Origin of the sequence: Candidatus Nitrosoglobus terrae, from assembly GCF_002356115.1 — a bacterium.
Classification (GTDB): Bacteria; Pseudomonadota; Gammaproteobacteria; order Nitrosococcales; family Nitrosococcaceae; genus Nitrosoglobus; species Nitrosoglobus terrae.
Genome location: NZ_AP014836.1, coordinates 1468699 through 1526369 on the forward strand (window position 1 = coordinate 1468699; position 57671 = coordinate 1526369).

At 42.6% G+C, this 57671-nt stretch carries 51 protein-coding genes and 3 tRNA genes (2 of these 54 only partly in view); 20 read left to right on the forward strand and 34 right to left on the reverse strand.

Annotated features, from left to right (window positions below; translation table 11 throughout):
- Positions 1 to 264 carry the start of an excinuclease ABC subunit UvrB gene (uvrB, locus tag TAO_RS06890; RefSeq protein WP_408607634.1) on the reverse strand. It extends 1713 nt beyond the left edge of the window, so 264 of the gene's 1977 nt are visible here — the first part of the coding sequence; it begins with the start codon at positions 262 to 264; its stop codon lies beyond the left edge, outside the window.
- A gap of 147 nt (positions 265 to 411) precedes the next feature.
- On the opposite strand from uvrB, the gene TAO_RS06895 reads away from it, so the two are divergent.
- A complete protein-coding gene (locus TAO_RS06895; RefSeq protein ID WP_096527220.1) occupies positions 412 to 1599 on the forward strand; it encodes a pyridoxal phosphate-dependent aminotransferase in 1188 nt (395 codons plus the stop codon).
- A 49-nt stretch (positions 1600 to 1648) separates the two neighbouring features.
- Positions 1649 to 1724 (forward strand) — tRNA-Asn (locus tag TAO_RS06900).
- Between the two features lie 134 nt (positions 1725 to 1858).
- Here the strand turns inward: TAO_RS06900 and TAO_RS06905 are convergent.
- The 3 genes from TAO_RS06905 to TAO_RS06915 are packed head-to-tail and all read right to left on the reverse strand — an operon-like array spanning position 1859 to position 4965.
- The gene (locus tag TAO_RS06905) at positions 1859 to 2686 is read right to left on the reverse strand and encodes an HNH endonuclease signature motif containing protein (RefSeq protein WP_096527221.1); all 828 of its coding nucleotides are present in this window, start codon (positions 2684 to 2686) and stop codon (positions 1859 to 1861) included.
- Positions 2683 to 3432, reverse strand: coding sequence for an OmpA family protein (locus TAO_RS06910; protein ID WP_197702530.1), 750 nt, complete (start codon positions 3430 to 3432; stop codon positions 2683 to 2685). Before TAO_RS06910 ends, TAO_RS06905 begins: the two co-directional genes overlap by 4 nt.
- Before the next feature lie 9 nt (positions 3433 to 3441).
- Positions 3442 to 4965 carry a hypothetical protein gene (locus TAO_RS06915; protein WP_096527222.1) on the reverse strand — a complete coding sequence of 508 codons (1524 nt, stop codon included), beginning with the start codon at positions 4963 to 4965 and terminating at the stop codon, positions 3442 to 3444.
- Between the two features lie 177 nt (positions 4966 to 5142).
- Here TAO_RS06915 and TAO_RS06920 point away from each other — a divergent pair, with 177 nt between their 5' ends.
- The 5 genes from TAO_RS06920 (at position 5143) to TAO_RS06940 (ending at position 14256) form a co-directional block, all read left to right on the forward strand.
- The gene (locus tag TAO_RS06920) at positions 5143 to 5586 is read left to right on the forward strand and encodes a DUF29 domain-containing protein (protein WP_096527223.1); all 444 of its coding nucleotides are present in this window, start codon (positions 5143 to 5145) and stop codon (positions 5584 to 5586) included.
- Between the two features lie 375 nt (positions 5587 to 5961).
- Complete coding sequence (locus TAO_RS06925) at positions 5962 to 7635, forward strand: site-specific DNA-methyltransferase (RefSeq protein WP_096527224.1); 1674 nt, start codon at positions 5962 to 5964, stop codon at positions 7633 to 7635.
- Positions 7622 to 10465, forward strand: coding sequence for a DEAD/DEAH box helicase family protein (locus tag TAO_RS06930; protein WP_096527225.1), 2844 nt, complete (start codon positions 7622 to 7624; stop codon positions 10463 to 10465). Before TAO_RS06925 ends, TAO_RS06930 begins: the two co-directional genes overlap by 14 nt.
- Positions 10466 to 10597: 132 nt before the next feature.
- On the forward strand, positions 10598 to 11806 hold the full coding sequence (locus tag TAO_RS06935) for an acetate/propionate family kinase (protein WP_096527226.1): 1209 nt from the start codon (positions 10598 to 10600) through the stop codon (positions 11804 to 11806).
- Between the two features lie 80 nt (positions 11807 to 11886).
- Entirely contained in the window at positions 11887 to 14256 is a 2370-nt protein-coding gene (locus tag TAO_RS06940) for a phosphoketolase family protein (protein ID WP_096527227.1), read from the forward strand.
- Between the two features lie 9 nt (positions 14257 to 14265).
- Here TAO_RS06940 and TAO_RS10120 read toward each other — a convergent pair whose 3' ends face one another.
- The 6 genes from TAO_RS10120 to TAO_RS06970 all read right to left on the reverse strand — a co-directional run bounded on the left by TAO_RS10120 (position 14266) and on the right by TAO_RS06970 (position 19068).
- Positions 14266 to 14508, reverse strand: a complete 243-nt coding sequence (locus TAO_RS10120; RefSeq protein ID WP_331712985.1) for a DUF3644 domain-containing protein — start codon at positions 14506 to 14508, stop codon at positions 14266 to 14268.
- A gap of 74 nt (positions 14509 to 14582) precedes the next feature.
- Positions 14583 to 15200 carry an inorganic pyrophosphatase gene (locus TAO_RS06950; protein ID WP_096527228.1) on the reverse strand — a complete coding sequence of 206 codons (618 nt, stop codon included), beginning with the start codon at positions 15198 to 15200 and terminating at the stop codon, positions 14583 to 14585.
- A gap of 158 nt (positions 15201 to 15358) precedes the next feature.
- Positions 15359 to 16585, reverse strand: coding sequence for a hypothetical protein (locus TAO_RS06955; RefSeq protein WP_096527229.1), 1227 nt, complete (start codon positions 16583 to 16585; stop codon positions 15359 to 15361).
- Positions 16586 to 16960: 375 nt separating this feature from the next.
- Positions 16961 to 17527, reverse strand: coding sequence for a methyltransferase family protein (locus tag TAO_RS06960; protein ID WP_096527230.1), 567 nt, complete (start codon positions 17525 to 17527; stop codon positions 16961 to 16963).
- Between the two features lie 194 nt (positions 17528 to 17721).
- Positions 17722 to 18234 (reverse strand): DUF1269 domain-containing protein, encoded by a 513-nt coding sequence (locus tag TAO_RS06965; protein ID WP_096527231.1) that lies wholly within the window; start codon positions 18232 to 18234, stop codon positions 17722 to 17724.
- A gap of 120 nt (positions 18235 to 18354) precedes the next feature.
- The gene (locus TAO_RS06970) at positions 18355 to 19068 is read right to left on the reverse strand and encodes an LOG family protein (RefSeq protein WP_096527232.1); all 714 of its coding nucleotides are present in this window, start codon (positions 19066 to 19068) and stop codon (positions 18355 to 18357) included.
- A 294-nt stretch (positions 19069 to 19362) separates the two neighbouring features.
- On the opposite strand from TAO_RS06970, the gene TAO_RS06975 reads away from it, so the two are divergent.
- Positions 19363 to 19803: a methyltransferase family protein gene (locus TAO_RS06975; RefSeq protein ID WP_096527233.1), complete on the forward strand. Its 441-nt coding sequence runs from the start codon at positions 19363 to 19365 to the stop codon at positions 19801 to 19803.
- Positions 19804 to 19848: 45 nt separating this feature from the next.
- Here TAO_RS06975 and TAO_RS06980 read toward each other — a convergent pair whose 3' ends face one another.
- Positions 19849 to 20835, reverse strand: a complete 987-nt coding sequence (locus tag TAO_RS06980; protein ID WP_096527234.1) for a glutathione S-transferase family protein — start codon at positions 20833 to 20835, stop codon at positions 19849 to 19851.
- 94 nt (positions 20836 to 20929) lie between these two features.
- Here TAO_RS06980 and TAO_RS06985 point away from each other — a divergent pair, with 94 nt between their 5' ends.
- The gene (locus TAO_RS06985) at positions 20930 to 21307 is read left to right on the forward strand and encodes a thiol-disulfide oxidoreductase DCC family protein (protein ID WP_096527235.1); all 378 of its coding nucleotides are present in this window, start codon (positions 20930 to 20932) and stop codon (positions 21305 to 21307) included.
- Positions 21308 to 21377: 70 nt separating this feature from the next.
- On the opposite strand, the gene TAO_RS06990 is transcribed toward TAO_RS06985, so the two are convergent.
- The 4 genes from TAO_RS06990 to TAO_RS07005 form a co-directional block, all read right to left on the reverse strand.
- Positions 21378 to 22190 carry a sulfite exporter TauE/SafE family protein gene (locus TAO_RS06990; protein ID WP_096527236.1) on the reverse strand — a complete coding sequence of 271 codons (813 nt, stop codon included), beginning with the start codon at positions 22188 to 22190 and terminating at the stop codon, positions 21378 to 21380.
- A 96-nt stretch (positions 22191 to 22286) separates the two neighbouring features.
- The gene (locus tag TAO_RS06995) at positions 22287 to 22580 is read right to left on the reverse strand and encodes an ArsR/SmtB family transcription factor (protein WP_231910617.1); all 294 of its coding nucleotides are present in this window, start codon (positions 22578 to 22580) and stop codon (positions 22287 to 22289) included.
- An 87-nt stretch (positions 22581 to 22667) separates the two neighbouring features.
- Entirely contained in the window at positions 22668 to 23120 is a 453-nt protein-coding gene (locus TAO_RS07000) for a DUF6691 family protein (RefSeq protein ID WP_096527238.1), read from the reverse strand.
- 34 nt (positions 23121 to 23154) lie between these two features.
- On the reverse strand, positions 23155 to 23583 hold the full coding sequence (locus TAO_RS07005) for a YeeE/YedE family protein (RefSeq protein ID WP_096527239.1): 429 nt from the start codon (positions 23581 to 23583) through the stop codon (positions 23155 to 23157).
- Positions 23584 to 23680: 97 nt separating this feature from the next.
- Between TAO_RS07005 and TAO_RS07010 the strand changes: the two genes are divergently transcribed.
- The gene (locus TAO_RS07010; RefSeq protein ID WP_096527240.1) at positions 23681 to 24544 is read left to right on the forward strand and encodes an MBL fold metallo-hydrolase; all 864 of its coding nucleotides are present in this window, start codon (positions 23681 to 23683) and stop codon (positions 24542 to 24544) included.
- 80 nt (positions 24545 to 24624) lie between these two features.
- On the opposite strand, the gene TAO_RS07015 is transcribed toward TAO_RS07010, so the two are convergent.
- From TAO_RS07015 to htpG, 3 genes are all read right to left on the reverse strand, one after another.
- Entirely contained in the window at positions 24625 to 25263 is a 639-nt protein-coding gene (locus TAO_RS07015) for an MBL fold metallo-hydrolase (protein ID WP_096527241.1), read from the reverse strand.
- A 20-nt stretch (positions 25264 to 25283) separates the two neighbouring features.
- The gene (locus tag TAO_RS07020) at positions 25284 to 25919 is read right to left on the reverse strand and encodes a tetratricopeptide repeat protein (RefSeq protein WP_096527242.1); all 636 of its coding nucleotides are present in this window, start codon (positions 25917 to 25919) and stop codon (positions 25284 to 25286) included.
- Positions 25920 to 26101: 182 nt separating this feature from the next.
- Complete coding sequence (gene htpG, locus TAO_RS07025; RefSeq protein WP_096527243.1) at positions 26102 to 28003, reverse strand: molecular chaperone HtpG; 1902 nt, start codon at positions 28001 to 28003, stop codon at positions 26102 to 26104.
- A gap of 180 nt (positions 28004 to 28183) precedes the next feature.
- Between htpG and TAO_RS07030 the strand changes: the two genes are divergently transcribed.
- The 3 genes from TAO_RS07030 (at position 28184) to TAO_RS07040 (ending at position 31646) form a co-directional block, all read left to right on the forward strand.
- A complete protein-coding gene (locus TAO_RS07030) occupies positions 28184 to 29821 on the forward strand; it encodes an alpha-D-glucose phosphate-specific phosphoglucomutase (protein WP_096527244.1) in 1638 nt (545 codons plus the stop codon).
- Positions 29822 to 29939: 118 nt separating this feature from the next.
- Positions 29940 to 30830, forward strand: coding sequence for a hypothetical protein (locus TAO_RS07035; RefSeq protein ID WP_096527245.1), 891 nt, complete (start codon positions 29940 to 29942; stop codon positions 30828 to 30830).
- 219 nt (positions 30831 to 31049) lie between these two features.
- A complete protein-coding gene (locus TAO_RS07040; RefSeq protein WP_096527246.1) occupies positions 31050 to 31646 on the forward strand; it encodes a Maf family protein in 597 nt (198 codons plus the stop codon).
- Here the strand turns inward: TAO_RS07040 and rsmA are convergent.
- Genes rsmA through TAO_RS07060 form a run of 4 tightly spaced genes read right to left on the reverse strand, consistent with a single transcriptional unit; the run spans position 31641 to position 37024 of the window.
- Entirely contained in the window at positions 31641 to 32444 is an 804-nt protein-coding gene (gene rsmA, locus TAO_RS07045) for a 16S rRNA (adenine(1518)-N(6)/adenine(1519)-N(6))-dimethyltransferase RsmA (protein ID WP_096527247.1), read from the reverse strand. The genes TAO_RS07040 and rsmA overlap by 6 nt on opposite strands.
- Before the next feature lie 2 nt (positions 32445 to 32446).
- Complete coding sequence (pdxA, locus tag TAO_RS07050) at positions 32447 to 33439, reverse strand: 4-hydroxythreonine-4-phosphate dehydrogenase PdxA (protein ID WP_096527248.1); 993 nt, start codon at positions 33437 to 33439, stop codon at positions 32447 to 32449.
- Positions 33440 to 33448: 9 nt separating this feature from the next.
- A complete protein-coding gene (locus TAO_RS07055) occupies positions 33449 to 34735 on the reverse strand; it encodes a peptidylprolyl isomerase (protein ID WP_096527249.1) in 1287 nt (428 codons plus the stop codon).
- Positions 34736 to 34792: 57 nt separating this feature from the next.
- Positions 34793 to 37024 (reverse strand): LPS-assembly protein LptD, encoded by a 2232-nt coding sequence (locus TAO_RS07060; RefSeq protein ID WP_408607623.1) that lies wholly within the window; start codon positions 37022 to 37024, stop codon positions 34793 to 34795.
- A 128-nt stretch (positions 37025 to 37152) separates the two neighbouring features.
- Between TAO_RS07060 and TAO_RS07065 the strand changes: the two genes are divergently transcribed.
- Positions 37153 to 37228, forward strand: a tRNA-Ala gene (locus TAO_RS07065).
- 59 nt (positions 37229 to 37287) lie between these two features.
- Positions 37288 to 37364, forward strand: a tRNA-Glu gene (locus TAO_RS07070).
- Positions 37365 to 37435: 71 nt separating this feature from the next.
- On the opposite strand, the gene TAO_RS07075 is transcribed toward TAO_RS07070, so the two are convergent.
- Complete coding sequence (locus tag TAO_RS07075; protein WP_096527251.1) at positions 37436 to 39847, reverse strand: hypothetical protein; 2412 nt, start codon at positions 39845 to 39847, stop codon at positions 37436 to 37438.
- A gap of 175 nt (positions 39848 to 40022) precedes the next feature.
- Between TAO_RS07075 and trmB the strand changes: the two genes are divergently transcribed.
- Positions 40023 to 40721, forward strand: a complete 699-nt coding sequence (trmB, locus tag TAO_RS07080) for a tRNA (guanosine(46)-N7)-methyltransferase TrmB (RefSeq protein WP_096527252.1) — start codon at positions 40023 to 40025, stop codon at positions 40719 to 40721.
- 84 nt (positions 40722 to 40805) lie between these two features.
- On the opposite strand, the gene folC is transcribed toward trmB, so the two are convergent.
- The 9 genes from folC to TAO_RS07125 form a co-directional block, all read right to left on the reverse strand.
- On the reverse strand, positions 40806 to 42080 hold the full coding sequence (folC, locus tag TAO_RS07085; protein ID WP_096527253.1) for a bifunctional tetrahydrofolate synthase/dihydrofolate synthase: 1275 nt from the start codon (positions 42078 to 42080) through the stop codon (positions 40806 to 40808).
- Positions 42081 to 42090: 10 nt separating this feature from the next.
- Complete coding sequence (gene accD / locus TAO_RS07090; RefSeq protein ID WP_096527254.1) at positions 42091 to 42951, reverse strand: acetyl-CoA carboxylase, carboxyltransferase subunit beta; 861 nt, start codon at positions 42949 to 42951, stop codon at positions 42091 to 42093.
- 19 nt (positions 42952 to 42970) lie between these two features.
- The gene (gene trpA, locus TAO_RS07095) at positions 42971 to 43783 is read right to left on the reverse strand and encodes a tryptophan synthase subunit alpha (RefSeq protein ID WP_096527255.1); all 813 of its coding nucleotides are present in this window, start codon (positions 43781 to 43783) and stop codon (positions 42971 to 42973) included.
- A complete protein-coding gene (trpB, locus tag TAO_RS07100; protein WP_172419110.1) occupies positions 43780 to 44964 on the reverse strand; it encodes a tryptophan synthase subunit beta in 1185 nt (394 codons plus the stop codon). The genes trpA and trpB overlap by 4 nt, the downstream gene beginning before the upstream one ends.
- A gap of 37 nt (positions 44965 to 45001) precedes the next feature.
- Positions 45002 to 45622 carry a phosphoribosylanthranilate isomerase gene (locus tag TAO_RS07105; RefSeq protein WP_096527257.1) on the reverse strand — a complete coding sequence of 207 codons (621 nt, stop codon included), beginning with the start codon at positions 45620 to 45622 and terminating at the stop codon, positions 45002 to 45004.
- A gap of 12 nt (positions 45623 to 45634) precedes the next feature.
- Positions 45635 to 46417: a tRNA pseudouridine(38-40) synthase TruA gene (gene truA, locus TAO_RS07110; protein WP_096527258.1), complete on the reverse strand. Its 783-nt coding sequence runs from the start codon at positions 46415 to 46417 to the stop codon at positions 45635 to 45637.
- 94 nt (positions 46418 to 46511) lie between these two features.
- Entirely contained in the window at positions 46512 to 48668 is a 2157-nt protein-coding gene (locus tag TAO_RS10095) for a FimV/HubP family polar landmark protein (RefSeq protein ID WP_269459389.1), read from the reverse strand.
- 74 nt (positions 48669 to 48742) lie between these two features.
- The gene (locus TAO_RS07120) at positions 48743 to 49843 is read right to left on the reverse strand and encodes an alkene reductase (protein WP_096527260.1); all 1101 of its coding nucleotides are present in this window, start codon (positions 49841 to 49843) and stop codon (positions 48743 to 48745) included.
- A gap of 47 nt (positions 49844 to 49890) precedes the next feature.
- The gene (locus TAO_RS07125) at positions 49891 to 50913 is read right to left on the reverse strand and encodes an aspartate-semialdehyde dehydrogenase (RefSeq protein WP_096527261.1); all 1023 of its coding nucleotides are present in this window, start codon (positions 50911 to 50913) and stop codon (positions 49891 to 49893) included.
- 417 nt (positions 50914 to 51330) lie between these two features.
- Between TAO_RS07125 and TAO_RS07130 the strand changes: the two genes are divergently transcribed.
- From TAO_RS07130 to TAO_RS07140, 3 genes are all read left to right on the forward strand, one after another.
- Positions 51331 to 53349, forward strand: coding sequence for a hypothetical protein (locus tag TAO_RS07130; protein WP_096527262.1), 2019 nt, complete (start codon positions 51331 to 51333; stop codon positions 53347 to 53349).
- 99 nt (positions 53350 to 53448) lie between these two features.
- Positions 53449 to 53688: a hypothetical protein gene (locus tag TAO_RS07135; RefSeq protein ID WP_096527263.1), complete on the forward strand. Its 240-nt coding sequence runs from the start codon at positions 53449 to 53451 to the stop codon at positions 53686 to 53688.
- A 440-nt stretch (positions 53689 to 54128) separates the two neighbouring features.
- A complete protein-coding gene (locus TAO_RS07140; protein ID WP_096527264.1) occupies positions 54129 to 54482 on the forward strand; it encodes a hypothetical protein in 354 nt (117 codons plus the stop codon).
- 4 nt (positions 54483 to 54486) lie between these two features.
- Here TAO_RS07140 and leuB read toward each other — a convergent pair whose 3' ends face one another.
- Positions 54487 to 55566, reverse strand: a complete 1080-nt coding sequence (gene leuB / locus TAO_RS07145; RefSeq protein ID WP_096527265.1) for a 3-isopropylmalate dehydrogenase — start codon at positions 55564 to 55566, stop codon at positions 54487 to 54489.
- An 8-nt stretch (positions 55567 to 55574) separates the two neighbouring features.
- A complete protein-coding gene (gene leuD / locus TAO_RS07150) occupies positions 55575 to 56219 on the reverse strand; it encodes a 3-isopropylmalate dehydratase small subunit (protein WP_096527266.1) in 645 nt (214 codons plus the stop codon).
- 219 nt (positions 56220 to 56438) lie between these two features.
- Here leuD and TAO_RS07155 point away from each other — a divergent pair, with 219 nt between their 5' ends.
- Positions 56439 to 57671 carry the 5' portion of an MFS transporter gene (locus TAO_RS07155; RefSeq protein WP_096527267.1) on the forward strand. The gene runs 54 nt beyond the window's last position, so only the first 1233 of its 1287 coding nucleotides appear in the window; its start codon is at positions 56439 to 56441; its stop codon lies off the right edge, out of view.

Sequence of the window (57671 nt, forward strand, 5' to 3'; positions counted from 1 at the left end):
ATCAGAGCTAGGGACATAAGCCTCAGGCTGGTAATAATCATAATAAGAGACAAAATAACCCACTGCATTATGGGGAAAAAATTCGCGCATCTCACTATATAGCTGGGCAGCCAAAGTTTTATTAGGCGCTAAAATAATGGTGGGTCGCTGGGCTTGCGCAATGACATTCGCCATCGTAAAAGTCTTACCCGATCCCGTCACACCTAATAGGGTCTGATACATCTCCCCTGCCGCTAGACTCTCGACTAACTGCTCAATAGCCATCGGCTGATCCCCAGCAGGTAAATAATTACTAACAAGCTGAAATGGACGACTCACTATTTAATTGACACCCTATCTAGGAAAACATAAATTCTTTATATTAAACTCTAAAATTTATTGTCGCATTTTCTAAATTAGGAATAGCCCCAATTGAACATCACGCTTGCTACTCGCGTTCAAAAAATCAAACCCTCTCCTACTCTAGCCATTACAGCGCAAGCTAAAGCCCTTCAGGCCAAGGGTAAAGACATTATTAGCTTAGGCGCAGGTGAGCCTGATTTTGATACCCCAGATTACATTAAAGAAGCCGCCATTCAAGCTATTCGAGACGGTTTCACTAAATATACCGCTGTTGATGGTATTCCTAGCTTAAAGCAAGCCATTCTCACCAAGTTTTCTAAAGAAAACAGTTTACATTATGAAAGTGATCAAATTCTCGTTTCCGTGGGGGGTAAGCAATGCTTCTATAACCTCACCCAAGCGCTACTTAACCCCGGAGATGAGGTCATCATCCCAGCTCCCTACTGGGTTTCTTATCCAGATATGGTGATGCTAGCCGGAGGGATACCGGTGGTAATTGCCGCCTCTCAAGCACATCAATTCAAAATTACCCCAGAACAGCTAGAAGCTGCCATCACCCCACTTACCAAATTACTCATTATTAACAGTCCTTCCAACCCCACCGGTGCCGCGTATACTCGTGATGAGCTTCAAGCTTTAGGTGACACTTTACGCCATCATCCACATGTGTTCATTATTACTGATGATATGTATGAACATATCTATTGGGGTAACGAACCCTTTTGCAATATTGTCAACGCTTGCCCTGATCTTTATGAACGCACCTTCGTGCTCAACGGCGTTTCCAAAGCCTACTCCATGACTGGCTGGCGCATTGGCTATATTGCAGGCTCAGCAACAATTATCAAAGCAATGAAAGCTATTCAATCTCAAAGCACCTCAAATCCGACCTCTATCTCTCAAGTAGCCGCTCAAGCGGCCATTGAAGGGGATCAAAGTCATGTCAAACACATGTGCCAGCAATTTAAAAACCGTCATGATTTTATAGTTGAAAGGCTTAACGGGATTTCAGGGGTACAATGTTTTCCCGGAAGCGGGACTTTTTACACTTTCCCTAATGTTCAGGAAATCATTAACGCCCGAAAAAACATTAAAGATGACGTAGATCTGGCTGAAAGTATCCTCCATAAAGCTGAGGTCGCCCTAGTCCCCGGCGCAGCATTTGGCGCACCTGGACATCTACGACTTTCCTTTGCTACCAGTATGGAAAACCTAGCGCAGGCATTGGATCGGATCGCCACTTTTCTTCAACGCTAACTAAGCAGGTTGACGGAAGCGATAACGCTCATTAAGATATACATTCCTTTCCCCGGTAGCTCAGTCGGTAGAGCGGGTGGCTGTTAACCACTAGGTCGGCGGTTCGAGCCCGTCCCGGGGAGCCAGATTTAAAAAGAAGCGCCAGCAAATGGCGCTTTTTTGTTTTCTAAACCTTAAATTTCAAAAACCCTAATCATAGTTTCAATACGCCTTACGTAGTGAACTCTTCAGCGCTTGGGATAGATAATAGTTTCTTTACTTAGCGTGTTCTCAGGCCTTTCATATGCCCGTGATTTGGTTGCTGCGCATGGCAGAATCTACAAAGTACCTTGAGATTACTAGGATGGTTATCGTGTTTTAAGCCATTTATATGATGGGTATGCAGCCCCTTTTCCTCTTTTGAGTAATCTTTACCGCATTGCTGGCAACGCCAACCTGCCTTTTCTTTCATTTCTCTACTGATTTTATTAAAACTATCAGGATAAACATTTAATGGGGCATTATCCGAATTATATCTGGGCATTTTAGCATGAAGAGATTGGGGATATTTTGCAAAGAAATCAGAAATTTTAAAATCAGCGACAAACTGGTGTCGCTGCTCCCCCATTTTTAAAGATTTATAGCGATTAAAATTAAGCTTACTTAGGCATTGTTTACATACATTTAGAGGGCGTATTTCTGGAAAGGGTTGATGACCAATCATGATATTGATTTTAAATTGCCCATCTGTGCTGGTAGAAATCACATATCGATCAAATCTCCTTGCTTTTTGCATTCCACTGAGGGTATTGCAGTATGTAAGATGAAATCTAGGGGCTAGTTCTCTACCAGAATAACTTTGTACATCTCGAATATAAAGCAGTACCCGATTCCCTTTATAAACAAACGTGCCATCATCAAGAATTTCAATCGCATCGGCTGAGATCTCAATCCCTTCAGCTGAATTTAATTGCTTGAGTTCTGCCTCAGTGAGCTGATTGCTCAAATTTACAAGCATGGAAAAATCGCCATAGTGATTTTTGTCTATTCCCATTTTCTCTTTTAAACGATTGAGTGGATCAAATTCATAAAAATCAGGCAATTTCATGATTGCACCATATTCAAAATCTCAGCGATGCGATCATCGGCATTGAGTTTAACTTTAAATTCCACTCGCTGAGAGACACGTTTATTCTCTGTGCCATCACGATGATAAATTAATTTTGAAGAGGAAAGCCCGTTGGCAGTTAAGTGTTTTTTTAACCACAATCGCTGATTTTGAACTTCGGGTAATAGAAACACGTAGCTTAAAACGCTTCTGGTTCGAGATTGAGATAAAGCCATATTTAGAAAATAAGCTTTATAATCTACAGTATCTTGATTCCAAACACTTGAGGTGTGCCCTTCAATCCGAATTTCTTCAATATAATCTCGATATTTATCTGAACCCAGAATCCCAATATAGCGCGGGAAAAAATCATTCAAAATAGTTGTAAATTTCGGCTTAAGCATAGCTTGCCCTGTATCAAACAACACTTCTGGTTCTTTAAACCGTAGGGTTAAATCCTTTTTTAACTCTGCCCCCCATAAAGGTAAATCAGGGGAAAATTCTTGATACAAATCACGGTAAAGAGCTAATTTAACTTCATTATAGATTAGAGCAATTTTCTTAACTTTAACCGCTTCTTGTTCTGCTTGCGCTGCCGCCTGCTCTGCCTTTAATGCTTCTTGTTTTACTTTAATCATAAAACTGATAGCAATCAGCATAAAAATGACCATCAATCCCGTCATTAAATCAGCAAGCGGAATCCAATGATCTTCCCGAGGCAAATGGTTTTGGTTATTTTGCATCATGATAAGTGCTTATCTGTGATTAGCGAGCTGAACTACCTTACGTAGCTCTTCAGTCAATGGGGAATAATCCCTAGCAAATTTCTCGGATAAGCTGGTCAGTTGCTGTCCTAAACTGTTTAGCGATCTAGTCAGTTCTTCAGAGAGCGCTTTATCTAAAGTCGCTACTTGTGTGCGAGTATTTTCAATAAATCCCTTAAACTCTTGGTTTAATTGTGTTAAATCTCGTCCTACCTCTTCTGTAGCAGTGCGCATTTGCTTTATACTTTCAGTCACTGCCTGATGGACTTCTCTTTGCTGAGCACTAGATGAATCGATAAATCCACTTGTTGCACTATTCATTTGCTCGCCTACCTTAGAAATAGCACTTTCTAAATTTCTAGTGGTATTTTGAGTTGAATCTACGATCTGCCTGCTTATTTCAGCGACTACATGAGCTAATTTCTCTTGTAAACTATGGGTAGTTTGATTGAGATCTTCCCCGACTTTTTCTATGGCTACTTTGTGCAGTGCCGTATTTTCTGATAAAGACTGATTGATGGTCTTTTGATTCTCTTGCACTGCTCGGCTGAGCTGATCTGTTAGCTCCATCACTTTATTTTCTATTTCTGGCAGGCTACTGGAGGCACGGGTTAATAAGGTTCCCAAAGATTCCAAGGTACGGATCAAGGTATTTTTTTGGGATTCTAAGGCAGTTAATAACCCTGAAAGATCGCCAGCAACTTGAGTAAAAACCTCTGACTTATCTACTAACTGTTGGTAGCTTTGAGTAGCGGTTTCTGTGGATTGACAAATAGCTTGATAAGTCTGGGTCATTTGCTCGATATGATTTTTATAGTTTTCTTGCCAATCTAACAGCTTACCGACTGCGTTATTGAGTTCTTTGAAATTTTCTCCAAACTGTTCTGTAAGTTTATGGTTAAAATCTTGAATCACATTTTGAAGCGCCTCTATCAAAGATTTTGATCCCATTTCAGAGAGTTTTTTTATCGCCTCATTTTGTGCCATTTCTAACTTGTGTAAGTTGTTATTATTTTCTGCTCTAAATGCGCCTAATTCAGTCTTGAATGAATCTTTAATCTCCTTGGATGAATCTTTAAAATCTTGGCGAAGTAACTTAAGTTGGGAAACAAGAGAGGTCTCTTCATTACCAGTTAAAGCTTTCTGAATACCTTGCAACAAGGGGGCAAGATCTTGTGGGTGAGGAATTGGATAATCGATATCACTGCTCTTTTTATGGGAAGAGGAAAGGTAATAGCGAAATTTAATGGTTAATGCTCCGAAAACACCTGCAAAGGAGGCCCAAAAAACGGTTCTTAATCCAGATAACAAATTAGGCAGGCTTTGTTCAATATTATTGACATCAAAATGATATAGTCCTAAAGAGATGCCTAAGAAGGTAGCACAGATACCAAGGGTCGTGAGAATAGCGGGACCATAGGCAATGGCTTTTTCATTAAATTTAACATGAAAACAAATGCCAACGATAGTAATGAAAATAATCCAAGCCCAAGTTTCAGCAGATAAAGAATTCATGTTTTTTGGGTAATTGATAATGTGTAAACGATTGAAAAATATATCCTTGTATGTCTTCAAATCCAAAGTACTTTTGACCCGTAACCTCGTGGGAACAAGAAAGAGATAACAGAGTCCCTAAGGTTAGCGAACAAATTTCTAAAAACTTTATACCGAAATGATAGGAAATGATTGTTTATGAGTACCTATGAAACTGATTTTTATGGCTGGACACAAGAAACGGTACGGCTATTAAGACAAGGTCGAATTAGCGAGGTAGATATGGATGCATTGATTGAAGAAATTGAAGATATGGGGAAAAACCAACTAGGACAATTAGAGAATAGATTAACGGTTCTTATGGTTCATTTGCTGAAATGGCAATATCAACCTGAACACCGTAGTAATAGCTGGAAAGGCACCATTGTTGAGCAAAGACGAAAAATAAGCAGATTGATTAAGAAAAACCCAAGTCTTAAACCAAAATTAGATAATACAGTAATAGAGATGTACTTAGATTGCGTGCCCCAAGTTTCTGCTGAGACTGGTTTAGCTAAAATAGTATTTCCAACAAGTTTTGAACAAACAGGCTGGACGGTTGAGCAAGTGCTGGATGAGGAGTTTTATCCAAGTGAGAGATAAGTATTCATGTGATACGCCAAATAATATGAATTGAATAGCAAGGATTAATTTCTATCTTAGTTAAACTCCCTCACCTTATTCCCGTAGCGGTAACATTTAAAAGTTAAAAATTAAAAGCGCCTATTATTAAATAATCTTAGTCTCTAAATATCAACTAGAATCACGCTAATCCCTGCTATCAGCAATCATCCCTCCCCCATGCTGCAATGCAGCTTTTATCGTTGGCCGTTAGACTCATTTATAGCCTCTTACTTATCTCCACTTTACCTTGATTAGGTGGCTTAATTCTCTATTTTCATCCTAGACACGCTGCCTAAATAAAATCAAAAGCTAGCCGATATTACGAGCTAATAAAAAAAGAAAAAGGTAAATGGCATGGCAGAAAACCCACTTAAAAAAGGCAGATACACCCAATATAGCAACAAAATCGGGCTATTTAGCAACGATAAGCGTAGTTTCCTTAAAAACGATACTGAAGTGATCCTCAACTTCCCGTTCAAAGATACCGTACTAGAAGCGGGTATGAGCAAGGAAGATCAAGGACGTGAAGAACGCTTCCTGCATCTTACAATGGACAAAAAAGATATTGATACCCTTGAAGAACCCAAAGTACTGACTAATTTTCGCTCTATCGATAAAGACGGTGAAACACTGCTTACCGCAAGCAGCGATATTAAATTTTTTGATGAGAATGGTGACTTAACGCAAAATCTTCTGATTAAGGGCAATAACCTGCTGTCATTGTACACCTTACGAGAACGGCTAGCAGGCAAAATAAAGCTTATCTACATCGATCCGCCCTATAACACGGGTAATGACAGTTTCAAATATAACGATAAGTTCAACCACGCTGCTTGGCTGACCTTTATGAAGAACCGTCTTGAAGTTGCTAGGGACTTATTGAGTGATGAGGGTAGTATTTGGGTTAGTTGTGATGACACTGAACAAGCATATCTGAAAGTTTTGATGGATGAGGTATTTGGACGAGATAATTTCGTAAATAATATTATTTGGGAAAAGAAGTTCTCACCGTCAAATGACGCACGATACTTTTCTGATAATCACGACTTTGTTATTTGCTACGCAAAAAATAAATCTGTTTGGAAACCGAATTTATTGCCACGTTCAGAAGAAGCTAATGCGAGATATTCTAATCCGGATAATGACCCCCGTGGACCATGGCAATCTGGCGATATGACTGTAAAAACATATAGTGCAGATTACGATTATCCAATTAAAATGCCTAATGGGACGACAGCAAAGCCTCCAGCAGGTCGCTGCTGGAGGCTTTCCAAAAAATTTTTTTTGGAAAGACTCACTGATAATAGAATCTATATGGGCGGGAATGTGCCACGTATTAAGCGTTTTTTATCAGAAGTTAAAGATGGGATGGTTCCACTTACTATTTGGAAATATACAGAAGTTGGTCACAATCAAACTGCTTCACAAGATATTAAAAATTTATTTGATGGGGAAGCCAAATTTGACACACCAAAACCAGAGTCGTTATTACAAAGAATTGTTCATATAGGCTCAAAAGAAGGCGATATTGTTTTAGATTTTTGCCTAGGCTCAGGTACTACATCAGCCGTTGCCCATAAAATGAACCGCCGTTGGGTTGGTATTGAGCAGATGGATTATATCGAAACAATTGCTAAAGAACGGCTCAAAAAGGTCATTGCCGGTGAACAAGGTGGCGTTAGTAAAGCGGTTGGCTGGGCTGGTGGCGGTTCGTTTGTTTATTTTGAGCTGAAGAAATATAACCAAGAATATATTGACCGTATTACCAAAGCTACCAGCGTGAAAGAGCTTAAAGGTATTCGTGCTGACATGCTGAGTAATGCTTTCTTGCAGTTTTGGTTTGATCGTATTGAGTTTGAGAAAGATGAAACCTCCCGATCAGCACTTTTAGAGGAATTTAAAGAGAAGCTGATCTCTATACTCGACGAAAACCAACTCTATCTAAACTATGCCGATATGAACGACACACGGCATAAGGTAACGGCTGATGAAAAAGCGTTGACGGATAGATTTTATGGCAAAGACTAAAATCCAAGTCAGCGCCACACTTGATGATTTTCTATGCAAGCAGATAGCAGCCAACCCAGAGTATCAGCTATGGGCGAGAGGCTACGAAATACCCCGCTATATTACCGACAACTTACACCCGACCAAGCGACTGCGTGAATACCAAGAAAACGCCCTAAAGCATTTTATCTTCTTATACGACCGTGATCGGAGCACAGCTAAGCATTTATTGTTCAACATGGCCACGGGTACGGGTAAAACACTGGTTATGGCTTCGGTGGTGCTGTTTTTGTATGAGAAGGGTTATCGTAACTTTCTGTTTTTAGTTCATCAACTCCAAATTCAAGCCCAAGCCATCAAAAACTTTACTGACTATAAATTTGAAAAATACCTATTCAATCCCAAGGGTATCAAAATCAACGGGCGTAATATTGCCGTAAAACAAGTCGGTAACGTTGAAGAAGCTGATAGCAACGCGATTAACTTTATGTTTTTTAGCACTGCCCTGCTCTATGCTCGCTTAAAAGAAGATCATGAAAACGCGCTGACGGCAGAAATGTTTAAGCACCATCATACGGTGATTATCGCTGATGAAGCCCATCGCTTGAATGTAGATACCCGCAGCAAAAACAAAACCGACTGTGAAGAAGCCCGTAACTGGGAAACCGCCGTGATATCAACAGTAAACGCTCATAAAGAAAATATGTTATTAGAGTTTACCGCTACCGTTGATCTAGCCAATCAAGCCATACACGCTAAATATAAAAATAAGCTGATTTATCGCTATGATTTTTTAGCATTCAACAAAGACGGCTACAGTAAAGACATTAAATTTTTATACAACCATGAGACTCACATTGAAAACCAAAAACGCTTACTTATCGTCAATGCCGTGGCGTTGAGTGAATATCGGCGCTTATTTGCCGAACGAGTGATGGGGATTTCCATTCGCCCTATTGTACTCATCAAATCCGTCAGCATTGCCCAAAGTGAAGCCGATCGTACCTTCTTTGATAACGTTATTGGCTCACTACGGCCAGAAGATTTGGATCATTTAAGAAAATTTAGCTATGGGAACACAGATCTTGAGCACAAGATTTTATCAGATATGTTCAAATGGCTTGCCGATCCCAGAAATGGATTAGCTTTAACAGGTGAGCAAGAAAATGATGGTTTGCCGACATTTACAGCAGAAATACGCGCAAGTTTTGCCCATGATAATACCCTGATCTACAACAGCCAGAAGAAGGAAAAAGCCAATTTATTACCTTTGCTGGATAGTCCCCGAAACACGATACGCACCATCTTTTCGGTCAATGCGTTAAATGAAGGCTGGGATGTACTGAATTTATATGACATTGTTCATTTCGATCTCTCTGAAAAAAAGAAAGTCTCCTTGCAAGATATTCAGTTGATTGGCCGGGGTGCGCGGTACAACCCCTATGAGTTGCCCTATTCCTACAAAAATAAGAGTAATCATGAAAAAGATATGATGAACATGTTCGCTGGTGGAAGACTCGAGTTTAATAAGTATAAGAGAAAATTTGATAATGCTCCTTACGATGAAGGGCGGGTGCTTGAAACTTTGGTCTATCACTTCGTCAAAACGGGGATGTTTCTTAATGATCTACAACGTGAGCTGTTAGGTGAAGGGATTATGAATGAGGGGATAGACAAGAAAACTATCACGATGAAGCAAAAATTCCTTGAAAGCGATACGTACCGCAAGGGTTTTGTGCTGGTCAATCATCCTATCAAGCGCACTAAAACAACTGATGAGGAAATTGATACAACGTTTAAACACACTATCAAGGCAAACTCCTATCGCTTACAGGCCAGAGGGTTGTCGGATCGGGAAGAAAATCAAATCATTGCCGGACAAAAAACACAGAAGATAATTACTATAACTGAACAATATTTCCCCCTGCCGATTATTCGCAAGGCTTTGGTATCGGCTGAAGGTCATTTTTTCCGTTTTAATAATCTTTGCGAACACATCAAGGGCATTGAAACGATAGATATCTTGATTAGTGAGTATCTACCCAAATACGAAATACAATACACCTACGAAAATGGTAAAAGTATTGATGAACTCGATCCGCACGAGAAACTACAGCTACTGGTTGGGGTTATTCTCCCTGAGATACGTAAATCCATTGATTTGAATATGCCCAAGGAAATCGGTAGCAAAAAATTTCGACCCGTATCCTTATCTCAGGTATTTGAGAAAGAAAAGAATATCTACCTGATGTCCTTCCCAACCCATGATCACACGGGCGAGAAAACCTTTGTTAGTAGCGATGAACGCGCAAAAGCACAATCGGATCATGACAACGCCGAGCTTCAATACAATATTAAACGTGCAGATTGGTATGCCTACAATGAGAATTATGGCACGAGCGAAGAAAAGCGATTCGTAAAATATATTGCCAGTCAAATTGATGAGTTACGCAGCAAATATGAAGGCGCTGAAATATACCTGATACGCAATGAATTAGATTATTGGTTATATAGTCCTCAAGATGGACGAAGGTTTAGCCCTGATTATTTGCTCATCATCAACGATATCAAAAACCATGCACTTTATTATCAAGTCATCATTGAGCCAAAAGGCGGCTATTTGCTGGATCGCGATGAATGGAAAGAAAAAGTCCTGATTAGCCTGAATAATGATAGTGAAATAGTCTTTGATGAGGAAGAAATGGATAGCAAAACCTATAAAGAATATCTTAAAGTGGCTAAAAAGAGTGGTTATAAGATTATCAAACCGATAGGAATCAAATTCTACAATGCTGATACCCAGAGCAAAGATTTTGCCTTAGATTTTCAGGCCAAGCTACTCAATAGCTAGTTATAAATAGCCCAGAATCCTCAGATAAATTTAGATTATAAGGTTTAATCAATTCTATACGTATCACTCCTTAGATAACCTCTACTTAATATTTTTCATACTCTCTAAGTTTTACAATTACAGAGATAAGCCATGGGTGCTTCAAAGCAGAATCTCATCTTAGTGCTCAACTATGGATCTTCAAGTATCAAATTCGCTCTATTTGACGCTGATGCCAATCCTCTGCCCCGCACGCCCCTGTGGAACGGCAAAGTGCAAAATATCAGCAGTTCAGACCCAATGTTTAGCGAAACTGGCACTGCACCGTACAACATTGTATTAGATTCAGAGCATCCCCATACCGCTGCCTTAGCGTTAATCCAAGCCCGCATCAGCGCTTACTTAAACGGCTGTCCTATTGCTTTCATTGCTCACCGGATCGTCCATGGTGGTAGTAAATACTTCAATCCAATGGTCGTGAATTCCAGCATCATCGCTGAGCTACGTACACTGATTCCACTAGCACCGTTACATCAAGCTTTTCCTTTAACAGCCATGAGTTTACTCCTTGAACAGCAACCCAATGCTGTTCAAGTCGCTTGCTTCGACACGGCTTTTCATCATACTTTGCCGAAAGTAGAACAGATCTTTCCACTACCCTATTCAGCTTGGGAGCGTGGCTTACGCCGCTATGGCTTCCACGGCCTTTCTTATAACTACATTAGCCACGTCCTACCGGAACGTCATGGCAATCTTGCCCACAGTCGAGTGATTGTTGCTCATCTAGGAAACGGAGCCAGCCTGTGTGCGATGAATAACCGGCAAAGCATCGCTACTACAATGGGTTTTTCAACGCTTGATGGGTTGATGATGGGCACTCGTAGCGGCGGACTTGATCCGGGTGTGATGATTTATTTGATGGAAACTGAAAAACTCACGCTAAAAGAAATAGAACACATTTTATACTATGAATCCGGTCTACTGGGTGTATCCGGAATCTCTGCTGAACCTCAAATAATCGTGCAACATGAAAACGACCCTAGTGAGCAAGGTGAACGCGCACGCCTAGCATTAGCGTTATACATACGCCGTATTGTGCGTGAGATTGGCGCACTTACCGCCGTGCTGGGCGGCCTAGATTTATTGGTATTCACTGCAGGCATCGGTGAGCATAATGCTTTTGTACGTGAACGTATCTGCCGTGAACTAGTTTGGCTTGGTGTTAAATTTGATCTCAATGCTAATGCCAATAATACAGCGATTATTTCTACTCCTAGCAGTCAGGTGCGAGTTGCGGTGGAGCCTACTAACGAGGAATGGATCATTGCCCATCACACTCAGGAACTGATGGCTATCTCATAAGATTATTGCAGTACTAAAGACTGCAATAGCTGCTACAATTTTTATAATAATTCCTAATACTCATAGATAACGAGAGCGCCATGATCACAACCTCCACTTACCATCAACGCTGGATTTCAGGCCATGGTCCTATTACTCACCGAGCTGAAACAATCGAGCGTATCGAAAAATTGATTACTCGGCTGGTGACTGAAGGCCGTATTGCTAATACAGATGTCGCCTATACACTACTTGCTGCTGCTGATCGCTTAAGCTGTGTAGCCATGAATGTGGTCGCCCATATGACTTATGCACGCCGCATCAATCTATCTGGCGCACCTCTTACTGCTGAAGATTTTAAGCTAACGCCTGAAGGCCATACTGGCGGCTCGCTTAACATGGTACCCGCGTTTGTCGGCTATCTGTTAGCCAACGCGCTAACTGGGATCACACGCGGCTGGATTATGGGCCAAGGTCACTGCGTAGCTGCAATTGAAGCTGTTAATGCACTCACGGGCGATGTATCGCCTGCACAACGGGGTCGTTATGATCGAAGCGAGGAGGGACTCTCGCGCCTATGCACAGATTTTTATTCCTATGCTATGGATGCTGAGGGTCACCCCGCCGTGCCACTGGGCAGTCATGCCGGCCCAAATACTGCGGGCGCCGTATCAGAAGGCGGGTATCTGGGCTTTGCAGAGCTACAATACATTCATATGCCTTTACCAAGAGAGTCGCTAGTTGCTTTCCTGAGCGATGGTGCTTTCGAGGAACAGCGCGGCCCAGACTGGGCACCCCGCTGGTGGCGCGCTCAAGACAGTGGCTTTGCTATACCCATTATGATTCTTAATGGCCGCCGTATTGAGCAACGTACTCAGATTGTGCAAGAGGGCGGTGTTGATTGGCTAGCGAAAGATGTACGCCATAACGGCTTTTCACCCTTCATTATAGATGGTCGCGATCCAGCCGCTATCGCTTGGGCAATCATCGAATCAGAAGATGTGCTGCGTTACTTTGCTGCTGATCCGAATCGACGTTATCCTGCTCCTCTACCGTACGTAATTGCTGAAACTGAGAAAGGCTTTGGATTCCCCGGCGCTGGAACTAATGCCGCGCACAACCTACCGCTAGGAGGTAACCCCAGCACTGATTCCACTGCTCGTAAACTATTCAACCAAGGCGCTACTGCCCTGTTTGTACCACCGGCTGAATTAGATGAAGCGCTAACTGCCATCGCCACTCACGACATCCAGCAACGCCCACTAGAAAGCCAACACCCAATGGCCCACCGCCATCCTGCTACATTAAACCTACCGCAGCCGGACTGGGAAACGCCTGACAGTATGGGTAACGCTATGAACGCGTTGGATCAATGGTTCATGGCACTTGCTCAATCCAATCCTCAGCTCCGCATTCGGATTGGCAACCCAGATGAGCTAGCTAGCAACAAGATGAATGGTACACTCAAATTGCTCAAGCACCGTGTTAATGATCCTGAACCCGGAGTATTCGAAGATCAGCATGGTGCCGTCATTACTGCGCTGAATGAGGAAGCCGTTGCCGCCGCTGCACTTGGTAATAAGGGTGGCTTAAATCTGATCGTTAGCTATGAAGCGTTTGCCATGAAGATGCTGGGTTTAATGCGACAAGAGATTATTTTTGCCCGTCATCAGCGCTTAGTTAATCGACCTGCAAGCTGGTTATCAGTACCTCTAATCGTCACCTCCCACACTTGGGAAAACAGCAAGAATGAGCAATCACACCAAGACCCAAGTATTGGGGAAGCCCTATTAGGGGAAATGTCCGATACCTCTCGTGTACTATTCCCAGTGGACAGTAATACCGCCGTTGCTGCTCTATATGATGTCTATTCAAAGCGTGGCCAATTAGCTTGCATGATTGTCTCTAAACGGGATATTGAAAATCGCTTCAATGCTGATGCCGTGCATAAGCTGGTACGTGATGGATCTGCACACGCAATTGGCGATCCGGCTAATGCTGACGTGCAGCTCATTGCCATTGGTGCTTACCAACTGGACGAAGCAATCAAAGCCTATAAGCATCTAACCCATCTTGGCAAGCGCACCTGCGTCACCGTTATTTTAGAACCAGGCCGTCTACGTATCCCACGTGATGCTATTGAAAGGGCTTTCGTAGATGATGATGCTACTGTGCAATCCCTATTCCCTCCCGATCTGCCCCGTGTAATTCTTACCCACACAAGGCCCGAACCTATGATCGGCCTATTGCGTCGCATCGACAATGGGCCTATGAAAACCAAGACACTTGGTTATATTAGCCGAGGAGGCACTCTAGATGTAACGGGTATGCTATTTGCCAATCGCTGCACTTGGGCGCACGCAGTAGATGCTGCAGCAAAAGTAACTGGCTGGCCACGTGAATCTTTACTTAATCCAAGGCAATGCGCCGCTATCGATGGCCGTGGTGATCCCGCTGATCTGCAACTATAGTACAACCTTTTATAGGCCGCAGCTTGCCTTTCTCATCTTAATTCTTTTGTTACTTTTAGGTTTTAATGCGCGTGTAATGCTTGTCAAACACATTTGAACCCATTTTGCCTTTAGTAACAGCTCCCAAGCATTAATGGCAATTATGGAGAAAATCTCCTCGCGATACTTAAAATCTGGCTTGTTATAAATCTCAATGGCCGATAGCATCGCTGCTAGACTCTTAGCTAAAAGTTTTTGCGATCGCGATGCCATTGATGAACTAAATTAAATAAAACAGTGAAAATTCCCTCTTTATATACCCAAACTATTAGATCTTTATCAAAATATTAATCTTGGGGAAATTCAGCGAGATAATCTTTCATTGCGGCAGAAACCACTTGAAAAGCGTGCTGTGCATTGTAAATTTTTTTAACCAAAACAGGGGAAGGGTTATCGGCTACTATTTTATAGGTTGAAAAATAATGGCTTAGCCGATCTATGAGGATAGCAGGAATATCCGAAATATCCTTGGCTGTATTAAAAAAATCATCGCTTTCTAGTACAGCAATGATTTTGTCATCCACCTCTCCTTGATCGATAGTTTGTAATCCCCCTACTACCCTTGCATTTAAAATTACCTCTGATCGGTTAATAGGCCTTCCGCTCAAGACGCAAATATCTAACGGATCTTCATCCCCTCCCTCTCCCGCCTCACTACAAAGACTTGCTACCTGATCGCCACAAAGAGTGCGAGGAATAAATCCATAGGAGGCGGGAGGTAGGGAAGATCCATGTTGAGGGCGATCAACACGAAGATAACCTGTAGCCTTATCCACTTCATATTTAATTGGATCAAAAGGGCTGATCTCAATATAAGCCTGAACCCGCTCTGGAGGATAAGAGCCAACTTCCAGCCCATGCCAAGGATGGGGGCGCCACTGTGAAAAATTTCGATCAGAGGTCATATAATTAACTCCTATGTATTTTTATTATCAAAATCTATCAAAAAATAACCTAGCATAATCAATAGATGAACAGCAGATTTCCGTACTATGGCAATAATAATTCTGCCCCTTACTCGGGGAGTTTCTCCATTTGTATAACGAGAAAACTCTATCTTAGCCTAATTATCAGGGGCTATATAGGTAGGAATCCAACCACCGGGGGGTGATAAATCAAGGCCATCAGGACGAATTGAAGCTCGGCCAGATAAAAGTAAGATTTCTCCTCGATAGGCCCAAACCCGCAGATCAGCCCATAAGTGAGTACGTTCTAACCCTGCTCCTGATAACTGGTTTTTAGGTACTTTTTTCTGGGCTACATAGCCCCGATCCTCTCTTAGTAACCGACGCAGACGGGATCGCCCTACCTCAGTGCTGGCTAGTAATCCTTGAGCCGCAAAGCCTTGAGCGGGCTTAAATATAAATTCTTCTTTTTTCTGGGCGATCTTATCCAAATTATCTGAGCGTAATAGATGGGTTTCTGGAACATGGGCACTAAGCACTGCGCGCTCATCAGCTTGAATACCTAGTGTTTGATCCCAATCAGATAAAGAAAGCGGCTCTAATAAACGCTTGTTACTACGAGTAACATAAGTAAAAGGGTTAGGTGCTATATATAATTTTTTGCCTAATTCATAAGCATTCCGGATTCCAGAAAAAGCCTCTGTTTGCCATAAAAAATCAGTGGAACGATTCACGATAAAAGAAACCGGCTCTCCTCGCCAAAAGAGCTTTCCCTGTTCATAGGAAGTTTCTTCTGGTGCCCCAATTTCAGCCGACCAATCTTGCTGACGAAAAAGATCCCGTAACAGGGTTAATTCATATCGAAATTTTCCTGTTTGCAATACCTCAGAATCTTCTAATATTAAAAATATCCCCTGAGGCCAATGATCAAAAAATTCTGTAACCTCTTGTTTAATACAAGAGATTACTTTTTCACTTAATTCAGTATAGGAACAAGGGTGTTGAATATGGGCATTTTCAGATAAATTAAAAAACTGATAATAAAGATCATTGATAAGCCCACCAAAAAGCAAGCCAGAACCATTATCGTTAAATTCAATGACCTGCGGACCTCCGTTTGGCGGTAAATGAAAATCCCAAGCGCTGAAAAAACAAGTCTCGGCACGTCGATGCCTAGCAATTTCCGAAGCAGATACAGAAACAGCCTCTTGCCAACTAGGACGCGTCGTTACTCGCTCAAATACGTGAATAAATTGCTTAATTTCTGTTAGCGTTGCTTTAGAAATTACTTGATATAGCGGCACTACTGAAAATTCATTAGGAACAGTAGGCATCCCTGCTGCTTTGAGGGCAGCAAAGAATTGTTCTTCTCTAGCTAATAACATTGAAATATCTATAGTGGATAGAAAATTATCGCTTTATAAACACATTAAAAGTGCTGGCTGGGATTAAATTCAAGTTAATAAGAATCCAAGTAGTACGTCAATATTTGTGACAGCGTTGGATAAAACCGTTGTTTGTAGGCTTTCATGTTAACCTTATTTATTGGATACGCTGATAAACAATAGCGTACGCCACTGTCTATTCCTTCAACAGGATAATCATTAGAAAGCATACTATTGGGAGTAAATACTATTTCTCTCTCAGGGCAGCCTTATGAAGGTTTTCTTTAGCCCATAGCATATCAGCCTAACGCTTGAGTTAAGCGGCACCCGTAGGCCATCCGCTTGGAGGAATAGTTGGGTACGGCAGACTATTCACTAGATATATCGCCTAACGCGTTGGCGATAAATTACATACTCTGAGCCATAATGGCTTCCCATAAATTGCTCCTCCCGCATCACCTGCCGATTGAACAGCCAAACTCCCGCGACCAAGTAAAGCAGAAGTAACCAGTCTGGCGCTATAAGAATCTCCCCAAACAAGATAGCTGTGAAAGCCACGTATATAGGATTGCGACTATAGGCAAAAACCCCTGTCGTAATGAGCTTATTGGGATTGTCGGTATCAATTCCAACGCGGAAGCTGGTACCGAAGGACACTAAGCTCCAGACACACAATATGAGTGCTGCTACACAGAACACTACACCCATCCAAGCAACCCTATCAAGTAGGCTGGCATCATAGCTACCCACTGTCGGCCAACGGAAGGTAGTCGCAAAGATCCGATAGAAGTAGAATACGACAAATGGAAGAATCAGGAAGTCCGATTTGTCTGTTTTACCGAACTTCATCGCCTTTGTGCCGCTTCGCGCCATTACAAGTACGCGACCTAACACGATAGTAACCAATAACACAAGCGTAGCCGCTCCGATGTACCGTTGCATTCAATTTTCCCTTGGTACCCATTACCCATCGAGGCACAACTACCGCCTAATTCTTCATTTACTGATGATTATGTGATTGGGGTGGCGAGAATAAAATATAGAGAATTCTCGCCACCTAACACCGATATTCTATTACTCAGATCATGGGGGGAGAAAAAATGAAATTTTTCTATCCCATTTTATACTTTACTTTATCAGGGAAAAGCAGGAATTGTAGGTTCAGTCCCTTGAGATTCTATCTTAATATGATCACTTTTCATTAAATCGCTTATTATATCCACCTTATTCTTCGGAACATCTACCATCATTAGAATTTGTCCTTCCGCTATCGCCTGCTTAAATCTTGTAATTCGTGAGTTAGGCGTATCCATACCTATTATGGACGCTGCTAAACCCCCAACAAATACACCTGCAAGCGCGGCTACCAGCACTACCGTATTTATATCAAGGATAATCTCATGGCGTGAAAAATAGACAGCTACAAATCCTGTCACAGCTCCAGTAACGGCTCCAATAGCCCCACCTCTAGCAAGTGCTGGAATCAAATCCCCTGTATCTATAAACCTAGCTTCTGGAAGCCCCTCCATAGGAATTCCCTCTTTAGCTACCGCATGCATATGTCGTTCTTCCACCCGAGCAAGCAGAAGCTTATCAACCACTTTTCGGGCATTTTCAACATTAGGTATTAAAAAATAAAGCCTTCTCATGTCTACTTCCCTCCTGCTATGTCTGCGTATCAGACTTTAAGCTCTTTAGGTATAGTAGAAAAACTTCTTGGTTTCAACTCTTTTTTAAAAAATATTTTAAGCTAATAAATTATAACCAAACTACGCCTGCTGAATAATACGAATAGCCTCATCTACTGTATCGGCATGATGGATAAGATTCACATCCCTTGGGCTTATAACCCTCGCTTCTACCATCGTTTCTTGAATAAAATATTGTAGATGTCCCCAAAATTCCCCGCCCATCATAATAATGGGAAAACGTTCTAGTTTTCCGGTCTGTATTAAGGTAAGCACCTCAAAAGCCTCATCAAGAGTACCAAAACCACCAGGCATAATCACAAAAGCCGAAGAGTGTTTCACTAGCATGACCTTGCGCACGAAAAAATGCTCAAATTCAATAAATTTATCAAGGTAGGCATTGGGGCTTTGCTCATGAGGAAGTTTAATGCTACAGCCTAAACTCAAACCACCAGCTTCTTTAGCACCACGATTGGCGGCCTCCATTATCCCAGGTCCACCGCCCGTTATCACTGCATAGCCTGCTTTTGCTAATGCACTACCTAGCTCTCTAGAAAGCCGATAATAACAATGATCCGATGAAAATCGGGCAGAACCAAACACGGTAACGCAAGGGAGCTTTACATCAAAGCTCTCAAAACTCTCAAATCCCTGCAGAAACTCTAAAAAAAAGTTAACAGCGCTTTCTAAATCCAATTCACGACTCTGTCTGCCACATAAAAATGTCTTCTCTGCTCCTTCTATTTTCCCAAGAAGAGAATAGCGACGTAAGGTATTTATGGTTTCATTATTCATTTTAAGGGATACCTATTTAATTAAAAGCCTAATTTTCGCTAATACTTTGGCATCCCCATGCCGTAAAATGATGGAGATTCCCACTTCACAGAGAAGAACGCCGCCGTTAACAACCTATCATCCGCCCTTATGCTTCATGCATCATTACATTGCGCATCGTTGCTAGAGATCGTCGTAGGCTCTGCACTTCTTCATAGCAAATTAGCTTATTTGTGCGCCTTGTTTCCTCTCCCTAAAGAAGAAATTTTACGATACATTAGATAAACACTAATATCCATTGGAGATTACTGGTTAATGAGTAATAAAACACTAGGCTATGTATTAGTAGTCTTACAGATTTTAGGAATTATTTTATGCAGCCTTCCTTTTAATAACACCAAGGCATTTACATGGGGGTTATTTTTATTTGCTATGGGTATAGGTGCCGGTTTAGTTACGATTTACTTTAATCATCCCAGTAATTTTAGCATCTATCCTGAACCAAAAAATAATGCCACCCTTATTACCCGTGGCCCTTATAAGTACATTCGCCACCCCATGTATACCAGCCTATTTATAACAATGCTGGGTATTACTATCTATAATTTTCATTACCTAAATTTCATTGGCTTGATAACCCTAACTATGGTCTTAATCATTAAAGCTAATGTTGAAGAGTCTTCGCTAAAGAAGCATTTTCCCACTTATGTTGGCTATATGGCTAAGACTAAAAGATTTATTCCCTTTATTTTCTAGCGACCTCGCTGAAAGCATGAATAACAAAGCTCTGATAGCATTATTTTATGGCAAAGGCTTCGCGATGCGGTTGGATAGCTGAAGCAGATCCAAAATAGGGCCTGTCGGGACAATCCCATTAGGATTGATGCTATGATGACTGCGATAATAATGCTGCTTTATATGGTCAAAATTGATCGTCTTAGCCACCTCTGGCCATTGGTAAAGTTCCTGAGTATAAGCCCATAGATTCTTGTAATCTGCAAGACGCTTCAAGTTACACTTAAAATGGCCATAGTAAACAGAATCGAAGCGAATCAAGGTAGTAAATAAGCGCCAATCAGATTCGGTAATTCGATTACCCAATAAATAAGGCTGCTGCCCAAGTTTAACTTCTAAATTATCAAGATATGAAAACAATTTACTGACCTCTTGCTCATATACCGCTTGGGAAGTGGCAAAACCTGTCTTATAAACCCCGTTATTGATTGCATCGTAAATTTCAGCATTAATAGTATCAATCTGAGGCAATAACGATCTAGGCGCATAATCTCCCTCTTTGGCACCCAAGGTGTTAAAGGCCGAATTAAACATACGGATAATCTCAGCTGACTCATTGTTTACAATCATACTGCGATCCAAATCCCATAACACAGGCACCGTCACGCGCCCACTATAAGCGGGCTGAGCCCGTAGGTAGACCTCATATAAATAATTTGCTTGGCTTACGGGATCGGCAACTACATTCGGCCAAGACTCAAAGGTCCAGCCATGCTCCCCCATATAAGGATTAACAACGGATACACTGATAATGTCTTCCAGACCTTTTAGCGCCCGAAAAATTAATGCCCGGTTAGCCCATGGGCAGGCCAGAGATACATAAAGGTGATAACGTCCAGCTTCGGATTTAAATCCGGCCTCACCACTTGGGCCAACATTCCCATCTGGTGTGATCCAGTTACGGAATTGCGCCTCACTGCGAATAAAGCGCCCGCCTGTACTGGCTGTGTCATACCACTGATTGTGCCATTCTCCATCTATCAACAGTCCCATAATGATTTTTTCCCATTCATACTCATACTCATACTCATACTCATACTCATACTAGAATTAAGATACTTTAATTATATGTTAGGAGAATAGCATCATGGAAGCCAATGACAAAAAACCCATCAAAGTCTACTACAACAGCGCCTGCCCCCTATGTCGCGCTGGGATAAATCGCCAAAAAACTAAAATGGCTGACTGCCAAGTGGACTGGAATGATGTCCATACCCAAACCGGTATTCATCGTGAAGTCTCGCCTGATCTGGAATTTGTGCGCAAAAAAATTCATGCTATTAATGAAAAGGGGGAGATAAAAATAGGTATTGAGGCTTTTGAAGTTATTTGGAAAAACTCACCTAATGAACGCTGGAAAGCTAAATTAATATCCCTTCCAGGGATAAAGCCAATGTTAATTTTACTGTATGATATTTTTGCAGGGCTTTTATATAAATGGAATCGATGGAAGCGCCATTGGTGATCGTTTAAACATTTTTTCACTTTAATAGAATGATTGCAGAATCAACCTTATTTGAGCGAAATATCTAACCTTAAATAAAATAAACCGCCTTAGTGAACATAATAAGCGCAATTCCCCAAGCTAAAATTGCAAAACTGCGCTGTAGTCTGGTTTCATCAAAGTGATATGCATATCGTCGGCCGATCAATGTGCCGGTTACTGTTCCAGTACTAAAAGGTAAGGCAAGCGACCAATTCATATACCCCATAGAAGTTGCTGAAATAACACCAATAGTAGAAATGAGTGCCGTGATGGCCAGTGAGGTAGCTATTACCGCTTGGATGGGTAGATCAGATACTTTTCTAAGTGCAGGAATTGTAATAAATCCGCCGCCCACGCCAAGTAGCCCAGATAAAAATCCAGTTATTATTCCTGAAAATATCAATCCTCTAGCACATGGGATCGTCCATATCAGGTGGCCACTTTCCAAGCTAAAATGACAAGGAGGGCAAAAATCTTTACTCAACGGCGCGGCTAAATAACTGCTTCGGTGGTACATGTACCAAGCGGCAATAACCAATACGCCCGAAAATAATGCCATTAATAAGGGATCAGGCAACCGGTGAGCCACCCAGATTCCGGTAGGAGTCAGCAATATACTAATGATTGTAATAAGGCCAGCCGCTCGATAACGAACAATGCCTTGTCTCAGAGCCGTAGATACGGCAACGGATGCAGAGATAGCGATTGAAAATAGAGCTACTGGGCCAGCTTCTGCAACTGTTATATGCAAGCTAAAGATCAATAAAGGGATAGCAATAATAGACCCTCCAGCACCCGTCAATCCTAGAATAAAGCCCGCTATAATTCCTGGAAAAAAACTAAGTAGTTGCTGAATTTCCATAATCCACTTCTTTTCCCTCATGGAATCCGTTGATTATTCGCGCCCTTTTAATATAGCTAAAAGATTAATCTACCCAAATAGCATTCATAAGCACTTTTAACTATCTCGACAATACAGCTCAAACAAAGTATGAATAACTTGTAACGCTTCTGGACTGGCAATACTGTAATAAATATATTTTCCCTGACGCTCGGTTGATACGAATTTTTCCTCCCGCAGCACTGTTAGCTGTTGTGATAGGGTTGGCTGTCGGATACTAAGCAACCGCTCCAGTTCGCCAACGCTGCTCCTTCCTTGAATAAGCTGACATAAAATCAATAACCGATCTTCATTGGCCAAAATTTTCAGCATGGCGCAGGCTCTAGCAGCAGAGACCTTTTTTTTCATCATGACTGACACATTCGAGCGCACGGATGCATTTATCATTTCCTGCTGATATATCAAACCAATTTCATCTCTATCCTGTAATTTATACGGTCAGTGATCCACATTTGCGTTTAGGTTTTTCCTGGCAAAACGACACCTTTCCAGCCAATCAAAAATCAGCATACCCAACAACATGGAAACAACAAATAGGATTGCTCCGAAATATCCTGATGCCGCCAGAATCAATCCAGGCCCAGGACAAATACCCGCTATTCCCCAACCTAGACCAAATAACAAACTCCCCAATATTAAACGTCTATCTAGCGCGCGAGTTTCAGGTAGCTGAATGGGAAATAGCAGCAGTGTTTGGCCATAACGCTTTGCAAATCTAAACGCAAAAAACGCAACACTTATAGCCCCTACCATAACGAGCACTAAAGAAGGATCCCATCGACCCGTAATATCTAAAAAGGCTAATACTTTTGCAGGATTGATCATCCCAGATAATATCAGCCCTATCCCAAAAATAAGCCCAGAGAATAATGCAGCCAGATAGATAAGCATATAGCCATCTCTCTAAATAGTAGTTTATGTAGTTTTAACTTAAGCTATAGCGGATAAAATAGACCGCCGCCATTCCCATCGTTATAAATAAAACAGTAGCTACTACTGAGCGCAGCGACAAGCGGGACAAACCACACACCCCGTGACCACTGGTACAGCCCGAACCATAACGAGTACCCAGCCCAACTGCTAGCCCAGCTAACACCAGTGCCCCATAATTAGTTTCAATACGCACCAGAGGTAATTCCCCAAATCCACGCCATAACCATGGAGCGAGCAATAGCCCACTGACGAAAGCAGCCCGCCACGCAAAATCGCCTTTACGTAGCTCAATTAACCCACCGACAATGCCAGAAATACCCGCAATCCGACCTGCAACGATCAGTAACAAAGCGATGGCTAGACCTATAATCATACCGCCTGTCAACGCGCTGATGGGGGTAAATGATTGCCAATCAATCATAAATTTTCCTCATTGACATCAATATTATGTTAATACAATATATATTTTTATTATATATATATTAGTATAATAAATATAAACAATAAGAGAATCGATTATGCAGCCCGAAATCCAAGCTTTTTTTGATCCCACTACCCGCACAATTAGTTACGTTGTTTATGATAAACCAAGCGGACATTGCGCCATTATTGACCCCGTACTTGATTACGATCCTAAGTCAGGTAGGACAAAAAATCTTTCTGCTGATGTTCTGATTCGATTTATCAAATCAAAAAATCTGACTGTTGACTGGATACTGGAAACTCACGCTCACGCTGATCACCTCTCTTCCATGCATTACCTTAAATCAACGCTGGGTGGAAAAACGGCAATTGGTAGCCGCATTCCCATCGTTCAGCAGGTTTTCAAGCAATTATTCAATCTAGGTGCGGATTTCCAACCTGATGGATCTCAATTTGATCACTTATTTGATGACGGTGATACCTTTGAAGTAGGACAACTACAAGGAAAGGCAATATTTGTTCCTGGCCATACACCAGCCGATCTTGCTTATCAATTCGCTGATACAATTTTTATCGGTGACACCACGTTTATGCCGGATGTAGGGACAGCTCGCGCTGATTTCCCCGGCGGAAATGCCCAGCAGCTCTATCGTTCCATTCGCAAGCTGCTGGACAATCATCCTGCGGAAACTCGTCTATTTATGTGCCATGACTATCCACCCAACAATCGCCCAGTTCAATGGGAAAGCACCGTTGCTGACGAGCGCACATACAATATCCATGTGCACGATGGAATTAGCGAGGATGAATTTGTAGCGACGCGTACCGCTCGCGATGCTACCCTTGAGGCTCCGGTACTTATTCTGCCCTCAATACAGCTTAATGTGCGTGCTGGGCAGATGCCTCCTCCAGAAAACAATGGCACTGCCTATTTTAAAGTCCCGATCAATATGCTTTAGGCCAGCTTTGAATGTCGCTCTGTTTAGGGTATGCAATACAATTGACTGGGAAATTTTCTTAGAATAGTCGGCAGTGATTCCTAGATATTTTTTCCCACAAATGGATTAGATCTTTGCTCTTCTTCAAAAGTAGACATAGACCCATGACCCGGAATAAATTGAACTTCATCACCTAGGGGAAATAGGCGCTCACGAATGGATTGTACAAGCGTATCATAATCACCACGAGGAAAATCGGTGCGACCAATCGCACCCTTAAATAGTACATCTCCCACTAACGCTAAACTACTATCAGGATGAAAAAAGACCACATGGCCAGGGGTATGGCCTGGGCAGTGATAGACATCAAGAATCACATGGCCAAACGAAACAGTACTACCTTGCTCTAACCACCGATCAGGCGTAAAGGATTCAGCCGGAGGAAAGCTAAACATTTCACTCTGAAATGGGAGTAAATCGAGCCAAAATTTATCCTCTATTTGTGGTCCCTCAATAGGTACACCTAGTTGGCGAGCGAGCTTATAGGCACCCCCTGCATGATCAATATGTCCATGGGTTAGTAAAACCTTTTCTATCTGTATCCCATTAGACTCAACTTTGCTTAAAATTTTCCCTACATCACCTCCTGGATCTACGACCGCTGCCCTACCAGTTTCTTCGCAGATTAAGAGCGTGCAATTTTGCATAAATTTAGTGACTGGTAGGATCTCAAATTTCATATACGGCCTATTAAAGCGTACTAATACCCGCCTTCATTTAGCTCGCGGTAACGATCACAGCCAATCTGATACCCATTATCGCAAGCCTTTCCGAACCACTCTTTAGCTTCCCTATAGCTCTGACGAACACCTTGACCTTGAGCGTATGAGGCTCCAAGCATAAGTTGAGCCTTTGGGTTTCCGCTGGCAGCCGCCTTTTTAAACCACTCCCAAGCTTTCCCATAATCTTGGCGAACACCCTTGCCTTCCTCATACAGTATCCCCAGAGCAAGCTGAGCATCCGAATTCCCATTGCTGGCGGCTTTTTCAAACCATTCCCTGGCTCTCACATAGTCTTGGAGAACGTGCTTACCTTCTCCATACAACATTCCAAGAGCAAATTGGGCATGAGCATTTCCTCGCACTGCAGCTTTTTTAAAGGATTTCAGGGATTTTTCAAGCCATTTTTGAGCTTTATCAAAATCCTGCCGAACACCTACGCCATTGGCATATAATGCTCCAAGCGCAAACTGGGAGTCTGCATCTCCTTTATGGGCTTTTTTAATAATTTGATCAATCGCCTCTTTATTGGATACTAGTCCTTGAGCAAAGCTTGGTACACCAAACCCTATACCAAGCACCATGACTATTATTAAAACCCTTAATCTTAAGCCCATTATTCTTTCCTTAGTTATATTGAACCTAGGTTTATATCACCAGTTTTAGAAATTTATTTAAAACTTTACTTCCCTACTGAGTTTGAAATAATTAACCTTACTATTGCCAACATTGCTTTAAAGAAACAGCTAAATAAGCAGTAATATAAATACCACTACTATCGTAAATAAAAGTAGCCTATTTAGTGAGTAGTTGCCAATATCAGCCGGTTTAGTCGCTTAACAAAAGCCACCGGCTCTTCTAGACGCCCTCCTTCAGTAATTAGCGCCTGATCAAATAAAAGATGGGTCCAATCATTAAAACACTCTTCCTCTACTTCTTTATTAAGGCGAACAACGATAGGATGAACAGGATTTAATTCCAATGTGGGCTGAACATGGGGAGCTTCTTGTCCGGCCTCTTTCAGCAATCGCCCTAGATAACCGCTCATATCATGCTCACCTACTACCAAACAGGCTGGAGAATCGGTAAGCCGATGAGTGATTCGTACTTCTTTAACTTTATCTCCAAGGCTTTTCTTAACTCTTTCCGTTAATTCTTTAAAATTTTCTTCAACTTCTTTTTGTTGCTGTTTTTCCTGCTCATCTTCCAAATCACCCAAATCAAGCTCACCTTTAGTGATCGACTGTAATAACTTATCTTCAAACTTAGAAAATGAAGCCACTAGCCACTCATCTACCCGGTCTGAAAGCAGTAAAACCTCAACCCCTTTCTTACGAAATACTTCTAAATGCGGGCTGCTCTTAGCTGCAAGAAAACTGTCTGCGGTAATATAATAAATTTTATCCTGCCCAGCTTTCATCCGTGATACATAATCCGCTAGGGAAACGGTTTGCGCTTCAGTGTCACTATAAGTAGAAGCAAAACGCAATAATTTTGCAATTTGCGCCTGATTAACATGATCCTCGCCAGGACCCTCTTTTATCACCCGCCCAAACTCCTTCCAAAAAGTTTGATATTTTTGAGAATCGTCTTTAGCCAGATCCTCTAATAGCCCTAAAACTTTTTTAGTTGATCCCGCTCGGATGGTATCGATGATCTTATTGTTTTGTAAAATTTCCCGAGAAATATTCAAGGGCAAATCACTAGAATCTACCACCCCTTTTACAAAGCGCAGATAACGAGGCATCAATTGCTCAGCATTGTCCATAATAAATGTCCGCTGTACATAGAGCTTAATCCCGTGGGTATGATCTCGCTCCCAAAGATCAAATGGAGCACGAACGGGAATAAAAAATAAAGAAGTGTACTCTAATTTCCCTTCAACCCGGTTATGAATCCAAGCGAACGGATCATCGAAATCATGAGAAACGTGTTTATAGAATGCCTGATACTCTTCATCAGTAATCTCATTTTTAGGTAACGTCCAAAGGGCAGTGGCTTTGTTTACTTGTTCCCACTCTTCACCGCTTTCCTCCGTTTTATCGTCGCTATCTTCCTTTTTCATCTCAATGGGTAAGTTAATATGATCCGAGTACTGAGTAACAATGTGGCGTAAACGCCAACCATTTAAAAACTCATCTTCCCCTTCGCGTAAGTGCAAGATGATGGTCGTTCCACGGGATTTTTTCTCTAGATTCTCAATGGTATAATCCCCTTCACCCTTAGACTCCCAACGTACTCCATGCTCTGAGCCTAACCCAGCTCGGCGAGTCTCCAAAATGACCTTATCAGCGACAATAAAAGCAGAGTAAAAACCAACGCCAAACTGACCAATCAAGTGCATATCTTTAGTTTGGTCACCGGAGAGATTTTGCAAAAAAGACTGGGTGCCTGATTTGGCAATCGTGCCAATATTATCAATTACCTCTTGGCGTTCCATACCGATACCGTTATCCGTAATAGTGATAGTACGGCTATCTTTATCATAGCTAAGGCAAATACGTAGCGCATTATCATTTTCATAGAGAGCATCATCAGTTAAGGCTTCAAAACGCAACTTATCAGCTGCATCCGCTGCATTAGAGATCAGCTCCCGCAAAAAAATCTCCTTATTACTATATAAAGAATGAATCATAAGATTCAGTAACTGCTTAATCTCAGTTTGAAAACCAAGGGTTTCCTTCTGGTTTATTGCTGTCATAATATTTTGTTCTCCTTCAATGATATAAACTAGATTGGTATTAAATAGTTTAAGATAAGGGCAGTATTTACAGAATCAAGGGATAATTTCACATATCTCTTATAACCGAATGGAATGATATGCAAATTATCCACGCCATCATTATGAAATTATCTAGCCGCTAAAAGAGTATTAATTGTCATGAATAGTATCCATACCATATCCACTACCCCCTATCTTGATCAGCGCCCGGGTACTTCTGGCTTACGCAAGAAAGTCAAACATTTCCAACAGCTCCATTATTTGGAGAATTTTATTCAATCCCTCTTTGATTGCTTAGAGGGCATCGCCGGAAAAACCCTGATTCTAGGAGGAGATGGACGCTATTATAACCAAGAAGCTATCCAAATTATTCTTAAGATAGCGGCGGCTAATAAAATCGGCCGAGTCTTAGTTGGCCATCATGGTCTGTTTTCCACCCCAGCCGTTTCCTGTGTTATTCGTCACCGCAAAGCCTTTGGCGGCATTATTCTCTCTGCTAGCCATAATCCAGGAGGGATAAACGGTGATTTTGGAGTGAAATATAATACCAGCCATGGCGGGCCAGCCCCTGAATCTGTCACCGAGGCTATTTACGCCCGGAGTAAAAAAATTGACCGATATTTTATTCTAAAAGCTGACGATATACCCTTAGATACGCTAGGGACTCATCATCTTAATGAGACGGTAGTTGAGGTCATTAACCCAATTACCGATTGGGCAGCATTAATGGAAAGCCTATTTGATTTCTCTAAAATCAAGGCTTTATTTGATACTGGGGCTTTCCATATGTATTTTGATGCTATGAATGCCATTACTGGCCCTTATGCCAAGGAGATTCTGGAACACCGCCTAGGTGCAGGCCCCAACACTGTTCTCAATGGCGATCCTCTGCCAGATTTTGGTGGCGGCCATCCTGATCCAAACCTAGTTTATGGAAAATCCCTGGTCACGAAAATGTATCGAGCGAATGCGCCAAGTCTGGGAGCGGCCTCTGATGGGGATGGAGACCGTAACATGATTTTAGGCAAGCGTTTCTTCGTCACTCCTTCGGATAATTTGGCTATTTTAGCTGCCCATGCTCATACTATTCCTGGTTATCGATCAGGATTAGCCGGCATCGCCCGCTCTATGCCTACGAGCCAAGCCGCTGATCGGGTTGCTAAAGCGCTGGAAATTGAATGTTTTGAAACCCCTACTGGATGGAAATTTTTTGGTAATCTACTGGATGCCGGTAAAGCAACCCTGTGCGGTGAAGAAAGTTTTGGCGCTGGATCTAATCACCTGCGGGAGAAAGACGGATTATGGTCAGTCTTATTTTGGCTTAATATTCTCGCAACACAACGCCAGTCTGTAGAAGCTATCGTTCGGAAACACTGGGCTAAGTATGGTCGTAATTTTTACTCTCGCCATGATTATGAGAATCTCCCCTCTGATCAAACGCAACAGCTCATAGAAGATCTACGCCAGCAACTTCCCAACCTTATAGGCAAACAATTTAACCAACACCAAATAACCCTCGCTGACGACTTTAGCTATCACGATCCGGTTGATCAGAGCATTACCTCTGGGCAAGGAATTCGCCTGTGTTTTGAAGATGGATCTCGGATCATTTATCGTCTTTCTGGCACCGGAACTGAGGGCGCTACCCTACGAGTCTATTTGGAAAGATTTGAGCCCGATCCTAATCAACACGGATTAGAGACGCAAATAGCCCTTAGCGATCTGATTCAACTAGCGAATCACTTAGCTCAAATTAAGCAGAAAACACACCGAATAGAGCCTACGGTAATCACTTAATTAAACCTTATCCTCATTGGATAAAAGTAAAGACTAAATTTGATATGAAACGCTGTAAGCAAGCTCCATGGGGAAATTATAATCTGCCAGTTAACCTTGTAAGATTTAAGGTAGCACAATGAAAACAATAAGCCCTAAAGCCCTTATTTTAACAGTGCTTATATTCACCCCCTTACTCCAAGCGCAAACTACTACACCTCAACCTAATCCACTCAGCCCCTCTATTAATTCATCTCGATCTCCCACCTTCCATAGTACTATCCTCGAAAGTGGCCTCTGGTGGAGTCCCCAAGATTCAGGTACCAGTTATAGTATTACTACACAAAATAATGTGCTGTTTATGGTTGTTAATACTTATGATCAAAGTGGTAACCCTACTTGGTTTACCGGATCGACTCAAATCCCTGCTTATTCAAAAGAACCAGATGGGAGTAATATCCTAGCAATTGATCTGTTGGAATCAACCGGAGGTTCTTGTTTAGGTTGCCCTCATCAAGCCCCTAAAACAAGCAATAGCCAAATGCAGATTTTTCTAAGTTTCTCCGATAGGGGCCATGGCCAGCTCACCATAAACGGTAAGCAAATGAACATCGTGCCGTTTAATTTTTATGGGACTGGCGTTGCCAGATTAGCGGGTACTTGGGGGATTAACTATTTTTCCCCTTCGGTTAGTATCGGAAGGCTCAATCAGATTGGCACTATCATTTGTTCTACTACCTTAGATAGCAGCAGTAGTAGTTTATTTGGTTTATCACTACTCGCTGATAGTTATTTTGTCAGTTTGATCCAGCAGACTGCTGATCCAGATATGTATTTAATCATTACCCAAGAAGGTTCCCTACCTGCTCAGTTTCGTGTAGGTATTTATATGTTATCAGGCTTAAATTACTTGATCGGTATATATGGCCTAGCCAATGATTCTGATGATATTCAGAGCTTTGTAGATCATCTTGCCTCTGAATTTAACCCAAGAGAAGAATCTATGGGGATTCGAATAAACAATATTTAAATACCTTGAATACTTTGGAAAATCATGAACTCCCCCCTGACGAACCCCTAAATAGCATGGCATCTGAAATCGAGCCTTTCCTAGACAGTACTACTCTAGCAAGAATAAAAAGCTCAATTCTTAGCATCGCATTATTCCTGTAGTTAAAGATTAATAGGGTTAAATCGTTTATAAAGCCTTCTATAGCCATATCAGGAAAATCAATTCATCGCACCTTCTATGACCTCCTCCTTATCTCTGCCCACCCTAATCCTAGCCTCCAGCTCACCTTATCGGGCAGCCCTGCTGAAACAATTGGGTTTATCTTTTAAAACCCACTCCCCTGATCTAGATGAAACGCCCCTACCCCAAGAACCTCCTCAACAGCTGGTTGCTCGGCTCGCTGAGGCTAAAGCACGAAAAGTAGGGGCTAAACTTCCCAATGCGCTGATTATCGGGGCTGATCAGGTGGCTGTGCTGAATCAAAGTTTACTGGGAAAGCCAGGCACTCATGAACGCGCTTTACAGCAATTACGCGCTGCTTCCGGACAGAGGGTGATTTTTTATACTGGCCTTTGTTTATTTAACACGATTACCGGCCAAACAAGGACAGCTATTGAATTCTTTCAAGTGGAATTTCGCCAGCTTACAGAAACCCAAATAGAACATTATCTCCAGCGAGAGAAACCCTATCAATGCGCAGGAAGTTTTCGCTCTGAAGGATTAGGCATTGCCCTATTCAAACGTCTTCAAGGGGATGATCCCAGTGCCTTAATTGGCCTACCACTCATCCGTTTAACTACGTTTCTAGAGCAAGAAGGTTATCCAATTTTATAGATCATTCCTATCTTGTGCTAGCCAATACTGAGTCAACCTAAGGTATTGCTCTAAACTAATTATCTCGGGCCGCTGCTGGGGATCAATTCCAAGCGCTTTGATGGCGACTAAATCTATAAGACCTTTAAGGCTATTGGCTAAAGTTTTACGCCGCTGGGAAAAAGCCTGAGAAACAACCTGACTTAGAGCTTTATGAGGAATATCCGGCGCTAAAGGAGAATGGTGCGGCTTTAAGCGTACTATCATGGAATCTACTTTCGGGGGAGGAATAAAGGCCCCTGGCTTTACTATAAATAAAGGTTCAACCTCGCAATAAAACTGAGTCATCACACTCAAACGCCCGTAGTTTTTATTTCCTGGTTTTGCAGCCATCCGCATCACGACCTCCCGCTGCAACATAAAATGCAGATCTTTAATAATCTCAATCTGAGTGAACAAATGAAACAATAACGGAGTTGAGATATTGTAAGGTAGATTGCCCACTACCCGCAGTAATTGATTCTTACGGGCAATAGTATGGAAATTAAAAGCTAAAGCATCCGTATTATGGAGTCGTAAATCTCCTTTCGCTGCACAAATACCCATAAGATAAGCGACTAAATCCCTATCTATCTCTATCGCCTCAAGATAACCTAAACGCTTTAGCAACGGAAACGTCAATGCGCCTTGACCTGGGCCAATCTCCACTATTAAATCCCCAGACTGAGGATTAATAGTACTCATCAGACGCTCAATAATTTGTGAGTCATGAAGAAAGTGCTGCCCAAAACGCTTACGCGCTTGATGCTCTCTAGCCATCACTAGGATTTCTGCTGAAAACTTGCCATCTCTAAAGCCGCATTAATCGCCGCCTGTAGACTACCCGTATCCACGGAGCCACTGCCAGCAAGCTCTAAAGCCGTACCATGATCCACAGAGGTACGGATAATAGGAAGCCCCAAAGTAATATTGACTGCTTGGCCAAAGCCTAAATGCTTAAGCACTGGTAATCCCTGATCATGATACATGGCAAGTACCGCATCAGCCTTTTTTAGATACGGAGGAATAAATAGCGTATCTGCGGGTAACGGCCCCAAAAGCGCCATACCCTCAACTCGCAAAATCTCTAAAACAGGTTGAATAATTTTAATTTCCTCATCTCCTAGATACCCACCCTCTCCCGCATGGGGGTTTAGCCCGCAAACTAAAATCTGCGGTCTTGAGATTCCAAACCGTCGCTGCAGATCTCGATGTAATATCCGTAATGTACCTTCTAGACTTTGACGAGTAACAGCACTACTTACCTTACTTAGAGGTAAATGAGTCGTTGCCAAGGCGACTCGTAATCCGGGGGCTGCCAACATCATTACCACCTGAGAGACACCGCATAACTGAGCAAGAAATTCAGTATGACCCGTGAAGGCTATTCCCGCTTGATTAATGATACCTTTATGGAGAGGACCCGTAATTAGGGCCGCAAACTCTCCACTAATACACCCTGCTACACCTTGCCGTAAACAATCTAAGACATAGGTTACATTATCAGCAGAAAGATGACCTGGTATCACTGGCCTCGTAGTCTTTAGGGGTAAAACTTTGAGTCTTCCCGGTATTCCAGGCTTTGGTGGTTCCATGGGATCATAGATTTCAGTAATAATACTTAGTCCGCGTTGCTTGGATCGTTGAATTAAAACCTCTGGATCGGCGATAACAACTAATTCATAATGCCGTTGCTGGCCAGCAAGCTGAACTACAATATCAGGGCCAATTCCAGCAGGTTCACCCGGGGTTAGAGCTAATCGTAGGTAAGTCATTGAAAATCATCAGCCCTCTGGCATCTCCAACCGATATTCTACATAAGCTTCATCACGCAACTGGCGGAGCCAATTTTCCAGATCTTCTTCAATTTTACGCTGACGAATCGCCATTTGAGCTTTACTTCGATTATATTCTTCTGTCATATTTTGTTTTCGCCGATCTACAACTTGGACGATATGCCATCCAAATTGAGTCCTAAAAGGCTTGCTGATCTCACCGGGATTAAGGGAAAGCATGACCTCTTCAAAGAAAGGCACCATCTGCCCTGGACTCACCCAGCCTAAATCTCCTCCTTTTATAGCGCTTGCTTTATCATCAGAGTGAGCTTTTGCTAGCTTCTCAAAACTCTCCCCCTGTAAAGCCCGTTGGCGTAGCTGATTAAGCCGAATCTGAATATCCTCATCCCCGGTGAGTTCATCAGCGCGAATAAGAATGTGCCGAGCATGAGTCTGAGTAATAATCTGCTCCTCTTCTCCGCGTCGATCTATCAATTTAACAATATGAAAACCGCTAGGGCTGCGAATTAATGAACTAATTCCCCCTATTTGGAGATCAGGTACTACATTGACAAATAAAGTAGGAATCTGACCCATTTTACGCCAACCTAAATCTCCTCCCTCTAGAGCTTGCTGGCCATCAGAATAAGCAATGGCGGCCCTTTGAAAATCTCCTTCTTGCTGTAATTGCCGTAATATTTTCTCAGCTTTAACCTTAGCTGCTTGAATATCTTCTGACGAAGCCGCCTCAGGAACTGCTATTAAAATATGAGCCAGATAATACTCTACATCTGGATTACCTTGTTTTTTTTGGGTAGCTAAAAAATTATCAATTTCAGCTTCACTGATAGTGATATGATCATCAATCTCGCGTTTATGGAGCTGAGAGATCACAATCTCTTTGCGTATATTTTCGCGTACATCCGCATAGGAAAAACCATCTTTCTCTAAGACATCACGAAATTGACTCAGCGTCAGCTTATTTTTCTCAGCAATACTTTGTAAAGCTTGATTAAGGGTATCATCCCCCACTCGAATCCCAATACGATCTGCTAGCTGTAGCTGCAAGGACTGTATAATAAGCCGATCTAATACCTGTTTCTCCAGCACATGGCTCGGCGGTAGAGGCGCACCTCTAGATTCTAATTGAGCTTCTACTGTACGGATCATCTGATCCAATTCGCTTTCCAATACTATCTCATCATTTGCTACCGCGACAATACGATCAAGGTGAGGTGTTGCAAAACTATGTGTAAACCCAAATAAGGTAAAAATACCTATTAATAATTTTTGCATAGCATCCTACTTAAATAACAAAAATAAGTGCTATCTTGACCCAAGATATTGTTATAACTACTGATAAACTGGCGGCCCATAGCCAGGGACACTTCTCCTAAGTATCGTGTCTACCTTCTGTCCTATATTACCCAACCCCTTAAGCTCCAGCTGTACAAGAATTGAAGTATTCCTTTGCCCTTCAATATTAGTAATATAGCTACGACCCACGACTCGTATTGCCCAGCAGCAGCTGTCGTATTCTAATCCTCCCAGCATCTCAAGTAGTCGATGATTTCGAATATCTTCATACCAACGGCCTACCACATTCCAATGATTGGCAATCGGATAACGGCCAGAAACATCAATCTGCTGCAATACAGATCGACGATAACGATAATTGATGTTCATTAACGCACCATTTTCGCCTCGATAGCGCACCCCAGCTGAGCTTAGATCAGTTTGATCGTGGCTTGGATTAAAACGATATTCCCCCAGCAACGACCACTCCTTGGTTAGCTGAGCCGCCATTTCCGAGACAATCACAGAGCCGGTGACACTATCATCAAGTACATCCGGTAAAGTAATCCTACGTTTATGAAAAAAATCGATCGCACCCACAGAGGCTCGAAACCGCTCAGTCCCCGTAGCCGATTCAAGTAATCGGCTCGTTAAAGCCAAGGTTACTTGGTTAGCATCATTCATACGATCCGCCCCAGTAAAACTATTGGGTTGAAAGAGACTAGCGAAATAATTATCTAAAGGGGCCGTATCAAACACCGGAAAATTTTTCTGATCTTGATAAGGAACATAAAGATAATAAGCCCGTGGCTCCAGAGTCTGACGAAACCCTCCGCCTCCCAAGGATAATTGCCGCTCAAAGGTAGCGCCAGTATCGATATTAAAAATAGGTAAAGTACGACTTAAAAAAGTAGAAGTTGGAGTCACTGCATCGGAAGTATTCGTTAAAAAATACTGAGTATCTCGCACCCCAATGCTCGGCGTAAAATAGGTACCCCCAGTTCGTAGCGGCAAACTCACTGTAGGCCACAAGTCTACACGGGTTCCCCCCACTGCATTAATTTTCTGAAAATTTACCGCCTCCCCATGAACGCGAACATCTAATCCTAAAAATCGATCTGGAAAAAACCCGTCCACTAAAAACTGAGGTAACCGCCGGTAGGGGAGAAAAGCATCTGGGATAGTGGGATCAATCGATTGAAATTCCTGAGCACGCCCTATAGCATTCCAGCCATTACCTTGATAACTAATATCAGCCTCACTACTCAAAGCGACGGTACTGGCCATACTCAGGCTATTACTGAAGTCTTCAAAATACCTATTATCAGAAACCTGATTAATATCAACATTAGTAAACCAGCGCGGCCAGGGACTACCCGTATGCTGCCAAGAAAAAGCCCCTCGAGTTTTATGGGCCTTTTCATCCATAGGCAGAAAAGTTCCCCGCACCTGACCCTGGTTAGAGCGGTTAAGATAGCGAAATTGCCCGCCAAGCATAAAACCGCGCTCAGAGAAATAACGAGGCGTAATCGTGGCATCCCGATTAGGGGCAATATTCCAGTAATAAGGAATACCAATACTCGCACCTGAGTTGGTAGATCTTCCTCCTGAAGGGGCTAAAAATCCAGATTTACGCCGATCATCAATAGGAAACCGGATAAAAGGAAGATAGAGCACAGGAATATTCCCCAACCTAAGACGAGCATTACGCGCGAAACCTACTCCAGTCTCATGATTCAGGTCTACTTTCCCCGCCTCTAGTCGCCAAGCATTATCTCCAACATTACAGGTGGTAAAAGTCGCCTCTTTAAGCTCAGTTTTAGTTGATCCTTGCCGTTTTACCCCATCCGCCTTTCCCCGGGCATGGTAATCTCGTAAAAAATAGCGAGCGTTCTCAGCCTCACCCACATCCGTATCTAAATTTACTTTAGTAGAATCGCTGGTAATATCTAGCATAGCATCTTGGTAATGGGCATCCCCCAAAGCCCTTATCGTCTTATTTTGCTTATCATAAAATGCCTTATCAGCATCTAACCATTGCCCTCTACGTCTAAGCTTAACATCGCCAATAAAAGTTGAGATTCCCTCTTTCTCAGCCTCAGCTTGATAGGCGGTCACATCTATTGGGCCTGAAGGTGTTGGATCCAGTATCTCATCAGATTCAGCCTTGATAAATGTCCCTCCGCATGATTCCCAGTTAGGCGGCGTTTGCGCCGCCCAAGTTAATGGAGTTAACCCCAAGAGGGAAATCGCTGCCACTACTAGAAGAATATTTTTTCTTTGTTCCACGCAGTATAAACACCACATCAATGGCAGGTAAAAAAGTACAGAATCTACTAATCTTTTAATCCTGTCCAATAGAAAAATAGAATTACGCTTGATATATTATTGCTGCTCCCGTAAAATGGTTCCTTTACGGGGCCATAGCTCAGCTGGGAGAGCGCTTGCATGGCATGCAAGAGGTCGGCGGTTCGATCCCGCCTGGCTCCACCAGACATTGTCATGTATACTTAGCTATCGCTATCCCTAAAGCGGTAAATATAAAGACAATTGTCCCCATCGTCTAGACGGCCTAGGACATCGCCCTTTCACGGCGGTAACAGGGGTTCGAATCCCCTTGGGGACGCCAATTTATATAGGCTTTATCTTCTTCAAGTTGGGTGGTAATTACAGGCCATTTATTTTTCTACTAAAATCACGTTAATCCCTTAAAAAGCCTAGCTTAAAGACTTGAGGGCTTAATTTCTCGGTAAGTATCTGGTAGGCATTTTCAAATACGCTGAAATCTATAGGTAGATCATCGCCAGATTGATTTCGCCGTTTAAGCGCGTTACGAATTTGATACCAGCCTACATCGGGGCGATTAAGCTTTAGTTCGTCCCTAACAATACGTGGGGCTGTTTTTGTGAAATAGGCACGCCATAAATCACGACCCGCATCCAAAACGGCTGCTGCCTCTAGGGATAGAAGTTTTTCTTTCAGGTATTCAACCATGAAATTGGATTCAAAACGGTTTTGTGCGCCTACTTCGTTTTCCGTATAAGGGATGAAATGATTAACGATAGACCAAGTACGGCCATTCCACTCTAGCCCATCCGCACTAGCTGTTAAATTACTGCCATTAAACAGCATCCATAGTAAACAATCATTTTTAAATTCGTCTGTTAACAGCTCGGAAGGTTGCAAAAATTGATCTCGATCATTGATCCACGTGGGTTTAATTAAGCGGCGCACGGAAAAGACAATAGCCGATTGCCAAAGATTATCTTTTGTTACAAAGAAGCCACCCGCGCTACAATATCCAGAAGATAAGAGCGCAGTTTGTGTTCCTGCGTTTTGTAAATCCGACCCTTTACAAATCATGCTACCAATAGCATTGTCAGCCCATTTCGTGCCACGCACATCTTTAGTGCTAATTGTTGGGGAAAGTGCGTTTTTCAAAGGAAGCACACCAATATTGTTTGATCGGGGGCGCTTTATCCAATTACCTAGTAGAGCAGAATTTAAACCATTGAAAAATGTTTTTTCTCCAATAGGATTAGCTTTTTTATCTAAAATTTCCGCTCGTATCTGGGTGATAGGGGTTTTTCTACCGTTTATGTCGGTTTTCCAAATTAAAAAGCCAATAGGAAAGTCTCCCTTCAATCCATCAAAAGCTTTACTATGAACAATAAATCCACCCAAATATTTAGCATTCCACGCGTCACGAAATTTTTCAAAATTTGGCGCATTTACATATTTTAATTTACTAAACATTGCTAGCGTGGCTGTGGGGATTTCTTTTTTTATTCTATACATAAACTGTAGAAAGACTTCCCGCGAAGCGTAGCCATAATCCTCCATAGTGCGCCCCACTGCGGTCTTTGAAACCCCTTTTTTGCTTTCAGCGTTTTTTCCACCGGATACCGTTAAATTGTCGTTATTAGCAGCCTCTGCATAAGGTGGGTTAATCAAAACAAGCATTTTCTTCCCCTCGGAAATAGCCTTTCTTAACCCTTCGGGTATTTTGTTGGTCACAGAATAGTTGATTTCCCCATCTTCCGTGACATCATCATTAAGATAGTCGTACTGAAAGCGCGTAGCCGCTACGCAGGTTTTGGTTGCATACATTACATCCACATCCGCCTGATCCAGCGTGGACATATAAATATTGCGATGGTTAGAGTGTTTGACTTCCAAATTGCCAACACCGCAGCACATATCCCAGATAATATATTCACGCTGCCAGTTTTTACCCAGCGTTTCCGTCAACTTATCATAGGCTTTATCTACCACATGAAGGGGGGTGTAATAAGCGCCCTTGAAAGAACGTTCATCATAAGGAATTAAACTATCCCGACGCTCTAATAGATAGTTACGATATTCTTCATCTGGCGGACGGTGATAGATCGCCCAAAACCGACGATAACCTTCTTTATTCCCCAGTTCATATAATTTTCCATCCAGCATAAACACGGGTGAATTATTTTTATGCAAAAGCTGTGCGGGTAAATTGTCATGGGTGGAAACAAAGCCATCGCTCATGATGTCTGCAAAAAATAAAAGAGCGTATTTGTTTTCTGCAATCTCGCCTATTTCACGGCCAATCATTTCCACCCATCTATCAAACACCTGTTTCAGATTGTCGGGCGTAATTTGTGTGCGGATAATATCGCCGGATTTAATAGCCTCTTTAACAGTCTGTATAAACTCCTTTTCGTGCGTGGAAATTTTAAAAGAAACAAGATAGGTGCCGATAAACGCGGATACCTGCTCCAGCGCTTCTTTAGGGAATTGGCTAGCAGATTTTCCCCATTTAATTGTTTTCTTTTTTAGAAATGGTAAAACATCTGCCGTTTTCATGATGGCAGCTTTTTCGGTGTCAATAACCGCTAGAAGCGAGGGGACGATTTCGCCCTTATTTAACGCAGCCTGCACATAGTGTAATAATTGCGTGAACATGGCATAGGTTGACACTGTGCCTTTATCTTTGGCCTCAAACCAGATTTCATCGGTTACAATGTCGATCAGCCCTTTTCTATAGCCTTTTAGCCCCAACGCCTTGATATAAATATCCTTTACATCTTCTTCGCTTTTCGCGGTTTTTAATACTTCATACAGATTAAACGCCATTATTATTGCCTTTTGTTTTTAATAAATTCGCTTTTTCCGGAATTCGCTGCTGCTAAAACCTGACTTTCGCGCCCAATTCCCATAAAATATCGGCCTAAATGCCGGCTAAAAGTATAAATATAAGTAAGCTATATCATTCAATGTATCTAAGTAATACTGATTTGCCTTTAATGCCATGTTAAGTTTATTAAAACCCAATCAAATTCACCTAATACCCAGTTTCGTACGCCGAGAAGGTCGAATCACGCCCGCTCAAAAAAAAGCCCTTGAACAATTATGGCCTATCTATGGATTGTCGCTAGGCGCAGGCTATTTAGATTTAACAGCTATTTTTTCGCGACAAATACCCCTTATTTTAGAAATTGGCTTTGGCAATGGGGAATCCATAGCTCAACAAGCCTACACGACTCCAGAAGTAAATTTTCTTGGAATTGAAGTCTATCGCCCTGGGGTAGGTCAATTATTAGCGCAGCTTAAAGCAAAAGAATTAAAAAATGTTCGCTTGATCAATGAAGATGCTTTAAAAGTACTTCAGTACCATCTCCCAGATCAATCTTTAGACGGGGCTCAGATTTTCTTTCCTGATCCGTGGCCTAAAAAACGTCATCATAAACGACGGCTGATTCAATTACCTTTTATTGATTTACTCTGGCATAAAATCAAACCCAATGGATGGATTCATTTGGCTACAGATTGGCAAGATTATGCTATCCAGATGATGGAGGCACTCAGCCAATACAAGGGCTTTTATAATATCGCGGGCCAAGGACAATTTATCCAAAATCTTGGCCAACGGCCCATCACTAAATTTGAACACCGTGGACAAAGATTAGGAAACCTAGTTTGGGATCTTAAATTTAAGCGAATTGATTAACTCAATATATATACATATATACCGCTTAAATTCATCTAAAGAATTGAGAAAAATCAATTAGGATAAGGGAAGAAAAACGAGTAACTAGCTATTAAGTCCTGTCTCCTCTAGCCGCATGACCGCCTCTACAGTATGAAATGAGCCAAAAACGAGTACTCGATCCTCTGGCTGCGCTACCGCTAAGGCAGCCTGATAAGCTTCAGTGACCTTCTGATAAACACCCATTACTCTAATGGTATCACCCACCCGCTTAGCTAAGGCTTCTACCGATAATCCTCTATCTCCTTCTAGTCCACCTAAAAACCAACCATGGATACTCTTCTCTAGGCTAGCCACTACTCCAGCTATATCTTTATCCGCTAGCATGCTAAAAACGGCATAAGTTTTTCCATGGCAGGGGGTTTTGGCTAGAGACTGGGCAAGGAATCGGGCACCATGAGGATTATGAGTCACATCAAATATTCGCGCTACTGAACCGGCGAGGCACTGAAAACGCCCCGGAAGATTCACGGATACTAACCCCGACCTAATAGCTGTTTCAGTTACTGGCAAACGATCCTTTACCAATTTAAGTACCATGAGCGCTGTCGCTGCATTCTGATATTGATAGATACCCTGCAAGCGAGGTCGAGGCAAATCAGTATATCGAGTAGTATCATTCCACCAAGACCAACCATCATCCATTACTCGATAGTGGAAATCGTAGCCTATTTTATACAATGGGGTAGATAATTTCTCGGCATGGGCTATCAAGCTTGTTGGAGGATCTAAATCACCACACACTGCGGGACAATGGGGGCGAAAGATCCCAGCTTTTTCAAAGCCGATAGCTTCTCGATCATGACCCAGCACATTGACATGGTCAATATCAACTGTGGTAACCGCCGCAATATTTGCATCTAAGGCGTTTACAGCATCAAGGCGGCCTCCTAACCCTACTTCCAGTACGGCGACATCTAATGCCAATTGGTGAAAAATATCAATGGCGGCTAATGTACCAAACTCAAAATAAGTCAAGGAAATCTCTTTACGGGCACTATCAATGCGGGCAAAGGACTGGCAAATCACTTCATCTGCTAGCGCTCGCCCTTGCACTTTAATACGCTCGTTATAGCGCAGTAGATGGGGTGAGGTGTAGCTACCTACTCGATAACCTGCAGCCAGTAGGATAGCTTCGATCATGGCCACTGTAGATCCCTTGCCATTAGTTCCAGCTACGGTTATTACTGGAAACGGCGGTTGATGAAGCGCCATTCGCTTAAGTACTGCCCCTGCCCGAACTAGGCATGGATCAACTCTTGGCCAATGAGCGGTTTCTTGCCAAGCTAACCAATCCGAAAGCTGTGAAAATCGAGCCATTTTGATAGGCTCATAGAGAAGATTTATGGGTTAATATGGCCAATAAATTAGCTATACAGTGGGAAAGCTCTCGCCGATCAACAATCATATCAATTGCGCCGTGATCGAGTAGAAATTCACTGCGCTGAAAACCTTCAGGTAACTTTTCACGTACTGTCTGGGCAATCACTCGAGGGCCTGCAAAACCAATCAAGGCACCTGGCTCAGCAATATTAATATCTCCTAACATCGCTAAGCTAGCGCTTACGCCCCCCATCGTAGGATCAGTCAGTACCGAAACAAAGGGCAGCCCTTGCTTACTAAAACGAGCAAGCGCGGCACTAGTTTTACTCATCTGCATTAGTGAAAATAGTCCTTCTTGCATTCTCGCCCCACCACTAGCAGAGAAACACACTATCGGAACCCGGCGCTCAATAGCCGCTTCTACACCTCGAACAAAACGCTCACCCACTACTGAACCCATAGAACCGCCCATAAAATTAAACTCAAAGGCAGCCGTAATAATCTGTAGCCCCTTTACTTGGCCTTCTACTACGATAAGCGAATCGTTCTCTTGGGAGGCTTTTTGAGATTGAGCTAATCGATCCTTATATTTTTTACTATCCTTAAATTTAAGCGCATCAATAGGCTGTAAATTAGCTCCAATTTCCTCTTGACTCCCCTGATCCAAAAATATCGCTAAGCGTCGACGAGCATTGATTCGTCTATGGGTACCACACTTATGGCACACATCCATATTACGCTCTAGTTCTGCTCGATAGAGGATCGCATCACAAACATTGCATTTAATCCACAGCCCCTCCGGTACCGATTTGCGCTTAGGTCCTTCAGTACGAATCTTAGAGGGGAGAAGTTTTCTAAACCAGCTCATAGATTTGGATTATTCTTGATTAATTAACCCTTGCATCAATAGCTTTACGCATAGCCGATAACAAAGCGCCCACCTCTCTTGGAATCACCTCTGGTGTATCTTGGTATTGCTCAATACCCTTAACTAATGCACTCCCCACTACTACGGCATCAGCAACAGCAGCTATTTTAGCTGCGGACTGAGCATCTTGGATACCAAAACCAACCCCTACTGGAATACGGGTATAACGTTGAATCATTCGTACACGCTTACCCACATCCTCTACATTTATGGTATTGGCACCCGTGACTCCCTTTAAAGAGACGTAGTATACAAAACCACTTCCCCAAGCACATATTTTCTCAATACGCTCAGGGGAGCTAGTGGGTGCTAACAAAAAAATAGGATCCAGCCCTTGAGTTTTATAGGCTTCAACAAATGGCTCAGCCTCCTCAAGCGGCATATCCACCGTAAGAACGCCATCTACTCCCTGAGCAACTGCTTGCTTAGCAAAGGTTGGATACCCCATAATTTCAATAGGATTCAAGTAACCCATTAAAACCACAGGGGTAATGTTATCCCTTTGCCGAAATTCAGCCACCATAGCCAATACATCCGTTAAAGAGGTCCCTGAAGCAAGAGCGCGTTCACAGGCTTTTTGAATTACTGGACCATCAGCCATAGGATCAGAAAAAGGAACGCCAAGTTCTAAGATATCAGCCCCTGCTGTAACCAAAGCATGCATTAAAGAGACAGTTACCGCTGGTTTTGGATCGCCAGCAGTAATATACGGAATAAGGGCTTTTCGCCCTTGCTGACGAAGAGTAATAAAACAAGTGGCAATTCGGCTCACAATGAGATCTCCATTATTCTAGCAACTATATTAATATCTTTATCACCTCGTCCAGATAAGTTAATAACAATCGTCTGATCTCGATCTAAAGTTGGCGCTAGAGTCATCCCATAAGCTAAGGCATGGCTACTTTCTAAAGCCGGGATAATACCTTCATTTTGAGTTAAAGTATGAAAAGCAGCTAAAGCTTCTGTATCTGTAATCGCCACATAAGTAGCACGCCCAGAGTCCTTTAACCACGCGTGCTCTGGTCCTACGCCAGGGTAATCAAGCCCAGCAGATATAGAATAAGTATCTACAATCTGGCCATGGCTATCTTCTATCAAATAAGTCCGATTTCCATGGAGAACTCCGGGTCTACCAGCACATAAAGATGCCGCATGCTTCCCAGTTTCTAGCCCATGTCCTGCCGCTTCTACCCCGTAAAGGGCTACCTGCTCATCCTTAAAAAAAGGATAAAATAAACCAATGGCATTAGATCCACCGCCTACACAAGCTACTAATGCATCGGGAAGAGATCCTGTTTGTTCTAAAATCTGCGATCTAGTCTCTCGCCCAATAATCGCCTGAAAATCCCGAACCATTACTGGATAAGGATGGGGCCCAGCTACAGTCCCAATCACATAAAAAGTATCATCCACATGGGTAACCCAATCCCGCATTGCCTCATTCAAAGCATCCTTTAAAGTTTTAGAACCAGATGTTACAGGAATCACTTCTGCCCCTAATAGGCGCATACGATAGACATTAGGGGCTTGTCGCTCCACATCTTCAGCCCCCATATAAACAATACACTTCATTCCTAAACGGGCAGCTACTGTAGCAGTGGCTACCCCATGTTGCCCAGCCCCCGTCTCAGCAATTAACCGTGTTTTTCCCATGCGTTGGGCTAATAATGCCTGACCCACGGTATTATTAATTTTATGCGCCCCAGTATGATTAAGATCTTCTCGTTTTAGGAAAATACGTGCTCCGCCCAGTTGCTCACTTAGGCGCTTAGCAAAATATAATGGGGTTGGTCGCCCAACATAATAAGCAAGATCAGCCTGTAATTCGGCCTGAAAAGCTGGATCATCTCGATAACGTTCATAAGCCTGACGAAGCTCTTCAATAGGCTCCATTAAGGTTTCGGCCACGAAACGGCCGCCATAGGGACCAAAATGGCCGTTCTTGTCAGGCATTTGATCGTAATCTCTAGCAGCTGCTAGACTCTGAGATTTAATAGACACTATATACACCTCGCATAAAGGCCGCCATCTTTGCGGCATCTTTCACGCCTTTACTCTGCTCAACCCCACCACTCACATCTACCGCATAGGGTCGTACCTTCATTATTGCTTGAGTTACATTCTCAGAACTTAACCCTCCAGCTAAAATAATTGCCTTGGGAAAATCTTTAGGAATACGATTCCAATCAAATACCTGCCCTGTTCCTCCAGGTACTCCTATCTGATAGGTATCTAACAATAAAGCTGAAGCATTTTTATAAACTTGAGCCAATTGCAAAAGATCAACACCTGTTATCATCCGTATCGCTTTAATATAGGGCTTATTATAGCGACTACATTCTTCAGGAGACTCATCCCCATGGAATTGTAGGGTATCAATAGCCACCATATCCAGCACCTCTTGAATATAACTCATGGTAGCATCCACAAATAATCCAACTACAGTTATAAAAGGTGGCAACGCCTTCACAATCTGGCAGGCTTGCTGAAGATTAACTGCCCGTGGACTCTGAGGATAAAATACCAAGCCAATGGCATCAGCTCCTAAAATAGCCGCATGGACTGCATCCTCATGACGAGTGATACCGCAAAATTTTACTCGAATACGCATTATCGAGGAAGTCTACCAAATAACGGCAGGAGCTGAAAACCTAGGAAGGTTAAAACGATCTGGATAATCCACTCCGAGTAAGTATAAACCATCAGGGGGAGCAGTGATACCTCCCAAGGATCGACACTGAGCCTGTAAAACCTCTGCTGCCCAATAGGGCGGTTGATCTCCCTTTCCAATAGTCATTAGTACCCCAGCAATATTACGTACCATGTGATGGAGAAAGCCATTTGCTGAGATATCAATGATTATACAGTCTACTTGCTGAGTAACCTCTAAACGATATACATTTCTTATTGGGCTTTTAGCCTGGCAAGCTGTAGCCCGAAAAGAGGAAAAATTATGCTCACCTATTAAATAACCTCCAGCCTCTCTCATCTTTGAGGCCGTTAATGGGTGGCAATACCAAGTCATACGCCGGTGCTTGATAGCCGATCGTATTCTTCGATTAAAGATAATATACCGATAATGTCGTACTATTGCTGAAAATCGGGCATGAAAACTTTTATCGACAGGCCGAGCCCATAAAACAGCCACATCTGGCGGCAAATTAGCATTGCATCCAAATATCCAGCTATGGGATGAACGGGTAGCAATCGTATCGAAATGAATGACTTGAGCAGCGGCATGCACCCCCGTATCCGTACGCCCCGCTGCGATAATTGTGACTGGATGATTAGCAACTTTAGAAACAGCTTGCTCTAATATCGTCTGAACCGTACGTACACCTTCGTGTTGCGTTTGCCATCCACAAAAATTAGAACCTTCATACTCAACACCCAATGCAACTCTCATAAAGTAAGATCATGGAAAGCAAACCCCTGTAACTCAACCGTATATCTACCTAAAGCTACAAATAAACTAAGAGGGGTAAGTTTAACTTCAATGCTCAAGAGGCCTTCGCTAGCTTAACAAGCAGTTCTTTCCCAATATTTTGCTGCTCTTCATTACCAGCTGCAATTACTTCTTGTAAAATATTCGATGCCCCTTGAGTGTCATTCATATCTATATAGGCACGAGCTAAATTCAGCTTAATTTCTATTTCATCTAGATCCTTTATTAATGCCTGACCTGGAAAATAAGGCTTTTCTGGCTCACTACCCGTCTCCATAACATCTATATTCACAGAATCAGCCTCTTGGGACTCTTGTTGAAACTCTTCTAGCTTTAGTAAGGAAAAAGGAGGATCAACCGAGATAAATGATTCCTTTTCTACCTCTAGTTTCTCTTTCTCGCCCTGATTAACAACTTCTTCTTTCCTAACTGGAACATCATATTTAATTATCCCCTCTCCACTAAGTGTAATTTCTAATGTCTCATTATCTGGCTCAGCTATCTGCACCCCTATAAGACTTCCTTCAGTATCAGGAAGAGGCGCTATGCTCTCTTCATTAAATACTACCCGTGGGAAAATTACGTTTGATGGAGGTTCACTAGAGGCTACCTCCAATTTTTGAAGAGATCCCTTATCATTTTGCGGTATATTTTCAGATACCCAACGGCGAGGACTGAGAATATTACCTTTTCTCACCAATTTCACTCGTATTGAATCTGTTAGCTTCTCTAAAGCCACCTTGATATTTTCAGCTACGCTAAGGGGCGGATGAATAGCTAAATCGTGAGTAGACTCTCTACTAGTAGCTGCTGTATAAACTTCCCTCTGCATTGTTGGGTTTACTATCTTTTTACTTATTTCCCCATGATGATCTGTAGCTGGCTCGCTCCAATTTACCTCTTTATTAACCTCAGACTTAAGGGCTTTACGCTGGCGCACATGTCTAATTATTATTAATAAAAACAATATACTGATTCCACTGCTGAGTAGCGGTAAATTGATTGAAGTTATAATACGATTAAATATACTTTCAAGATCACGCTCATTCCTTTTAGATTCCGGTATTAGGTTTGCATTTGTCTTTGCCAAAGAGGATAAATCAGAGCCCGCGCTAGAAAATTTTTGATTAACAGCAGGAGGATCAGCCAATTCATCCTTACTTAACAAAAGATTCTGCAACAAGCTCACCTGCTGTTCCATTTCTTGGAGGCGGGTTTGCATCTTTTCATTTTCTTGTACCCAATTATTAAGCGCCTCATTTATCTGTAGTAATTGGATTTGCAAATCAGCAACGCTATCCTCGTTTATTTCTGGCATTGTTTCTTGCTGAAGATCTTCACTTTCATCCGCTAAAATCTTAGCCTCATCCTTACCTAAAACATCCTTTTCTTTTAATTCTTCCAACGTAGCGAACTGGGTATCGTTACTTAATTTTCTATTGCTACTTAAGGATTCCCAAATCTGGTTTTGCTGCTGTACTTGATAGATGGCCTCTGCCGTAGAAGTAAGCTTTAATACTTCATCTTCTGTCGGTACATTAAGCATTTCTCCGGCTTTTAAACCATTAATATTATTATGTATAAATACGCTTGGGTTAGCCCTTTGCAACCCGATCATCATTTGCTGTAGGCTAACAGAAGGTCTAGATTGTAGTAAGCGCTGGGCTATCAATGACAAGGTATCCACCGGCTTTACTGGTCCATAGCTAGAAAGGGTTACTTTAGGCTTTGAAGTATTTACTGTCTTGATATCACCGTTATCATTCGCCTCTAGATCGCTCATAGCAAAGACCAGCTGTTCTTCAGGAATAGGAAGATCAAAGAGTACAGTGTACTCACGTAGTAAGCGCCCTCTAGGCCAAACGACAGCGGCTAAAAAATTAAGGAAAGGATCTTGAATAAGATCTTGCGAGCTTACTTCTATCGTAGCTTCACCCGTATCTTTATGTACTAAGTGAAAATGTAGCTTATTGCTCAACACCGGAGCCCGATCAATCCCCGCCTGCAGAAACTCTTCACTTGAGGCTAGCCCTATCTGGATATTTTCTAAAGGTATCTGGCCTATGCTTCGTAACGTGATTTCTGCCCTAAGCGGTTGATTAAATTTAGACTTAATCTCAATTTCCCCTAACTCCAAAGAATGGCTTCTTTGTGATAAGAGGATTATTAACAGCCCTGCCGTCAACAAGCTAGTATTTCTTATTTTTTTCACTGCCTATTTACGCTTAACCTATCAATGAAGGAAGCTATGGGATTAATTTACGGTCATAAGGTTAAGCGATCCACTTATGCAGGTAGGCATGGATAGTCAATATAGCCTTCTTCGTCACCGCCATACCAACCAATTGAGCGAGGCTCATTATAAGGGCCGCTTTGTTGAATCCGTTCAGGTAAATCAGGGTTAGCTAAAAATAGTCGCCCAAAAGAGATAAGGTCAAAAGTGCCTCTTTCAATATAATCCCTTGCTGCCTCAGGCGTTATATAACCATTGCCTATCAGAAGGCCTCGATAATTCGGTTTAATCATCTCTAATAACTGTGGCATATCCCCCGATACCCTGTCCCAAGAATTGGCATCAGCAAGGTGAATATAAAGCACACCAAGCTCATCTAGCATCTTGGCCACCGCACTATACGTATCCGCTGGATTAGGATCGAGGGCATTATTATAGGCGGCGGTTGGTGAAAGGCGGACACCCACACGGTGCGCCCCTATAGCACTGATAACCGCTTCCGTAATACGCCGTAGAAAACGTAAGCGATTTTGCACATTGCCGCCGTAGGCATCCTCACGGCGATTGACCATTGGTGATAAAAACTGCTGTATCAGGTAGCCGTTAGCCCCATGAAACTCCACACCATCCATCCCCGCACGAATAGCGTTGACAGCAGCTATACGGTACTCTTCAATAGTGGTTTCAATCTCAGTTAGAGTCATCTCCCGTGATGGGCTGGCGGCAATTCGGGTGTAATTGCCATTGGCAAGCTGACCCCAAACATTTAAAGTGTCTAGATCATCATTTACGCCAGAAGGCGACAAGGGAGGCTGACCATTTAGAATAGCCTGCGAACCTGCACGACCACCATGCCAAAGCTGCATAAAGATTCGCCCTCCTTGTTTATGCACTTCGTTAGTGATGGCCTGCCAACCCCGCACCTGATCTTCGCTGTAGATTCCAGGTGCTTTCTCAAACGCGCACGATCTTGGAGAAACGTTAGTTGCTTCCGTGATTAACAGGCCGGCAGAAGCCCGCTGTCCATAGTAGCGGATACTCATCGGAGCCGGAACATCCCCTGCCTGAGCGCGACTTCGAGTCATCGCGGCAAGAACAATGCGATTAGGTAGGGTCAGCTCACCTAATTTCAAGCTATCGAATAATTTGGGCATGGAAACTCCTTCAAGAATTTAGGAATGGATTTTTGCTGCTCATGTTACTATAGATAATTCCTAATAAGCAGTTCTGCAATTTGAATACTATTCAAAGCCGCCCCTTTGCGAACGTTATCGGCCACGATCCATAAATCTATACCCCTAGGGTGGGAAATATCTTCCCGGATACGGCCTACGAAAACTAAGTCCTTACCTGATGCCTCCGTTACTGCAGTAGGATATCCCCCATTCTCGCGCTCATCCAAAACCAAAACCCCAGGTGAGTTCTGTAGCAGTGATCGCACTTCAGCCGCTGTAATCTTGGTCTTAGTTTCCAAGTGCACCGCCTCAGAATGGCCATAAAAAACCGGTACCCGGACTGCCGTTGGGTTCACCAGAATAGAATTATCCTCAAGGATTTTTTGCGTTTCCCAGACCATTTTCATCTCTTCACGGGTATAGCCATTGTCTTGGAAAGAATCGATGTGGGGCAATACATTAAAGGCAATCTGCTTGGGGTAAGCTTTAGTCGAGACAGGGCGACCATTCAGTAAGGCGGAGGTTTGCATAGCCAGCTCCTCGATGGCTTCTTTACCGGTACCCGAGACCGCCTGATAAGTAGCCACATTAATTCGCTCAATACCAACGGCATCATGGATGGGCTTTAAGGCCACTAACATTTGAATCGTGGAGCAATTTGGATTAGCAATAATCCCGTGGGTTTTATAGTCTGCAATGGCTTGGGGATTAACCTCCGGAACCACTAGAGGGATATCATCGTCATAGCGGAATTGAGAAGTGTTATCAACAACAACACAACCGGCAGCAGTCGCTTTAGGCGCATATTTCGCGGAGATTTCTGCCCCTGCAGAAAATAACCCAATCTGAGCCTTAGAAAAATCAAAGTCAGCTAGGTTTTCTACCGCTATTTTTTGGCGACCGAATGCTATTTCTTCACCGGCAGAGCGCTCACTTGCTAAAGGATATACCTTGTTTACTGGGAAATCTCGCTGCTTCAAGATCTCCATAATAGACTGCCCAACAGCTCCAGTGGCTCCAACAACTGCTACATCAAATGTTCTACTCATAGTAAAACTCCGTTTTTAAGTTAATATCAGGAAACGCTTTCCTAATAGATATTCCTATAGGGAAGACAGCGATGTTTCTACTAAATGATCTGTTGATTATAGAGAGAATTCTATTACGATGACGGGATGTTAATTTGCTTATGATTAGATTTAGATTAAAGTACCCAGAAGAATACTGAAAATTATGGCTATATGGTAGAGGATCTCCCTGGTTCTCCCCAAGCTTATCTATCCTTCTGATATAAAATTAATCAATGATGATTCTACTCAGCCTACCCCTAACCCCTATTACTTATTTTACTCTCCCTCGGCAGGGCATGGCTTAGCGAGCAGGGCAGCTTAGCCTCAGTAGGATGCAACGGATGTCTTATCCTCCCTACGATACAGCATGATCTTGTTTTACTGGCTGTATTTCTTATGGCTTCTATTTTATGGGTTAAATTACCCCGTTATGTAAGATGGCTTACTTTACTGATACAAGCAGGGCTGATTCTTATTATTACCACCGATCTCATTATTTTGGCTGAGTTTGGAATGCGCTTAAGCTGGCATGATGTCGTTAAATTTGGGGGAGAATTCAAAGCCATTAGAGGTTATTTAGACGCAAAATTAACCACAATAACAGGTATCCTTGCCCTTATAGGTATAGGGGTTTTGTTGAGTAGCTGGATAGGACATCTAAGGGCTGTCAGTTATCTCGACCGACAAGGTATCAGCAGGATAATGATAACCGCGCTAGCGTGTCTTTTACTCTATGCGCTACCCATCTTAGCGCACCACCCCCTACCCTGGCTTTATCGCAATGTAGTGGAAATTAATCTCCCCAGTGGGGTTGATCAAACCTATAGCCAATCCTACCAGTCGCATCTGCAAGCTAGCTATACAACGCCCCCGTTAAATGGCTATGAAACTCATTTTTTACCACCTCTAGATTCTATGCATAAGGAAACATGGCTAAAGCGCTTAGGATTCCACAATGTGGCAGAAGAAATCCCTCAAGACTATTACGCAAAGTTATCTGAACTCAGTCGACCTGTTCCTGCATATTACAGGAGAGGAGGTACTGAGATAAATACTGATCCTGAAAGCAAGGATGATTTCATAGCGCCTGAAATCGATAAAGATATTCTCTATCGATCTCGCGATCACGATAATGGTCAAATCACTGCTGGTATTAGTAGTGATGAAGTCAATACATTAGCAGCAGCTTTAGATCAAGTCATTACTGATCCTGATGTTGTCAGTCAAGACAAAGGTATTCAAAAAATATATCAAGCCTTACTAGCTGACAGATCTGGTAGTAAATTAGGCACATTAGGAATTACCAATGGAAGACACATAGCTGATAATGTGAATTCTGTTATTCAAAACAGAGCGGTTGAACCTAAACCAAGTTTATTTGATACAGAAGCCTCTTCCGTTTTAGGTGGTCTTGCAGAGATAGGCGGCAGTGTCATCTCCAAGATAGCTTCAAGTATAGAAGATGCTGCCGTAGGCGTGGCTTCTATGCTTGCTCCGAACGAACGGACTGCTAGCAATATCTTATCTCATGCCCCTAGTGCTAACGAGCCAAGTGCTGATAGTGCTGACACTGTGACGGGTTTTAATAAATTAAAGCAATTGATGCAAATGCAACAGGATGACGCAATTTATGAGCGTCAACAGCAGCAGGATTATAGTGCAATGAGAGCGTTTAGACATGGCTTAGAACGAGTAGGTAAAGGTGTTTATGATGTTGTAAGCAATCCTATTGATTCAGTTTCAATTTTAGCTGGTCTTGTAGTCCCACAAATAGGAATCAGTGCAGGAGGAGTATATCTAGGTAGTAGGATAGCTAGCCTAGCTAAAGCGACTAAGTTTGATTCTAAGATAGCTAATGCAAATTATGCAGGTAGTGCTAAGAAGATACTTTCTGTAGCTAATGAAGCGCTAGCGGCAGGTGTTACTATTACAGGTGCTGATAATATTCGAACCTTTAAGCAAATAAGTCATTTACCTGAGAGTTCTTTCGGTAAAAGTGAAGTATACAAATCTTTTAGACAAGAAGGATATACCCATGAAAAGGCGGCAGAGATAACAGCAGCTTCTATTACAGGGAATCACTTTTTCACTAGGTCTATGGTGAATGCTCTATTTGCTGTTCCTTTCTTTCACTTAAAAAATTTAACTAAGTCTCAGAAACAGATACAACAAGTTCAACAGCAAATAGCTAACAGTAGGGCAGGTAGAAAGATATTCGCTGGCTTAGTAGTAGGTGGAGGCTCTATGGGGGCTGACCAGATAGGACTAAATATCTCTAGGGAACAAGAGCTACACCAAGGGAAGAGTGTATTCAAAGGTGTTCCTGAAGCTGCTGGAGCAGGTATAGGACTATTTGCTGGGTTCCATGGTATAGGTGCAGCAGTAGCGAATGCTATTAAACAAGCTGTAAAATAGAATAGGTAGTTAGGTAGTGTAAGTGCTCCTATACCTCCCATATTAATATTACCTACTGAAGGCACTAATAGAGGTAGTAGTAACAATAGACCCTTTACCATGCAAGACCTTGTAGCCCCCTCTATGAGTGAACAAACAGCAGTACGTGCTGAGAATACAGTAAAGTCCTTATCTGATTTAAGTAGAGAGGCCAGTATTGCTAAGTTACCCACTGATGAAGCAAATGCTGCTAAGTCAATGTACTACATACCTAGTGGTGAGTTTGTAGGGGATGTAGCTAAAACTTATAAACAGAGCTTAGATTGGCTTGATAAAGACTTATCTGACAAAGAAATTTAAGAACAAGTTTAATCCAACTAGTTACCTACTTATCAAGTAACAAAGGGGCTAATATCCCTCATGAGCTAGCTACTCAGAAGTGACTGACTCAAAATATAGTTAACTACCTCTCAACGCAGCCCATGATGGATGGCTCTACAGGCGTTTTTTAGACTGGTTAGATCATTAAGCCCCTAGAGATCCGTCCCTATCTCGCCGTATTAGAAACCGTTACTACCCATCCCCCCTTTACCCACCCTGAAACCGGTCAACAAGATGAACAAGCAACCTTTCGTTTTGCTGATACCCAAATCGCACGCTTTGTTGAGAACCTTGAGCAGCATCATTTTTTTAAAGATGGATTACTCATTTTAATTAGCGATCAGCGGGCACTGACACCTTTACGCCCAGCTGAAGTCAAAGCCTTTGGAGCCGCTGCCCCAGCCCTACTACCGCTTATCATGTTGGGAGAACCATTTAATAACAATGAGCAAATTGCTACCGCTGTCCAAATGGCTGATATACCCGCCTCCTTGGACTACCTGCTCAGCGATCGTAGTTGCCAATACCAAGGGCGCGGTAACCTATTCACCCAACCCCCTCAGCCCCCACGCTGTATCCTCAGACCTCAGGGAGATCAGCGGGATATCATTGATGCCTACTGCGGTACCCAGCACGCCCAAATTCAGCTGGACGGCGATCATACGCGAGTCATCCAAGGCAGCCTCCCCGATGCCAAAGCAATTATTGAACAGATTAACTTTCAGCGGATTCAATCAGGCACTCAAAATATTGACTTTACGCATATTATGTAACCCTTCAATCTTTGAGCGCGGTGACAACCGCATCGCCCATCTCTTTGGTACTCACTCGTACCGTTCCCGGAGCGTAAATATCTGCCGTTCTAAGTCCTTGATCCAGCACTGTACCTACTGCCTTTTCGAGGCGTAAAGCATGATCTGGTTCATGGAGAGAATAGCGCAGCATCATGGCTACAGAGAGGATAGTCGCTAAAGGATTAGCCACTCCCTGACCTGCGATATCTGGCGCAGATCCATGAATGGGCTCGTACATTCCTTTTCCTTTTTCATCGAGGGAAGCCGAAGGCAACATCCCAATAGACCCAGTTAGCATCGCGGCACAATCCGAGAGAATATCTCCGAACATATTAGTAGTGAGAATTACATCAAACTGTTTTGGTGCCCGTACAAGCTGCATCGCCGCATTATCCACATACATATGGCTGAGCTTTACTTCAGGAAACTCTTTAGCTTCTTCAGCCACTACCTCGCGCCAAAGCTCACTGGCTTCAAGCACATTCGCTTTATCTATCGAGCAGACCCGACGGTTTCGTTTCATGGCAATAGTAAAGGCTACTCGAGCAATACGTCGAATTTCTGATTCTCGATAGACCAGCGTATTAAATCCTTCTCGCTCTCCCCCTTCCAGACACCGTATCCCGCGAGGTTGCCCAAAATAGATGCCCCCCGTAAGCTCGCGGACAATCATCAGATCAAGATCAGCCACCAGTTCTGGTTTAAGCGTAGATGCCTCAACAAGCTGAGGGTATAAAATCGCTGGACGCAAATTTGCAAACAACCCTAAAGCAGATCGAATACCTAGTAACCCTTTCTCAGGACGTAGGTGAATCTCCAAACCTTCCCATTTAGGCCCTCCTACTGCTCCCAATAAAATGGCATCAGCAGCTTGTGCTAAGGCAAGGGTTTGCTCCGGAAGGGGAGTCCCTGTAGCCTCATAAGCCGCCCCCCCGATAAGACCTGATTCTATGACTAAATCTAACGCCCATTGCACCTGCAACGCCTGAAGCACTTTAACTGCTTCAGCGGTAATTTCTGAGCCAATACCATCACCGGCTAAAACTACAATCCGTTTATTCATCTTAAATCCTATTTCTGCTCAAACAACCATGGAGCTTCGATACATCGGCGCTCCTCATAGGCGTGAATTTTATTCACATGTTGTAAAGTTAGGCCAATATCATCCAAGCCTTCTCTCAGGCAATATTTACGAAATTCATCCATCATAAAGGAGATTATTTTTCCCTCAGGCGTGGTTATTTCTTGAGCAGGAAGATCAACACATAGTTGGTAGCCAGATAGCGCCTCTACCTCCTGAAATAATGTATCAACAATAGACTCTGGCAAAGTAATCGGTAAGAGGCCATTTTTAAAGGTATTATTATAAAAAATATCGGCAAAACTTGGCGCTATCACTACTCGAAAACCATAATCTATTAACGCCCAAACTGCATGCTCCCGACTTGATCCGCAGCCAAAGTTATTTCTTGCGAGTAGAATGCTAGCATTCCGATAACGGGGCTGATTCAGCACAAATTGCGGATTGACAGGTCGATCGCAATGATCCTGCCCTAGCTCCCCATAGTCTAAATAACGCCATGAATCAAACAAGTTAGGGCCAAAACCAGTGCGCTTAATTGATTTTAAGAATTGTTTTGGGATAATAGCATCTGTATCCACATTAGTCCGATCAAGAGGGACTACCAAGCCTGTTACTACTGTAAACGGTTCCATAAAATACTCCTACAAAGAGCAAAGATTCTAAACTAACCTTACTACTGACGCATCCTCTAAAAACTTACTCACAATAAAGTCACCCGCTAATAAAATATAGCTTCTTTCATGATTGAAAATGGTAAAATATACGGGTTCATTTGGCAGAAAGATCCCTTAATAAAGGGTTTAATTTTTTGATAAAGAGGCCAATTTCTTCTCAGCTATCTATGTAAAATAATGAAAAAATCTACCTCCCCCTACTCTGCTTCTAAAGCAGCCCTAGTCTCATGGGCTTTATACGATTGGGCTAGCAGTGCCTTTGGTTCCATTATTACTACTTTTGTTTTTGCTGCTTATTTCACTCGACAAGTCGCTGAGAATGAAACTATAGGTACTGTCCAATGGGGCAATACCCTTGGGATTGCCGGAACTATCGTTGCTATTGGCGGGCCTATCCTAGGGGCAATTGCTGATCAGGCAGGACGGCGAAAACCGTGGATTATCGTTTTTACGTTATTATGTGTAGCCACCACAGGGTTATTATGGCTGGTAAAACCTACCCCTAGCTATACTTGGTTGGCTCTACTACTCGTGGGGCTAGGAACATTAGGTGTAGAATTTGCTTCTATCTTTTATAACGCCATGCTACCTGGATTATCTGGGCCAGAATATGTTGGCCGGTGGTCTGGCTGGGGTTGGGGTATTGGTTATGCGGGTAACATCATCTGCTCGATTATTGCCCTTCTAGTTTTTATCCAAAAGGGCAATCAATGGCTAGGACTTAATCCAGATGCTGCTGAACCTGTACGGGCTACATTTCTCCTAGTATCCATATGGTACTTATTTTTTGCCCTACCCTTATTTTTTATCACTCCAGATATCCAAGGTACAGGTAAATCCCTCCTCCAAGCTATCCGAGATGGAATGCAACAGCTTCACACCTCCATCCGCCAAATACGCCACTATAGCCCAATTGTTCGTTTTCTTATTGCCCGAATATTCTATATTGAAGGCTTAGCAACCCTCTTTACCTTTGGTGGAGTCTATGCTGCTGGAACCTTTCATATGGACGGGCAACATATTCTTATTTTTAGTATTACCCTTAATATAACGGCCGCTTTAGGTGCTTTTGTTTTTGCTTGGATAGATGATCGGATAGGCAGCAAACCCGTCATCTTGTTATCACTTATAGGTTTAATGATCTTCAGTATTGCTATTTTAACTACTGAAACTCTAACCCTATTTTGGGCATTTGGCCTTCTACTGGGGATATTTGTAGGCCCTGTCCAAGCGGCCAGCCGATCTTTTCTAGCTAAAATAGCTCCTGAGGCGCTGCGAAATGAAATGTTTGGCTTATTTGCCCTTTCCGGTAAGGTGACTTCCTTTCTTGGTCCGCTATTGGTAGGCTGGATCACTTACCTATCAAATAGCCAGCGAATAGGTATGGGAGTCATCATTATTTTTTTCTTT

What these genes read in the sequence shown, in the direction of transcription:
- TAO_RS07130 (WP_096527262.1), top strand. Translation starts at nt 51,331, where the DNA reads ATGGCTTCTATTTTATGGGTTAAATTACCCCGTTATGTAAGATGGCTT.
- TAO_RS06970 (WP_096527232.1), bottom strand. Translation starts at nt 19,068, where the DNA reads ATGAATAATGAAACCATAAATACCTTACGTCGCTATTCTCTTCTTGGG.
- htpG (WP_096527243.1), bottom strand. Translation starts at nt 28,003, where the DNA reads ATGACAGCAATAAACCAGAAGGAAACCCTTGGTTTTCAAACTGAGATT.
- rsmA (WP_096527247.1), bottom strand. Translation starts at nt 32,444, where the DNA reads ATGGCTAGAGAGCATCAAGCGCGTAAGCGTTTTGGGCAGCACTTTCTT.
- TAO_RS06915 (WP_096527222.1), bottom strand. Translation starts at nt 4,965, where the DNA reads ATGAATTCTTTATCTGCTGAAACTTGGGCTTGGATTATTTTCATTACT.
- TAO_RS07005 (WP_096527239.1), bottom strand. Translation starts at nt 23,583, where the DNA reads ATGATTGATTGGCAATCATTTACCCCCATCAGCGCGTTGACAGGCGGT.
- truA (WP_096527258.1), bottom strand. Translation starts at nt 46,417, where the DNA reads ATGAGAGTTGCATTGGGTGTTGAGTATGAAGGTTCTAATTTTTGTGGA.
- TAO_RS07035 (WP_096527245.1), top strand. Translation starts at nt 29,940, where the DNA reads ATGAAAACAATAAGCCCTAAAGCCCTTATTTTAACAGTGCTTATATTC.
- trpB (WP_172419110.1), bottom strand. Translation starts at nt 44,964, where the DNA reads ATGCCTGACAAGAACGGCCATTTTGGTCCCTATGGCGGCCGTTTCGTG.
- TAO_RS06910 (WP_197702530.1), bottom strand. Translation starts at nt 3,432, where the DNA reads ATGATGCAAAATAACCAAAACCATTTGCCTCGGGAAGATCATTGGATT.
- TAO_RS07105 (WP_096527257.1), bottom strand. Translation starts at nt 45,622, where the DNA reads ATGCGTATTCGAGTAAAATTTTGCGGTATCACTCGTCATGAGGATGCA.
- TAO_RS06925 (WP_096527224.1), top strand. Translation starts at nt 5,962, where the DNA reads ATGGCAGAAAACCCACTTAAAAAAGGCAGATACACCCAATATAGCAAC.
- TAO_RS06955 (WP_096527229.1), bottom strand. Translation starts at nt 16,585, where the DNA reads ATGTTATTAGCTAGAGAAGAACAATTCTTTGCTGCCCTCAAAGCAGCA.
- TAO_RS06965 (WP_096527231.1), bottom strand. Translation starts at nt 18,234, where the DNA reads ATGAGAAGGCTTTATTTTTTAATACCTAATGTTGAAAATGCCCGAAAA.
- TAO_RS07015 (WP_096527241.1), bottom strand. Translation starts at nt 25,263, where the DNA reads ATGAAATTTGAGATCCTACCAGTCACTAAATTTATGCAAAATTGCACG.
- TAO_RS06920 (WP_096527223.1), top strand. Translation starts at nt 5,143, where the DNA reads ATGAGTACCTATGAAACTGATTTTTATGGCTGGACACAAGAAACGGTA.
- TAO_RS06905 (WP_096527221.1), bottom strand. Translation starts at nt 2,686, where the DNA reads ATGAAATTGCCTGATTTTTATGAATTTGATCCACTCAATCGTTTAAAA.
- TAO_RS06935 (WP_096527226.1), top strand. Translation starts at nt 10,598, where the DNA reads ATGGGTGCTTCAAAGCAGAATCTCATCTTAGTGCTCAACTATGGATCT.
- TAO_RS10120 (WP_331712985.1), bottom strand. Translation starts at nt 14,508, where the DNA reads ATGGCATCGCGATCGCAAAAACTTTTAGCTAAGAGTCTAGCAGCGATG.
- folC (WP_096527253.1), bottom strand. Translation starts at nt 42,080, where the DNA reads ATGGCTCGATTTTCACAGCTTTCGGATTGGTTAGCTTGGCAAGAAACC.
- TAO_RS07135 (WP_096527263.1), top strand. Translation starts at nt 53,449, where the DNA reads ATGCAAGACCTTGTAGCCCCCTCTATGAGTGAACAAACAGCAGTACGT.
- TAO_RS07140 (WP_096527264.1), top strand. Translation starts at nt 54,129, where the DNA reads ATGTTGGGAGAACCATTTAATAACAATGAGCAAATTGCTACCGCTGTC.
- TAO_RS06995 (WP_231910617.1), bottom strand. Translation starts at nt 22,580, where the DNA reads ATGATGAAAAAAAAGGTCTCTGCTGCTAGAGCCTGCGCCATGCTGAAA.
- trmB (WP_096527252.1), top strand. Translation starts at nt 40,023, where the DNA reads ATGTTAAGTTTATTAAAACCCAATCAAATTCACCTAATACCCAGTTTC.
- TAO_RS06940 (WP_096527227.1), top strand. Translation starts at nt 11,887, where the DNA reads ATGATCACAACCTCCACTTACCATCAACGCTGGATTTCAGGCCATGGT.
- TAO_RS07010 (WP_096527240.1), top strand. Translation starts at nt 23,681, where the DNA reads ATGCAGCCCGAAATCCAAGCTTTTTTTGATCCCACTACCCGCACAATT.
- accD (WP_096527254.1), bottom strand. Translation starts at nt 42,951, where the DNA reads ATGAGCTGGTTTAGAAAACTTCTCCCCTCTAAGATTCGTACTGAAGGA.
- pdxA (WP_096527248.1), bottom strand. Translation starts at nt 33,439, where the DNA reads ATGACTTACCTACGATTAGCTCTAACCCCGGGTGAACCTGCTGGAATT.
- TAO_RS07020 (WP_096527242.1), bottom strand. Translation starts at nt 25,919, where the DNA reads ATGGGCTTAAGATTAAGGGTTTTAATAATAGTCATGGTGCTTGGTATA.
- TAO_RS07000 (WP_096527238.1), bottom strand. Translation starts at nt 23,120, where the DNA reads ATGCTTATCTATCTGGCTGCATTATTCTCTGGGCTTATTTTTGGGATA.
- TAO_RS06990 (WP_096527236.1), bottom strand. Translation starts at nt 22,190, where the DNA reads ATGGAAATTCAGCAACTACTTAGTTTTTTTCCAGGAATTATAGCGGGC.
- leuD (WP_096527266.1), bottom strand. Translation starts at nt 56,219, where the DNA reads ATGGAACCGTTTACAGTAGTAACAGGCTTGGTAGTCCCTCTTGATCGG.
- TAO_RS07040 (WP_096527246.1), top strand. Translation starts at nt 31,050, where the DNA reads ATGACCTCCTCCTTATCTCTGCCCACCCTAATCCTAGCCTCCAGCTCA.
- TAO_RS06975 (WP_096527233.1), top strand. Translation starts at nt 19,363, where the DNA reads ATGAGTAATAAAACACTAGGCTATGTATTAGTAGTCTTACAGATTTTA.
- TAO_RS06960 (WP_096527230.1), bottom strand. Translation starts at nt 17,527, where the DNA reads ATGCAACGGTACATCGGAGCGGCTACGCTTGTGTTATTGGTTACTATC.
- TAO_RS06930 (WP_096527225.1), top strand. Translation starts at nt 7,622, where the DNA reads ATGGCAAAGACTAAAATCCAAGTCAGCGCCACACTTGATGATTTTCTA.
- TAO_RS07075 (WP_096527251.1), bottom strand. Translation starts at nt 39,847, where the DNA reads ATGGCGTTTAATCTGTATGAAGTATTAAAAACCGCGAAAAGCGAAGAA.
- TAO_RS06950 (WP_096527228.1), bottom strand. Translation starts at nt 15,200, where the DNA reads ATGACCTCTGATCGAAATTTTTCACAGTGGCGCCCCCATCCTTGGCAT.
- TAO_RS07055 (WP_096527249.1), bottom strand. Translation starts at nt 34,735, where the DNA reads ATGCAAAAATTATTAATAGGTATTTTTACCTTATTTGGGTTTACACAT.
- TAO_RS07030 (WP_096527244.1), top strand. Translation starts at nt 28,184, where the DNA reads ATGAATAGTATCCATACCATATCCACTACCCCCTATCTTGATCAGCGC.
- leuB (WP_096527265.1), bottom strand. Translation starts at nt 55,566, where the DNA reads ATGAATAAACGGATTGTAGTTTTAGCCGGTGATGGTATTGGCTCAGAA.
- TAO_RS07120 (WP_096527260.1), bottom strand. Translation starts at nt 49,843, where the DNA reads ATGCCCAAATTATTCGATAGCTTGAAATTAGGTGAGCTGACCCTACCT.
- TAO_RS07125 (WP_096527261.1), bottom strand. Translation starts at nt 50,913, where the DNA reads ATGAGTAGAACATTTGATGTAGCAGTTGTTGGAGCCACTGGAGCTGTT.
- TAO_RS06985 (WP_096527235.1), top strand. Translation starts at nt 20,930, where the DNA reads ATGGAAGCCAATGACAAAAAACCCATCAAAGTCTACTACAACAGCGCC.
- TAO_RS06980 (WP_096527234.1), bottom strand. Translation starts at nt 20,835, where the DNA reads ATGGGACTGTTGATAGATGGAGAATGGCACAATCAGTGGTATGACACA.